The 54899-nt window shown below is 72.6% G+C and carries 59 protein-coding genes and 2 pseudogenes (2 of these 61 cut by a window edge); 29 read left to right on the forward strand and 32 right to left on the reverse strand.

The features are described from left to right. On the reverse strand, positions 1-577 hold the beginning of the coding sequence (locus ABGB21_RS16135) for a diguanylate cyclase (protein ID WP_347651743.1). 2138 nt of this gene lie to the left of the window's left edge; 577 of the gene's 2715 nt are visible here — the first part of the coding sequence; the start codon lies at positions 575-577; its stop codon lies beyond the left edge, outside the window. Positions 578-660: 83 nt separating this feature from the next. On the opposite strand from ABGB21_RS16135, the gene ABGB21_RS16140 reads away from it, so the two are divergent. The 3 genes from ABGB21_RS16140 to ABGB21_RS16150 all read left to right on the forward strand — a co-directional run bounded on the left by ABGB21_RS16140 (position 661) and on the right by ABGB21_RS16150 (position 2552). Continuing rightward, a complete protein-coding gene (locus ABGB21_RS16140) occupies positions 661-1272 on the forward strand; it encodes a 5-formyltetrahydrofolate cyclo-ligase (RefSeq protein WP_347651744.1) in 612 nt (203 codons plus the stop codon). A 104-nt stretch (positions 1273-1376) separates the two neighbouring features. Further along, on the forward strand, positions 1377-1763 hold the full coding sequence (locus ABGB21_RS16145) for an FmdB family zinc ribbon protein (RefSeq protein WP_347651745.1): 387 nt from the start codon (positions 1377-1379) through the stop codon (positions 1761-1763). 153 nt (positions 1764-1916) lie between these two features. Beyond that, positions 1917-2552, forward strand: coding sequence for a flagellar biosynthesis protein FlgA (locus ABGB21_RS16150; protein WP_347651746.1), 636 nt, complete (start codon positions 1917-1919; stop codon positions 2550-2552). Between the two features lie 52 nt (positions 2553-2604). On the opposite strand, the gene ABGB21_RS16155 is transcribed toward ABGB21_RS16150, so the two are convergent. Beyond that, positions 2605-2790: a hypothetical protein gene (locus ABGB21_RS16155; RefSeq protein WP_347651747.1), complete on the reverse strand. Its 186-nt coding sequence runs from the start codon at positions 2788-2790 to the stop codon at positions 2605-2607. A gap of 72 nt (positions 2791-2862) precedes the next feature. Here ABGB21_RS16155 and ABGB21_RS16160 point away from each other — a divergent pair, with 72 nt between their 5' ends. Then, complete coding sequence (locus ABGB21_RS16160; protein WP_347651748.1) at positions 2863-3192, forward strand: translation initiation factor 2; 330 nt, start codon at positions 2863-2865, stop codon at positions 3190-3192. Between the two features lie 115 nt (positions 3193-3307). Here the strand turns inward: ABGB21_RS16160 and ABGB21_RS16165 are convergent, their stop codons facing one another. Continuing rightward, entirely contained in the window at positions 3308-3781 is a 474-nt protein-coding gene (locus ABGB21_RS16165) for a DUF2231 domain-containing protein (protein WP_347651749.1), read from the reverse strand. A gap of 211 nt (positions 3782-3992) precedes the next feature. On the opposite strand from ABGB21_RS16165, the gene ABGB21_RS16170 reads away from it, so the two are divergent. Further along, the gene (locus ABGB21_RS16170; protein ID WP_347651750.1) at positions 3993-4418 is read left to right on the forward strand and encodes a Fur family transcriptional regulator; all 426 of its coding nucleotides are present in this window, start codon (positions 3993-3995) and stop codon (positions 4416-4418) included. A 159-nt stretch (positions 4419-4577) separates the two neighbouring features. Here the strand turns inward: ABGB21_RS16170 and ABGB21_RS16175 are convergent, their stop codons facing one another. From ABGB21_RS16175 to ABGB21_RS16220, 10 genes are all read right to left on the reverse strand, one after another. After that, positions 4578-5444: a PD-(D/E)XK nuclease family protein gene (locus ABGB21_RS16175; RefSeq protein WP_347651751.1), complete on the reverse strand. Its 867-nt coding sequence runs from the start codon at positions 5442-5444 to the stop codon at positions 4578-4580. A 214-nt stretch (positions 5445-5658) separates the two neighbouring features. After that, a complete protein-coding gene (locus ABGB21_RS16180; protein ID WP_347651752.1) occupies positions 5659-6273 on the reverse strand; it encodes a MarC family protein in 615 nt (204 codons plus the stop codon). A gap of 30 nt (positions 6274-6303) precedes the next feature. Next, positions 6304-7206, reverse strand: coding sequence for a PHP domain-containing protein (locus ABGB21_RS16185; RefSeq protein WP_347651969.1), 903 nt, complete (start codon positions 7204-7206; stop codon positions 6304-6306). 75 nt (positions 7207-7281) lie between these two features. After that, the gene (locus ABGB21_RS16190) at positions 7282-8475 is read right to left on the reverse strand and encodes a hypothetical protein (protein ID WP_347678379.1); all 1194 of its coding nucleotides are present in this window, start codon (positions 8473-8475) and stop codon (positions 7282-7284) included. Next, positions 8472-9332, reverse strand: a complete 861-nt coding sequence (locus tag ABGB21_RS16195) for a SigE family RNA polymerase sigma factor (RefSeq protein ID WP_347651754.1) — start codon at positions 9330-9332, stop codon at positions 8472-8474. Before ABGB21_RS16195 ends, ABGB21_RS16190 begins: the two co-directional genes overlap by 4 nt. Before the next feature lie 142 nt (positions 9333-9474). Further along, the gene (locus tag ABGB21_RS16200) at positions 9475-10350 is read right to left on the reverse strand and encodes a PH domain-containing protein (RefSeq protein WP_347651755.1); all 876 of its coding nucleotides are present in this window, start codon (positions 10348-10350) and stop codon (positions 9475-9477) included. A 6-nt stretch (positions 10351-10356) separates the two neighbouring features. Continuing rightward, positions 10357-10515, reverse strand: coding sequence for a hypothetical protein (locus ABGB21_RS16205; protein ID WP_347651756.1), 159 nt, complete (start codon positions 10513-10515; stop codon positions 10357-10359). Positions 10516-10634: 119 nt separating this feature from the next. Next, complete coding sequence (locus ABGB21_RS16210; protein ID WP_347651757.1) at positions 10635-11372, reverse strand: DUF6758 family protein; 738 nt, start codon at positions 11370-11372, stop codon at positions 10635-10637. 125 nt (positions 11373-11497) lie between these two features. After that, a complete protein-coding gene (locus ABGB21_RS16215) occupies positions 11498-12121 on the reverse strand; it encodes an RNA methyltransferase (RefSeq protein ID WP_347651758.1) in 624 nt (207 codons plus the stop codon). A gap of 114 nt (positions 12122-12235) precedes the next feature. Next, the gene (locus tag ABGB21_RS16220) at positions 12236-12802 is read right to left on the reverse strand and encodes a hypothetical protein (RefSeq protein WP_347651759.1); all 567 of its coding nucleotides are present in this window, start codon (positions 12800-12802) and stop codon (positions 12236-12238) included. 694 nt (positions 12803-13496) lie between these two features. Between ABGB21_RS16220 and trxA the strand changes: the two genes are divergently transcribed. From trxA to ABGB21_RS16235, 3 genes are all read left to right on the forward strand, one after another. Beyond that, positions 13497-13865, forward strand: coding sequence for a thioredoxin (gene trxA / locus ABGB21_RS16225; RefSeq protein ID WP_347651760.1), 369 nt, complete (start codon positions 13497-13499; stop codon positions 13863-13865). Between the two features lie 199 nt (positions 13866-14064). Continuing rightward, entirely contained in the window at positions 14065-14502 is a 438-nt protein-coding gene (locus ABGB21_RS16230; protein WP_347678381.1) for a hypothetical protein, read from the forward strand. Beyond that, positions 14499-15494, forward strand: a complete 996-nt coding sequence (locus ABGB21_RS16235; RefSeq protein WP_347651762.1) for an MFS transporter permease — start codon at positions 14499-14501, stop codon at positions 15492-15494. The genes ABGB21_RS16230 and ABGB21_RS16235 overlap by 4 nt, the downstream gene beginning before the upstream one ends. On the opposite strand, the gene ABGB21_RS16240 is transcribed toward ABGB21_RS16235, so the two are convergent. From ABGB21_RS16240 to ABGB21_RS16250, 3 genes are read right to left on the reverse strand one after another with little or no spacing between them, the layout of a single operon-like run. Continuing rightward, positions 15470-15877: a DUF393 domain-containing protein gene (locus ABGB21_RS16240; RefSeq protein WP_347651763.1), complete on the reverse strand. Its 408-nt coding sequence runs from the start codon at positions 15875-15877 to the stop codon at positions 15470-15472. The two genes, ABGB21_RS16235 and ABGB21_RS16240, sit on opposite strands and share 25 nt — an antisense overlap. A 32-nt stretch (positions 15878-15909) precedes the next feature. After that, positions 15910-16722, reverse strand: a complete 813-nt coding sequence (locus tag ABGB21_RS16245; protein WP_347651764.1) for a sugar phosphate isomerase/epimerase family protein — start codon at positions 16720-16722, stop codon at positions 15910-15912. Beyond that, on the reverse strand, positions 16719-17891 hold the full coding sequence (locus ABGB21_RS16250) for a Gfo/Idh/MocA family oxidoreductase (RefSeq protein WP_347651765.1): 1173 nt from the start codon (positions 17889-17891) through the stop codon (positions 16719-16721). Before ABGB21_RS16250 ends, ABGB21_RS16245 begins: the two co-directional genes overlap by 4 nt. Positions 17892-18321: 430 nt before the next feature. On the opposite strand from ABGB21_RS16250, the gene ABGB21_RS16255 reads away from it, so the two are divergent. After that, entirely contained in the window at positions 18322-19344 is a 1023-nt protein-coding gene (locus ABGB21_RS16255; RefSeq protein WP_347651766.1) for a LacI family DNA-binding transcriptional regulator, read from the forward strand. Between the two features lie 77 nt (positions 19345-19421). Then, on the forward strand, positions 19422-20966 hold the full coding sequence (locus ABGB21_RS16260; RefSeq protein WP_347651767.1) for an Rv2578c family radical SAM protein: 1545 nt from the start codon (positions 19422-19424) through the stop codon (positions 20964-20966). 53 nt (positions 20967-21019) lie between these two features. Here the strand turns inward: ABGB21_RS16260 and ABGB21_RS16265 are convergent, their stop codons facing one another. Continuing rightward, positions 21020-21415 (reverse strand): helix-turn-helix domain-containing protein, encoded by a 396-nt coding sequence (locus tag ABGB21_RS16265; RefSeq protein ID WP_347651768.1) that lies wholly within the window; start codon positions 21413-21415, stop codon positions 21020-21022. Between the two features lie 99 nt (positions 21416-21514). On the opposite strand from ABGB21_RS16265, the gene ABGB21_RS16270 reads away from it, so the two are divergent. The 3 genes from ABGB21_RS16270 to ABGB21_RS16280 all read left to right on the forward strand — a co-directional run bounded on the left by ABGB21_RS16270 (position 21515) and on the right by ABGB21_RS16280 (position 23309). Further along, complete coding sequence (locus tag ABGB21_RS16270) at positions 21515-22147, forward strand: NAD(P)H-binding protein (RefSeq protein ID WP_347651769.1); 633 nt, start codon at positions 21515-21517, stop codon at positions 22145-22147. An 18-nt stretch (positions 22148-22165) separates the two neighbouring features. Next, the gene (locus ABGB21_RS16275; RefSeq protein WP_347678383.1) at positions 22166-22573 is read left to right on the forward strand and encodes a CoA-binding protein; all 408 of its coding nucleotides are present in this window, start codon (positions 22166-22168) and stop codon (positions 22571-22573) included. Positions 22574-22778: 205 nt separating this feature from the next. Next, positions 22779-23309 carry a DUF4190 domain-containing protein gene (locus ABGB21_RS16280; RefSeq protein WP_347678385.1) on the forward strand — a complete coding sequence of 177 codons (531 nt, stop codon included), beginning with the start codon at positions 22779-22781 and terminating at the stop codon, positions 23307-23309. Positions 23310-23363: 54 nt separating this feature from the next. Here ABGB21_RS16280 and ABGB21_RS16285 read toward each other — a convergent pair whose 3' ends face one another. Continuing rightward, positions 23364-24284 (reverse strand): SDR family NAD(P)-dependent oxidoreductase, encoded by a 921-nt coding sequence (locus ABGB21_RS16285; protein WP_347651772.1) that lies wholly within the window; start codon positions 24282-24284, stop codon positions 23364-23366. Between the two features lie 122 nt (positions 24285-24406). On the opposite strand from ABGB21_RS16285, the gene ABGB21_RS16290 reads away from it, so the two are divergent. Then, positions 24407-24970 carry a DUF4190 domain-containing protein gene (locus ABGB21_RS16290; protein ID WP_347678387.1) on the forward strand — a complete coding sequence of 188 codons (564 nt, stop codon included), beginning with the start codon at positions 24407-24409 and terminating at the stop codon, positions 24968-24970. 23 nt (positions 24971-24993) lie between these two features. After that, positions 24994-25386, forward strand: a complete 393-nt coding sequence (locus ABGB21_RS16295) for a DUF4190 domain-containing protein (RefSeq protein WP_347651774.1) — start codon at positions 24994-24996, stop codon at positions 25384-25386. A 65-nt stretch (positions 25387-25451) separates the two neighbouring features. Here the strand turns inward: ABGB21_RS16295 and ABGB21_RS16300 are convergent, their stop codons facing one another. From ABGB21_RS16300 to ABGB21_RS16310, 3 genes and pseudogenes are all read right to left on the reverse strand, one after another. Next, positions 25452-26891, reverse strand: coding sequence for a hypothetical protein (locus ABGB21_RS16300; RefSeq protein WP_347678389.1), 1440 nt, complete (start codon positions 26889-26891; stop codon positions 25452-25454). Then, a complete protein-coding gene (locus tag ABGB21_RS16305; RefSeq protein ID WP_347651776.1) occupies positions 26881-27363 on the reverse strand; it encodes a sigma-70 family RNA polymerase sigma factor in 483 nt (160 codons plus the stop codon). The genes ABGB21_RS16300 and ABGB21_RS16305 overlap by 11 nt, the downstream gene beginning before the upstream one ends. A 207-nt stretch (positions 27364-27570) precedes the next feature. Then, positions 27571-28485: pseudogene (locus ABGB21_RS16310) on the reverse strand (DMT family transporter); the annotation flags it as partial. Positions 28486-28587: 102 nt separating this feature from the next. Here ABGB21_RS16310 and ABGB21_RS16315 point away from each other — a divergent pair. The 3 genes from ABGB21_RS16315 (at position 28588) to ABGB21_RS16325 (ending at position 31403) form a co-directional block, all read left to right on the forward strand. Beyond that, on the forward strand, positions 28588-29325 hold the full coding sequence (locus ABGB21_RS16315; RefSeq protein WP_347651777.1) for an HAD family hydrolase: 738 nt from the start codon (positions 28588-28590) through the stop codon (positions 29323-29325). 66 nt (positions 29326-29391) lie between these two features. Next, entirely contained in the window at positions 29392-29922 is a 531-nt protein-coding gene (locus ABGB21_RS16320; protein WP_347678391.1) for a hypothetical protein, read from the forward strand. 278 nt (positions 29923-30200) lie between these two features. Beyond that, on the forward strand, positions 30201-31403 hold the full coding sequence (locus tag ABGB21_RS16325; RefSeq protein ID WP_347651779.1) for an Mrp/NBP35 family ATP-binding protein: 1203 nt from the start codon (positions 30201-30203) through the stop codon (positions 31401-31403). Positions 31404-31509: 106 nt separating this feature from the next. On the opposite strand, the gene ABGB21_RS16330 is transcribed toward ABGB21_RS16325, so the two are convergent. Together ABGB21_RS16330 and ABGB21_RS16335 are read right to left on the reverse strand one after the other, a co-directional pair. After that, positions 31510-31947, reverse strand: a complete 438-nt coding sequence (locus ABGB21_RS16330; protein WP_347678393.1) for a preprotein translocase subunit TatB — start codon at positions 31945-31947, stop codon at positions 31510-31512. 164 nt (positions 31948-32111) lie between these two features. Next, positions 32112-33347, reverse strand: a complete 1236-nt coding sequence (locus ABGB21_RS16335; RefSeq protein ID WP_347651781.1) for a trypsin-like peptidase domain-containing protein — start codon at positions 33345-33347, stop codon at positions 32112-32114. Between the two features lie 455 nt (positions 33348-33802). On the opposite strand from ABGB21_RS16335, the gene ABGB21_RS16340 reads away from it, so the two are divergent. Then, entirely contained in the window at positions 33803-34426 is a 624-nt protein-coding gene (locus ABGB21_RS16340; RefSeq protein WP_347678395.1) for an O-methyltransferase, read from the forward strand. A gap of 37 nt (positions 34427-34463) precedes the next feature. Here ABGB21_RS16340 and ABGB21_RS16345 read toward each other — a convergent pair whose 3' ends face one another. Both ABGB21_RS16345 and ABGB21_RS16350 read right to left on the reverse strand, forming a co-directional pair. After that, positions 34464-36068: a leucyl aminopeptidase family protein gene (locus ABGB21_RS16345; protein WP_347651783.1), complete on the reverse strand. Its 1605-nt coding sequence runs from the start codon at positions 36066-36068 to the stop codon at positions 34464-34466. A 161-nt stretch (positions 36069-36229) separates the two neighbouring features. Continuing rightward, a complete protein-coding gene (locus ABGB21_RS16350) occupies positions 36230-36397 on the reverse strand; it encodes a DUF3117 domain-containing protein (RefSeq protein WP_007455245.1) in 168 nt (55 codons plus the stop codon). Positions 36398-36587: 190 nt separating this feature from the next. Between ABGB21_RS16350 and ABGB21_RS16355 the strand changes: the two genes are divergently transcribed. Next, positions 36588-37412: a PaaX family transcriptional regulator C-terminal domain-containing protein gene (locus ABGB21_RS16355; protein ID WP_347651784.1), complete on the forward strand. Its 825-nt coding sequence runs from the start codon at positions 36588-36590 to the stop codon at positions 37410-37412. After that, a complete protein-coding gene (locus ABGB21_RS16360; protein WP_347651785.1) occupies positions 37409-38197 on the forward strand; it encodes an enoyl-CoA hydratase-related protein in 789 nt (262 codons plus the stop codon). Before ABGB21_RS16355 ends, ABGB21_RS16360 begins: the two co-directional genes overlap by 4 nt. Positions 38198-38265: 68 nt before the next feature. Here ABGB21_RS16360 and ABGB21_RS16365 read toward each other — a convergent pair whose 3' ends face one another. The 4 genes and pseudogenes from ABGB21_RS16365 to ABGB21_RS16380 form a co-directional block, all read right to left on the reverse strand. Beyond that, positions 38266-38859 carry a hypothetical protein gene (locus tag ABGB21_RS16365; RefSeq protein ID WP_347678397.1) on the reverse strand — a complete coding sequence of 198 codons (594 nt, stop codon included), beginning with the start codon at positions 38857-38859 and terminating at the stop codon, positions 38266-38268. Positions 38860-38889: 30 nt separating this feature from the next. Next, positions 38890-39480 (reverse strand): DNA-3-methyladenine glycosylase I, encoded by a 591-nt coding sequence (locus ABGB21_RS16370; RefSeq protein ID WP_347678399.1) that lies wholly within the window; start codon positions 39478-39480, stop codon positions 38890-38892. Positions 39481-39634: 154 nt separating this feature from the next. After that, entirely contained in the window at positions 39635-40168 is a 534-nt protein-coding gene (locus ABGB21_RS16375) for an SRPBCC family protein (RefSeq protein ID WP_347651788.1), read from the reverse strand. A gap of 704 nt (positions 40169-40872) precedes the next feature. Further along, positions 40873-41220 (reverse strand): annotated as a pseudogene (locus ABGB21_RS16380) (DivIVA domain-containing protein); the annotation flags it as partial. 172 nt (positions 41221-41392) lie between these two features. On the opposite strand from ABGB21_RS16380, the gene folP reads away from it, so the two are divergent. Then, positions 41393-42262, forward strand: coding sequence for a dihydropteroate synthase (gene folP / locus ABGB21_RS16385; protein ID WP_347651789.1), 870 nt, complete (start codon positions 41393-41395; stop codon positions 42260-42262). 211 nt (positions 42263-42473) lie between these two features. Here the strand turns inward: folP and ABGB21_RS16390 are convergent, their stop codons facing one another. Beyond that, positions 42474-42854 carry an NADH-quinone oxidoreductase subunit A gene (locus ABGB21_RS16390; protein ID WP_347678401.1) on the reverse strand — a complete coding sequence of 127 codons (381 nt, stop codon included), beginning with the start codon at positions 42852-42854 and terminating at the stop codon, positions 42474-42476. Between the two features lie 349 nt (positions 42855-43203). Between ABGB21_RS16390 and ABGB21_RS16395 the strand changes: the two genes are divergently transcribed. The 4 genes from ABGB21_RS16395 to ABGB21_RS16410 all read left to right on the forward strand — a co-directional run bounded on the left by ABGB21_RS16395 (position 43204) and on the right by ABGB21_RS16410 (position 48762). Further along, the gene (locus ABGB21_RS16395; protein ID WP_347678403.1) at positions 43204-45051 is read left to right on the forward strand and encodes a 2-oxoacid:acceptor oxidoreductase subunit alpha; all 1848 of its coding nucleotides are present in this window, start codon (positions 43204-43206) and stop codon (positions 45049-45051) included. Further along, on the forward strand, positions 45044-46078 hold the full coding sequence (locus tag ABGB21_RS16400; RefSeq protein ID WP_347651792.1) for a 2-oxoacid:ferredoxin oxidoreductase subunit beta: 1035 nt from the start codon (positions 45044-45046) through the stop codon (positions 46076-46078). Before ABGB21_RS16395 ends, ABGB21_RS16400 begins: the two co-directional genes overlap by 8 nt. Before the next feature lie 178 nt (positions 46079-46256). Next, a complete protein-coding gene (locus tag ABGB21_RS16405) occupies positions 46257-46916 on the forward strand; it encodes a helix-turn-helix domain-containing protein (RefSeq protein ID WP_347651793.1) in 660 nt (219 codons plus the stop codon). A 130-nt stretch (positions 46917-47046) separates the two neighbouring features. Then, the gene (locus tag ABGB21_RS16410; RefSeq protein ID WP_347678405.1) at positions 47047-48762 is read left to right on the forward strand and encodes a hypothetical protein; all 1716 of its coding nucleotides are present in this window, start codon (positions 47047-47049) and stop codon (positions 48760-48762) included. Between the two features lie 104 nt (positions 48763-48866). Here the strand turns inward: ABGB21_RS16410 and ABGB21_RS16415 are convergent, their stop codons facing one another. Beyond that, positions 48867-49889, reverse strand: a complete 1023-nt coding sequence (locus tag ABGB21_RS16415) for a potassium channel family protein (RefSeq protein ID WP_347651795.1) — start codon at positions 49887-49889, stop codon at positions 48867-48869. Positions 49890-50148: 259 nt separating this feature from the next. Here ABGB21_RS16415 and ABGB21_RS16420 point away from each other — a divergent pair, with 259 nt between their 5' ends. From ABGB21_RS16420 to ABGB21_RS16430, 3 genes are all read left to right on the forward strand, one after another. Continuing rightward, positions 50149-50394, forward strand: coding sequence for a hypothetical protein (locus ABGB21_RS16420; RefSeq protein WP_347651796.1), 246 nt, complete (start codon positions 50149-50151; stop codon positions 50392-50394). 172 nt (positions 50395-50566) lie between these two features. Further along, positions 50567-52285, forward strand: coding sequence for a family 10 glycosylhydrolase (locus tag ABGB21_RS16425; RefSeq protein WP_347678407.1), 1719 nt, complete (start codon positions 50567-50569; stop codon positions 52283-52285). 182 nt (positions 52286-52467) lie between these two features. Next, positions 52468-52995 carry a MarR family transcriptional regulator gene (locus tag ABGB21_RS16430; protein ID WP_347651798.1) on the forward strand — a complete coding sequence of 176 codons (528 nt, stop codon included), beginning with the start codon at positions 52468-52470 and terminating at the stop codon, positions 52993-52995. A gap of 52 nt (positions 52996-53047) precedes the next feature. On the opposite strand, the gene ABGB21_RS16435 is transcribed toward ABGB21_RS16430, so the two are convergent. Further along, positions 53048-54899: the 3' portion of an LLM class flavin-dependent oxidoreductase gene (locus ABGB21_RS16435; RefSeq protein WP_347678409.1), read on the reverse strand. It continues 452 nt past the right edge of the window; only the last 1852 of its 2304 coding nucleotides appear in the window; its start codon lies off the right edge, out of view; its stop codon occupies positions 53048-53050.

The raw sequence follows: 54899 nt of genomic DNA on the forward strand, positions 1-54899 counted from the left end.
GCGACGGCGGCCCGGGCGCGGCTCGGCTCGCCGGTTGGGCAGTGGTCGGGCTGGCCCGCCGCGGCAGCAGGGTCACCGCGGCTCCGCTGGTCGCCGCGAGCCGCCGGACAAAGGCGGCGTCGAGCAACTGGCCGGCCCAGACCGCGCCGACCACGTCACCGGCCCGGTTGCGCATCTCGACCCGGGCCGCGAGCGCGTACGGGCTGTTGTCCACCGCGCCCGGGCCGGTGCAGGAGGTCCACGGCCGGGACGGTGCGCCTGGGGTGACGAAGACGGCGACTCCGCCCGGGTTCGTGATCATGACCGCGTCGGCCAGCCCTCGGTCGACCATCTGCAGGGCCGTACCGGACCGGCTCGTCGGATCGCCGAGCAGCGCGACCGCACCCGCTGTGGCGTGCAGTTGCTGGCAGAGCGCGTTGATCGAGGTGCGGACCGTCGTCGCGGCCAGGTTGAGTCGCTCCTCGACCTGGTGCCGGCTCACCGAGGCGACGGTGCCGGCCACGAACAGCGCACCGAGCAGCACCGGTCCGAGCACGATCGCGAGGAACGCGGTGGTCAACCGTCCGCGCAGCGTCACTCGTCCCCCCGGAAGCTCCGTATCCGATGCTGCGATGCTGACCCCACCGCAGTGATTAACCGGTGTCGCCGCAGGAGTGTTACGTGCCGGATTTTTCGGATGAGGTCGAGCGGGCGAAGGTCGAGGTGCGAGCCCGGCTGCTCGCCCGGCGCCGGGAACTGTCGCCGGCCGACCGGCGGGCCGCCGCCGAACGGCTCCAGGCCGCGCTGGTCGCCCTGGTCCGCCGGGTACGCCCCGGGCGGGTCACCGGGTACGTACCGGTCGGCAGCGAGCCCGGCGGGCCGGAACTGCCGGAGGTGCTGGCCGCCGCACTCGGGTCGACGGGGCAGCTCCTGCTGCCGGTGCTCCGTCCCGACCTGGACCTGGACTGGGCCCCGTACGACGGGCCGGGCTCCCTGGTCGCCGCCGGACGGGGGTTACGTGAGCCACGTACGGGGCGCCTCGGCACCACCGCCGTCGCCGGCGCGGACCTGGTGGTGGTGCCGGCGCTGGCCGTCGACCGGGCCGGGTTACGGCTGGGCCGGGGCGGCGGGTCGTACGACCGGGCACTGGCCCGGGTCGACGCGGCGGTCCTGACGGTGGCCCTGCTCCACGACGGCGAGTTACTCGAGACCGTGCCGGCTGACCGTCACGATCGTCCGGTACGGGCCGCGATCACCCCGACCGGTGGGGTTCGGCCCCTGTCGTCCGGTTGACCGTCGCCCCCGCCACTTCGGCTGGACGAAAGTGGGTAGGATGCCGCACCATTGGCACTCGGATACGTCGAGTGCCAACAGGCTTGCAAGATCCGGAGGGGACAGTGCCCACCTACCAGTACGCTTGCACCGAGTGCGGCCACCAGCTCGAAGCGGTGCAGTCCTTCACCGACGAGCCGCTGACCGAGTGCCCGGCGTGCCAGGGTCGGCTGCGCAAGATGTTCAACTCCGTCGGGATCGTCTTCAAGGGCTCCGGCTTCTACCGGACCGATTCCCGGACCAACGGCTCGAACGGCGCCACCACGGCCAAGTCGGAGAGCACCAAGAGCGCGTCGGGTTCGGCCGGCTCCGGCGACGGTGGTGCGAGCGCCGCCAGCGGTACGTCCGGCTCGACCAACGGCAGCAGCGGCGGCTCCGGCGGCACCGCAGCCAGCTCGACCGGTTCCGGGAGCAAGTCGACGACGACCTCCGCGAGCAGCAGCGCGGCCTGACCTGCCCGTACTACCGTCCGGGTTATCCACAGACCCTCGGGTTGTCCACAGGTCGCCGTTCTCCGGCCTCCGACTGAAGCCGTTCCCACCTAACGTGCAGACCATCGGACGACGCCAATCGATGTCGGCGTCGCCAACCGAGGGAGGCACGTCGTGGCGCTCGACCGTACGGACACCGAAGGCGACGCCAGCCTGCGCCCGAGCCGCTGGCCGCCCCGGCTGACCGGCGGTTCCACCCTCCGGTGGGCACTCGCCGCCGTCCTGCTGTTCGTCGCGTTCGGCGTGGTCCAGCTGGGCGCGCCGGACTGTGTCGCCCGGGAGCCGAGCGGAGTGCCTGGCTCACCCGGCCCGGCCGGCCCGTTGGCTGGCGGCCCGTCGACTGGCGCCACGTCGGCCGGCGGGCCGTCGGCTGGTCGCTCCGGCTCGGCACGTCCGCCCGGCGGCGGGGCCGACGGAACAGGAGACGGGCAACCTCGGCGCGACACGACGCCGGACGAACGAGAGCCGGCCCTGCCGGTGCCGGCCGGGGCGGTCGGCGTGCCCATCCGACTCGCCGAGCCGGCGGCACTGGCCGTGACCCGACCAGGAGTTCGGGTGGACCTGCTGGCGGCCGTGCCGGAGCCCGGACGGGCTGCGGCGAAACCACTGCTGGTCGCCGGCCGTGCCCTGGTGCTCGACGTCCTGGTTCCCGAGGAGGGTGCCCTCTACCTGGCTCTGCAGCCTGAACAGGCCCGGCGCGCGATCGCCCTACCGGACACCGCGCGATTCTCGATCATCGTACGACCGTGACCGTGGCCCCGGCACGTCCGCGATGCCGGACAGACCGCCGGCAAGCCCGGGTTCAGTCCCAGTGCGGCGGGCGTTCGGCAAGCAGCCGGTCGTCGTTCGAGACGGCCCGCTCACCCCAGCCCCGGTCGGTGTCGTCCACGGTCTGGTCGGGCAGCACCCGATAGTCGTCGGTGAGGTCGACCAACCGGTCGTCATCCCTGGCCACGCGCGGCGTGACCGGTTCGTCCGTCCTGTGCACGCACAGAAGCGTACCCGCCGGCCACACCCGGCCGGCCGCCCGACGTCGTGGAGGTTGGTACCGTCGGACAGCGTGACGACGCCCAGCGGTGACTCCGCCGATGACGCCTTCTGGCGTCGGCCCACCGGACCGCCCGCCGAGCCGGCATCACCGTCGGCCGAGCGGACCGGCGGCGCCGGACCCCGGTACGCCGGCCCGCCGCCGAGCGGCATGCCACCGCCCGAGTGGCGGCCGACGCTGCACGTACAGCCTTCGCCGCCGCGGGCGCTGCCGGCGCAGGACCTGCCCGCCCTCGACGCCGCCGAAAGCAACGCCCGGACCCTGACCTACGGCATCGGCCTGGTCGGGGGCGCGGTGGTACTCGTGCTGATGTGTCTGCTCTGCTCCCGCATCCTGTTCTGAGCAGCGGGACGCCCCGAACCGCCGACACGGACGGCCGGCCGCGGATACGGCCGGCCCCGAACACGGAGTCGCCCCCGACCCGCGTCGGGGGCGACGGTGACACCGGACGGACGGACTACAGGACGCCCTCCCAGACCGCCTGTGCCCCGCTGTCCCCGGTCAGGTAGACGAACCAGACGTTGACCACGGCGAGCACCACGATGACCGCGCCCAACACCAGCCCCAACCACCGTGGCACGGACCGGCCCGGCCGGGTCAGCACGAGCAGCACCAGGGTGACCACCCCGAGAGCGATGCTCGACCCGAATGTCTGGTTCCCGTACGCCTGATGGTCGTTGACCTGCTGGATGATCTCGTCGGGATAGTTCTTGGCGATCAACACGTCCCGCAGTTCCTCGCCGGACAGCTTGGCGAGCAGGGCCGCCACGGGGGCGGCCACCGCCAGCAGACCCGCCGCCCAGTCGAGCCGACCACGGAACCGGGGCAGTACGGCGTACGCCGTGGCCACCAACGCCAACAGTGGCACGAAGACCACCGCGGCGTGCACCAGCAGTACATGTGCGGGCAGGCCCATGACTTCCCTGAGCACCCTGCCTCCTCCTGACAGCTCGGATTCGCCGGACCACCCCGGTACGGCGGAGTCGATCACTTGCCCGATCTACTCCGGTACACGGGACAGGAGTCGGGACGGTTCACTCCGGTTCCCTCGATGATCCTGGCTGGTCCCGCCGGTGTGGTGACCACCACGATCATCCTTTACTCGCCTTGTTGCCACCCCATCCACGTGCTGTCATAGATGGATGACTGGCGAGGAACTGCTCCGGTCGAGGGGCCTTCGGGTCACCCGGCCGCGCCTCGCCGTGCTGGAGGTGCTGGCCGGCGGCGGCCACCTGGAGGTGGACGAGATCGCCCAGCGGGTGCGGGAGCGGCTCGCCTCCGTGTCCACCCAGGCCGTCTACGACGTACTCGGCGCGTTGTCCCGGGCCGGCCTCTCCCGTCGGATCGAGCCCGCCGGGTCCCCCGCCCGCTACGAGGCCCGGGTCGGTGACAACCACCACCACGTCGTCTGCCGGGGCTGCGGTGAGATCGCCGACGTGGACTGCGCGGTCGGCTCGGCCCCCTGCCTCGACCCCGTGTCGGCGTACGGCTTCGAGGTCGACGAGGCGGAGGTCACGTACTGGGGGCTGTGCCCGAGTTGTCAGCAGCGTCGGGCCACCGACACCTGACCAGTGCGCCGGCACGGCCAACCGCCCCGGCCCGCCACCTCCCCGTCCCCGGCGTCGCTGTCCCCTGTCACCGCCACCGGGGAACCCTGCCACCGACACCGGGGAACCCTGCCACCGACACCCGACGCCTGTCGGCGACGCCGGAACCGTTGGGCCCGGTCACCGGGATGGTGAGGCCCCGCCGGTCGGGCCTTCCTCGGCGGGCGCCAACGCCCGTTCCACCGCCGACCACGGATCCCGGGTCGGTGCCTCGGCTCCGGCCGGACAGGTACGCCGGTAGTCGCACCACCCGCAGAGCGTGCCGGGCGAGACCGGGAACGCCTCGTCCGGGTCGACGCCGTCGGCGACCGCCCGCTCGGCGGCCATGATGTCCCGGGCGGTCTCCTCGGCCCGGGACACCTGTCGGGCGAGCGACTCCACGGTGTGCTCGTGGGCGGCGACCGTGGCCGACGGCAGGTGGTGCAACTCCACCCGACGGCACGGCCGGCGGAACACCCGTTCGGCCGCGTACGCGTACAGGGCGAGCGCCTGGGAACCTCGGGCGTCGTCGGCGTCCAGCCCGCTACGACCCGTCTTGTAGTCCACGATCACCAGCTCCGGCCCGTCCGGACCCGGTCGTGCGTCGATCCGGTCGGCACGGCCGTTGAACGCCAGGACTCCGGTCTTCACCGCCACCACCCGCTCCACACCCACCGGGTCGGCGTCCGGGTCGAGCGTCTCCACGTAGGACTCCAGCCACTCCAGCGCCCGACGGAACACCGCCCGCTCCTGGGCCTCGTCGCGGTAGCCCTCCCGGACCCAGGTCCCCTTCAGCAGGGTCGGCAGCGCTTCCGGGCGACGGCGGTCGGCGGGCAGCGCGTACCAGTTGCGCAGTGTCGTGTGCACGCTCGCGCCGAGGGAGTTGTGTGCCCACGGCGGCCCCTTCGGCGGTGCCGGGCGGTCGACGTACGCGTAGCGGTAGCGCCGGGGACAGTCGGTGTAGGAACCGAGTTTGCTCGGAGTGCAGACGAAGAGCCGCTCGGGCATGCCGTCGAAGCCGAGCTGTTCCGGCCCCGGGTCACGTGGCCGGGGAGTGGCACGCGACCGAGGGGTGTGATTACCCGGAGAGGATGGCCTTCGCACGGCCCCGATCCTGCCATGTCCGTCCGACACGACAACGGCTCAACCCGCGCGGCCGACGCGGCTCGACGAACCCGACGGCTCAGCCGACGCCCCGGCGCGGGTCGACGAGGACGACGGCTCAGCCGGCGAGTCGGTGCGCGTCGACGAACGCGACCACCGCGTCGGCGATCAGCTGCACCGCGATCGCGGCCAGCAGGAGGCCGGCGATCCGGGTGAGCACCTCAATGCCGGCCGGGCGGAGCACCTTCACCACGATCCCGGAGAAGCGCAGGATCACCCAGACCGCCGCCATCACCAGGATGATGCCGACCCCGATCGACAGGTAGTCCGGTATCCCGTCGGCTTCCTGGACGAAGAGCATGGTGGCGACGATCGCGCCGGGGCCGGCGAGCAGCGGCGTACCCAACGGGACCAGGGCCACGTTGGAGGTGGTCTGCTGATTGGGGTCGCCGGACTTGCCGGTGAGCAGTTCCAACGCGACGAGAAGCAGGAGCAGGCCGCCGGCGCCCTGCAACGCCGGCAGGTCGACGTGCAGGTAGTCCAGCAGGGTCTGCCCGGCCACCGCGAACACCACGATCACGCCGAGGCCGAGTGCCACCGCCTGCCAGGCGGCGCGTACCCGTTCCCGGGCCGGCATCTGACCGGTCAGGGCGACGAAGATCGGGACCATGCCCGGCGGGTCGGTGATCACCAGCAGGGTCACCAGGACCTCGCCGAGCAGTTTCATGTTCACGCGCTCACGGTAGCGGCGCGGTGATGCTGGTCAGGGCAGGTCAGCCGGCCCGGTGAGCGGGGCCACGCCGGTCGCCGTCGCCACGATCCGCTCGTACGCCTCGATCCCGGTCGTGTACGCGCCGAGTCGAACCGTCTTGTGGCTGCCGTGGAAGTCGGAGGAGCCGGTGACGAGCAGCCCGAGTTCCCCGGCGAGGGCCCGTACGGCGTCCCGCTCGGCCGGCGAGTGGTCCTCGTGGTCGGCTTCCAGGCCGGCGAGTCCGGCCCCGGCCAGCTCGGCGATCAGCGAGTCCGGCACGATCCGGCCCCGCCGGCTGGCCCGGGAGTGGGCCAGCACCGGCACCCCGCCGGCCCGGCGGACCAACTGGACCGCGCGGAAGACGTCGATGTCGTCCTTGGGCAGCCGGTACCGCTCGCCGAGCCAGCGCGGCGTGAACGCCTCGGCGGTGCTGGTGACCAGCCCGGCCTGGATCAGCGCCGCCGCGATGTGCGGCCGCCCGACGGTGCCGCCCCCGGCGTGCGCCAGGATCTCCGGCCAGCTGACGTCGATGCCGTCGGCCCGGAGCAGCTCGACGATTCGCTCGCCGCGGACCTCCCGGGCCGCGCGGAGCCGGGTCAGCTCGGCGACCAGTTCCGGCGCCTGGGGATCGAAGAGGTAGCCGAGCAGGTGCAGCGGGATCGACGGCTCGGTGCCGTACCACCGGCAGGAGAGCTCGGCCCCGCGGATCAGGGTGAGCCCGGGTGGCAGGGCCCGGCCCGCCGGCCCCCAGCCCGCCGTCGTGTCGTGGTCGGTGATCGCCAGGACGTCGAGCCCGGCGGTCCGGGCGGCCTGGACCAGCTCCGCCGGGCTGAGGGTGCCGTCGCTGGCGGTCGAGTGCGTGTGCAGGTCGATCCGGGGTACGTCGTCCGGTGTGACCCGGGCCGGCGCGGCCACCCCGGCGGGCCGGGTCGGGTGGGCGGGCCGGGTCGGGTCGGCGGGCGTCTGCTCGGGCGGCGTCACGGCCCGAGGCTACTGCCCGACCGGCCCGTTCATCAGCCTCGGTACGAGCTGCCAGTTCTCCTCGACCCCCTCGGGAAGGGGAATGCTCTGCCCGGTGCCGTCGGTGGCGCAGCGGACGACGCTGCGGTCGTTGCCGGTCACCACGGTGCGGGAGTCCGCCCAGACCGGGTCGACCAGCGCCTCGGCCTGGCAGTCGACGGGCACCGTGCGGCCGTCGAGGGCCTGGCCGACGTTGATGACGACGACCGTGCTGCCCCGGCGCGTGGCAAGCCACCCGCCGTCGGGGGCCAATCCGTCACCGGCGACCTCCAGCCTGGCACGCGGAGCTGATCCGTTCGTCCCGAAATCGCAGCTGCCGTCCTGGACCGGGGTGAGCCGACCGGCGGCCTCGGTCAGGCTGGCCAGGCAGTGCGTTCCGGCGTCCGCACCGGCGACGAGTCCGAGCAGGTTCTTTCCGCGCATCCCGTAGACCGCCGTGACCTTGGCGTTCGGCACCGGTGACGTGGGCTTGGCCAGGTCGACGACGGCGTACCCGCGGCCGCCTTCGGAGATCACCGCCTGGTCGCCGCTGAGCGCGACCGGCCAGCTGCCGTCCGGTACGGGGGCGTCCGCCAGTACCGCCATGCCGTTCGAGGTGAGCCGGGCGAGGTAGAGCGTGGTGCCGAGTTGGAAGGCGAACCGTTCGCCGTCGGGGCTGAGCACCCACCGGCCGTGTTCGCCGCTGAGCGAGAGGGAGGAACCGTCGGTCCGGAGGAACCGGACCTTCTCCACCCCCGCGTACACCCAGCCGGCCGGCACCCGGTAGACCCGGGTCACCTCACCGACCCCGCCGAGGGTGAGTCGTCGCCCGTCGGTCGTCCAGAGCTGGTCGCCGCTGCGGATGTCGAGCCCGATCCCGGTGTCAGCACCCGGTGTGGCCGTGCCGGCCGGCGCGCTGAGATCGGGTTCGACGCTGTCGGCGGTGAAGCCGGCCACGCTGGTGGCGCCCCGGTTGCCGGAGAGCCAGCCGCCGCCCAGCGACACCACCCCACCGACAACCAGCACCAGTGCGGTCGAGACGGCGACCAGCCCGGCGGTGGTCCGCCGTCGCCGGGAGACCCGGCCCTGACGGATCACCCGCGTGGCGATGTCGTCGGCGACCGGCGGCGTCTCGACCCGGGCGGCGAGCATCTCACGAAGCGAGTCTTCCAACATGATCGTCACGCTTCCGCTCCGAGCGCGGGAACGGAGGACGTCGGCACCGCCAGCGCGGCGGCCGATCGGCGGGCGGGCTGACGGGTCTGGGCCGGCGACTCGCCGCCGGACCGCCGCGCGCCGGACGGGACCGGCAGCGCGGTTTCGCCGCCGGGCGTGCGCCCCCGGGACGGGACCGGCAGTGGGGTCTCGCCCGCGGCGAGCCCTCCGGCCGGGGCCGGCGTGGTCGACCCGCCGCCGGCCGGCGTCACCACCGGCGTGCCCGGTCGGCCGGTCGCCGGCGTGCCGGGCTGGCGCGCGGACGACGTCGTACGGCCGGCCCCGGCGACCCGGGTTTCCGACTCCGTGGCGCTCCGGGTGACCATCCAGTCGGCCTCCGCGCCGAGCCGGCGGCGCAGCGTGTTGAGTGCCCGGGAGGTCTGGCTCTTCACGGTGCCGGTCGAGATGTCGAGCATGGCGGCGGTCTGGGCCTCGGAGAGATCCTCGTAGAACCGCAGCACCAGGACGGCCCGTTGACGTACCGGCAGCGCCTGGAGGTGCCGCCACAGCCGGTCCCGTTCGAGCTGGGTCTCGATCTGGTCGGGCGCCGGCCGCTCGGGCAGGATCTCCGTCGGCCGCTCGCCGTGCCACCGCCGCCGCCACCAGCTGGTCGCGGTGTTGATCAGGACCCGGCGGGCGTACGGCTCGACCGCCTCGATCCCACCCAGTCGCCGCCAGGCGAGGTACGTCTTGGTCAGCGCGGTCTGCAGCAGGTCCTCGGCGGTGGCCCAGTCCCCGGCCAGCAGGTATGCGGTGCGCAGCAGGGCCGCCGATCGGGCCGCGACGAACTCCCGGAACTCCTCGTCCATCGAGTGTCTCGGCGCCACCTGTCGCCTCCCCCCGCCGTGTGACGGAAAGGCTGCCACAACCGACCGGCCAGGTCTATCGCGCGAATAGGTGCGATTCCATTCGAGGTTTGGACAGAATCCGTTCTTCCGGGACAGAAGGCCGCTGCGAGCGTGGGCAAGCTCACGCGCCGTCGTCGGCCTTGGCCTCCTCGGCCTCCTTGCCCAGCCGCGCCTCGACCGCCTGCGGCTCGTACATCTCCTCGACCACCCGCAGGTAGAGCTCGTTCGGGTTGGGCAGGTACTTGACCTCGCGAAGCGCCTGCTCCTGACCGGCGGACTCCAGCACGAAGGTGCCGTAGTTGAGCGCCCGGCCGAGCGGGGACTGCTCGTATTTCATATCTGTTACACGCAGCAGCGGCATCATCGCGACCTGGCGGGTGATGATGCCATTGACCACCATCACCCGCTTATTGGTCAGGATGAAGCGGTCGAAATACCAGTCGGCGACCTTCCAGGCCACCCAGCCCATGATCGCGAGCCAGACCAGCACGGAGAGCGTGGTCAGTGTGCCGCCGCCCTCACCCGCCAGCCAACCGGCGAGGTAGCCCAGTACGAAGGTGGCCAGCAGGCCGACCAACAGCGGGGTGGCCAGTGCGATCTTGTGCCGCTTCCACTCACCCCGGTACCGCTCGGTCGGGAAGAGGTAGCGGGCGACCAGGGCCGTCGGCTCGTCCTCGAGCGGGAGCACCCGGCGTGGGCCGAGCGGCATCCCGGAGGCGTCGACCCGGAGACCGGCGAGTTCCTCCTCGGAGATCTCCGGACCGTCGTCCGGGTCACGGACCCAGCCCCGGGTGCCGGCCCGACGCTCCTCGCCGTATCCCGGTCCGTCCGGATAACCCGGGTCGTCCGGATAGGACGGTCCGCTGGCGTAGGCCGGCCCGTCGAACTCCGGCCCGTCATCGGGGCGGACCCGGGGGATCGGCTCGGTGTCCCGCTCGCGGCGGCGACGCTCGGCGTCGTCCTCGGGCTCAGGGGGTTCACCCGACGGATTGCCCATGGGCGGCTAGGCGACGAGGTCGGTGAAGAAGTCGCCGAAGCCCTGGGCAACGTCCAGGATGGTGCTCCCCAGCGACTTGAAGACGTCGGCGGCGGAGTTCGGCTGGAAGGCGATGAAGAAGATCAGGAAGGCGATACCGCCCCAGGTGAAGACCTTTTTAACCATGGCGGGCCATCCCTCCGTGCGGTACCGGGCTGCGAACCGCGGCAAAACCCAGAGTATCAGTCGGCTGTCCTACGGTGAACAGTGCGCGTACGCTCGCCGCCTCGACGCGGTCGGCCATTTCAGACCCTCCCGTGCAGGTAGGGAGACGGAGCTCCGTACACAAGCTCAGGCGGCGTCCACTCGGCAAGGTCGTGGAGGACCACGTCTTCCGCGAGGAGGTGACCTGCGCTTGCCGGCCAGGCTATCGCATAGAGCCAGATCCCCCGAGCTTCACCGGCGTAGGCACTCCGGTCTGTCGGAGATTTGACTGGCCACAGTGGAGTCGGGTGCCCGCCTGCCGTGATCTTGGCCGGGGTGACCCGCTCCGCGTGCCCCGGACCCGCCTCGGTCAGCGTGTCGGTGAGCCCGGGACCGGGATCGATGCCCCTGGTGCCGACGAACCGGGCACCCAGCCCGACGCCGGGCTCCTCGGCGACCAGCACCAGGTCGGCCGGTCCCCCGCCGAGTGGCGCCGGCCCGCTGCAGGCCACCGCCGTCGCCCGTACCCCGCTGTGGTCGTCGCCGGCCCAGCCGACCCCGGTCATGGTCCAGGCCGACGGGAGCGGCCACGGACACCAGAGTGGTACGGGTGAGGTGGTCGGCTCCACCCGGTCGTGGTCGGCGCGACCCCGGACCCGGGCCTCGGCCTGGTCGGCGGCGACGTTCGTGGTGAGCCGCTCCACCGTGCTGGCCACGATCTCGGGACCGATGTGCTCCGCCACGTGCAGCGGGGAGACCGGGCCGCAGTGCGGACAGCGCCAGGTGGAGTGCATGAGTCCGGGCGGTCGGACCTGACCGCCGCAACGTGGACAGCTCACCGCAACACCCACGAGAACTACAGTCGCGGTACCAGTGGCCCCGAGTCAAGCGAACCGGCCCTTTTTGGCCCTTCTCCGTACGTCGGGGGCGTCCACCCCCCGGAGGGGACGACGAAGGCCGACGGTCAGCCCGGCCGGTCGGGCGGCTCGCCGCCGTGGGTCCGGATCCAGGCGTGCATGGCGATCCCACTGGCCACCCCGGCGTTGATCGACCGGGTCGAGCCGTACTGGGCAATCGAGAGAACCTGGGTGCAGGCGTCCCGGGCCGGTGCCGAGAGCCCCGGACCCTCCTGCCCGAAGAGCAGTACGCAGCGGCGCGGCAGTACGACGCTCTCCAGCGGTCGGGACCCGGGCAGGTTGTCGATCCCGATCACCGACAGTTCCTGTCCGGCGGTCCAGTCGAGGAACGCCTCGACGGTCTCGTGGTGGCGTACGTGCTGGTACCGGTCGGTCACCATCGCGCCGCGCCGGTTCCAGCGGCGACGGCCGACCACGTGCACCTCGGCCGCGAGAAAGGCGTTCGCGTTGCGGACCACGGTGCCGATGTTGAAGTCGTGCTGCCAGTTCTCGATCGCCACGTGGAAGTCGTGCCGCCGCAGGTCCAGGTCGGCGACGATCGCCTCCCGTCGCCAGTACCGGTAGCGGTCGACCACGTTGCGGCGGTCGCCGTGCGCCAGCAACTCCGGGTCGTAGCGGGGATCGGTGGGTGGTTCACCGGGCCAGGGCCCCACCCCGACCTCGAGCTCCACCTCGGCGCCTTCCACGGTCTGCAGAGGGTACGGCGCACCGTCCCGGCACTCAGCCGCAGGTCCGCGGCTCGCGGTCCCGCACCCGACCTCCCGTCCGGCGACCGGGCCCTCGGATCAACCGGCCGGGCGCAGGCCCAACGCCTCGCCGAGCCGGTCCAGCAGGTCACGCTGCTCCGGTGCGACCGGCTCGCCGAACGGCCGGGGACGTCCGTCGGGGCCGGCCGCCCGACACACCCGCGCCGCGACCGACTGCACCCACTGGCGGTACGCGGCCGAGTCCGCCGGGTCGGCGTGCCGGGCCAGCGTCGTGACCGCGGCACGGCAGGAACGGAGCAGTTCGGTCCGGCCGCGGTCGGCGTGGTGGTCGCGTACCGGAGCGGAGCGTCCGTCGTCGGACTCGGCGTAGATGGCGGCGACCACGGCGCGGACGAGCTCGCTGTCGAAGGCCCGGCCGGCGGCGATGCCGTCCAGGCCCGCCAGGCCCTCGGCGACGGCCCGGGCCGGGTTGCCCGGATCGGGCGACGAGGCCGCCACGATCACCCGGCCGGGTAACCGGGTGAGCAGCCGCCATTCGTCCGGCGAATACCCGGCGGTGGCGGCCAGCCGGGCGTCGCGGTTGGTGCCGTCGGCGGGTTCTGGAGCTGTGGCGCCGGCCGGGTCCGGGGATCCGGTATGACTCATCGCGGCCTCCCGAGCTCAGCATATGCGGCTCTCGCGGAGGACATCCCCTTCTGCCCGGAAAGTTCCCGCCGGTCCGACCCCGGGCGTCCGCCCGGCTCGACGACACCTCGGCGGGGTCTGCCGACTTCCGGCGGCCGGCCGGGGTGATCGCGCCAGGTGGAGCGGGCTTCACGATCGGTTCGCACCGGCCGGCGCGTCACACCAGCCTTAGCAAGCGTTAAGGAAAGTGGGGATTTTCGAAACCAACCCCGGACGCAATGAGCGGCGGGGCCCTCCCCGGCGCCCGCCGCCCACGCTCTGATGGGGAAGATTCTGCCCGATCACACTGGCTGCACAGAAGAGCCCAGACCGAGATCGGGCTCACAGTTATCTTTTTGTAACGTTACTGAACGTGATGATCCGTACGCGGCCGGCCATCCCATTTGTCACCTGTTTCCGCTTGCCAACCGGCAAGTTCGTCGATCACACCCGGCCTGGCCAGCGAAACAACTGGAAACGCTCCCATGACTCGGAGTGACTAGACTGTGTCGACAAGATTTCACTCCCCGCACCACCCCCGAGGGACCCCCGTCGATACCCGCCCAGACGTGACGCGCCCCACGATGACCGTTTCAACACCGGGTGCCGGGGAATTCACGGAGGATGGAACGAGTTCCCCCAGGAGCAAGTTCAATTGCGGTGATCGGAGTGATCAATGGCGACCGTTGAGCTGACCACAGCCAACTTCGACGAGGTGACCGAGCAGCCGGGCATCGTGTTGGTCGACTTCTGGGCCGACTGGTGCGGTCCGTGTAAGCGGTTCGCCCCGATCTACGAGCGCTCCTCGGAGAAACACGGGGACGTCGTCTTCGGCAAGGTCGACACCGAGGCGCAGCAGGAGCTGGCCGTCCGGTACGGGATCCAGTCCATCCCCACGATCATGGCGGTACGGGACGGGGTTGTCGTATTCGCCCAGCCCGGCGCCCTGCCGGAGTCGGCGTTGGAGTCCCTGATCGAGCAGGTCCAGGCGCTCGACATGAACGACGTCCGCAAGCAGTTGGCGGACCACGAACACACCCACTGACCTGGCGGCCCACCCGCCACGGCAACTGCGCACGCCGGCCGGATCCCGACCCAGGGATCCGGCCGGCGTCGTCTCCGCACCCGCACCGGCTTCCCCGAGCGACACCGCCAGCCTCCCGGAGCAACACCGTCACCGGCTAGGACACCGTGGCCGATCCGGGACGTCCGGGTGCGACCGGAACGCGTAGGGTCTCGTGGCGATGGACGCGTTGACGAGGCGGGGCCGCACCCTGCGGGTCGGTATCACCGCGGTGGTCGGTGCCGTCCTGCTGGCGGGCACCCTCTGGGGCCAGGACGACCACTTCCCGTTCGGCCCGTTCCGGATGTACGCCGGATCCAACCCGCCGAACGACCCCGCCCCGGACACCCGGGTCGAGGCGGTCGACCGGACCGGGGCGGTGATCCCGTTGAACCAGGACAACACCGGGATCCGCCGGGCCGAGATCGAGGGCCAGCAGAGCCGCTACGCCGCCGACCCCGCCCTGTTGCGGCAGGTCGCCGACGCGTACGCGGACCGGCACCCCGGATCACCCGAGCTGGTCGAGGTCCGCATCGTGGTCCGCTGGTACGGCGTCCGCGACGGCCGGCCGACCGGAACGTTCGTGGACGAGACGACGGTCAGCTGGCGGGCGTCATGACGTTCCGGACGTTGCCCGCCGCGATCTCCCGCTGGCTGACCGAGCCGGTCCCCCGGGGTCGGATCGCCGCGTTCCGCACCCTCGTCTACCTCTTCGTCGCCGCCGACCTGGTGATCTTCACCCCGTGGGTCCGGCACAAGACCAGCATTTCCGGCGAGCTGTACCAGCCGCTCCTGGTCGGTCGGCTGCTCCCCCTGCCCACCCCGAATCCGGTGCTGGTCGAGGTCATCTTCTGGGTGCTGCTGGTGCTCTCCCTCGCCGCCGCGACCGGGCGCGCGCCCCGGGCCCTGGGCTGGCCGGTCTTCCTGCTCTATTTCGAGTGGATGATCATCGCGATGAGCTACGGGAAGGTCGACCACGACCGGTTCGCCTTCCTGGTCGCCCTCGCCGTACTGCCCACCGCCGGTCGGGCCCGGCACGGGGACGGGGTACGCACCGAGGCCGGCGGCTGGGCGCTGCGGGTCACCCAGATCGCCGTGGTCTGCACGTACTTCCTGGCCGCCTGGGCGAAGTTCCGGTTCGGCGGGATCGAGTGGCTGACCAGCTCCGTGCTGGCCAGGGCGATCATCCGGCGGGGCACCGAACTGGCCGACCTGATCGCCCAGGTGCCCTACCTGCTGATCGCCGCACAGTTCGGCATCATCGCGTTCGAGCTGCTCAGTCCACTGATCTTCGTCGTCTCCGCCCGTTGGCGCCGGGCGGTGGTGGCGTTCTTCTACTCGTTCCACCTGGTCACCTTCGCCACGATCACAATCTCGTTCGCGCCGCACCTGGTGGCGATGACCAGCTTCCTCGAACTGGAGCGACTCCGCCCGGTCGACCGACTCGTCCGGTGGCGGGCCCGCCGGTCGGGCGGCGCCGTCGGATCGGACCGACCCGCGACGCCGCGGCCGGGGCCGGAGCTGGCCGGCGTGGCAGGCGGATCAGCGCCCACCCCGCCGCCGGAGGCTCCGGACGCTCCGCCGGTTCAGCCCTCGCCGGCGGTGCCGTAGAGCCGTTCCCGGGCCGCCTGGGGCAGCGCACAGGCGGCCGTACCGCCGGGGAGCCGGTGCCGGTTGCGGGCCACCCAGCGGTACGTCGGCCAGGCCACCGCCCGAACCGGGGCCAGCCGCAGCGCGGCGCCCAGCGCCCGCCAGGCCGGCCGGCTCGTCCCGAGCAGCTTCGCGATCGCGTCCGGCCCGGCCGCGCGTACGCCGTCGGTGCCGACCCACCAGACCGCCTCGTCGCACTGCGCCACGGTCAGCCCGAGATCGTCGAGGTCGGCGAACTGCCAGGGCAGCACCCGGACCCCGGTCGGGATCCGCCGGTCGATGAAGTCCGCGCACTTGCTGCAGAAGGCGCAGTCGCCGTCGTACACGAAGGTGGCTCGGTCCATGGGACCATCCTCCCCCGCGCCGGGTCCGCCGACTAATCCACGTGGGCCAGGTAACCGGCGAGGGTGCGGTCCAGGATCTCCGCGCCCGGCCGGGCCCAGAGTCCGGCGTGGAAGACCTCCACCTCGATCGGCCCGGTGTAGCCGGCCGCCTCGACCGCGTCCCGGAACCGGCGCAGTTCCACGCAGCCCTCCCCCGGCAGCCCGCGCCCCAGCAGTACGCCCTCCGGCAGCGGGGTGATCCAGTCGGCGACCTGGAAGCAGGCGATCCGGTCCTCCCGGCCGGCCCGGGCGATCTGCGCCCAGACCTGGTCGTCCCACCACAGGTGGTAGGTGTCCACCACCACCCCGACCGCGTCGGCCGGGTACGGCGCGGCCAGGTCCAGGGCCTGGCCCAGGCTCGCCACCACACACCGGTCCGAGCAGAACATCGGGTGCAGCGGTTCGATCGCCAGTTTCACCCCGGCGGCCCGGGCGTGCGGCACCAACGCCCCGACCGCCTCACCGACGTGCGCCCGGGCCGCGTCCAGGTCCCGGCTTCCGTCCGGCAGGCCGCCGGAGACCAGGACCAGCACCGGTGCCCCGAGGGTCGCGGCCTCGTCGATGGCGCGACGGTTCTCGTCGTACCAGTCGGGGGTGTTGAAGAAACCGCCCCGGCACAGTGAGGTGACCGCGAGCCCGGCGTCGCGGACCAGCGCCGCGGTCTTGTCCAGACCGTACGCGTTGGTCTCCTCCCGCCAGAGGCCGAGCTGGCCGACCCCGGCCGCGACGCAGCCGGCGACCAGGTCGGGGATCGGCCAGTACTTCGCGGTCGCCTGGTTGAAGGAGAAGCGCCCCGGCGCGGTCACGCCGACGCCCCCAGCTCCGGGATCTCGATCCGCCGGCCCTCGCGGGCCGAGGCCAGACCGAGTTCGGCGAGCTGCACGCCGCGGGCCCCGGCCCAGAGGTCCCAGGTGTACGGCTCGTCGAGGACCACGTGCCGCAGGAACAGCTCCCACTGGGCCTTGAAGCCGTTGTCGAACTCGGCGTTGTCCGGCACCACCTGCCACTGTGACCGGAAGTCCTCGGTGGCCGGCAGGTCCGGGTTCCAGACCGGCTTGGGGGTGGTGGCCCGGTGCTGGATCCGGCAGTTGCGCAGTCCGGCGACGGCGCTGCCCTCGGTACCGTCCACCTGGAACTCGACCAGCTCGTCCCGGTAGACCCGCACCGACCAGGACGAGTTGATCTGGGCGACGATCCGGCCGTCCTGGCCGGGCCGCTCGATCTCGAAGATGCCGTACGCGGCGTCGTCGGCGGTGGCGTCGTAACGTTCGCCGGTCTCGTCCCAGCGCTGCGGGATGTGGGTGGTGACGTGTGCGCTGACCGAGGTGACCCGGCCGAAGATCTGCTCCAGCACGTAGTGCCAGTGCGGGAACATGTCGACGGTGATGCCACCGCCGTCGGCGGCCCGGTAGTTCCAGGACGGCCGCTGGGCCTCCTGCCAGTCACCCTCGAAGACCCAGTAGCCGAACTCGCCGCGCACCGAGAGGATCCGGCCGAAGAAGCCGCCCTTGACCAGCCGGTCGAGCTTGCGCAGGCCGGGCAGGAAGAGCTTGTCCTGGACCACGCCGTGCTTGATGCCGGCGGCGTCGGCGAGCCGGGCCAGCTCGACCGCGCCGGCCAGGTCCTCGGCGGTCGGCTTCTCGGTGTAGATGTGCTTGCCGGCCTCGATCGCCAGCTTGAGGGCCTTCTCCCGCTGGGCGGTCACCTGGGCGTCGAAGTAGATCTGCACGTCCGGGCGGGCCAACGCCGCGGTCAGGTCGGTGGTCCACTCGGTCAACCCGTGCCGGTCGGCGATCTCCCGCAGCTTCGTCTCGCTCCGGCCGACCAACACCGGTTCGGGCCAGAGCCGGGTGCCGTCGGGCAACGGCAGGCCGCCCTGTTCGCGGAGGGCGAGCAGGGACCGGACCAGGTGCTGCCGGTAGCCCATCCGGCCGGTCACGCCATTGAGCACGATGCCGATCGTGGTACGGGCCATGGGGCGCCTCCTCAGGCTGGCTGATCCGCGTCGCTCGTCGGGCCGGGTGGGACGGGTGGGTCCCGGGAGTCGACGGGCGCGGTGGTCGTAGCGCGGAGTTCCGGCGCCCGAGCAAGGGCCGGCAAGCGCTTTCCTGCGTACGCTACCGAGCGTCCTCCGGTTCCGGCAAGGGGCGGCGATCATCGGTCGTACCGTCTCCACCCGCCGGCACCGCGTCGCGCCGCGCGCAGCCCCCGGCTCGTCTCCCGGAGTCACCACGACGGCCCAGCGGCCGACACCGCGACGGCCCACCTGCGGTCACCGCGTCGGCGCTGAAGGACATGCACGGAGCCGCGCTATCCTCACCTGCGACCCGGTCACTCCCACCCGCAAGTCGGTCACTCTCACCCGGGACCCGGTCACCGGAGACGTCGGAAAGGGACTGGAGGCCATGGCCACTCTGGCGGATGTCGCACGGCGAGCCGGCGTGTCCCCCGCCACCGCCTCCCGGATCATCAACGGCAGCCCCAAGCCGGTCACCGAGGCGTTGCGCGAGCGGGTACTGGCCGCCGTCGAGGAACTGCAGTACGTGCCGAACGCACACGCCCAGCAACTCGCCCGCAACCACCGCAGCGCGGTCGGCGTCATCGTGCACGACGTCTCCGACCCGTACTTCTCGGAGATCACCCGAGGGCTGCAGCGGGTCGCCACCGAACACGGGCGCCTGGTCATCATCTGCAACACCTACCGCGACCCGGACCGGGAACTCGAGTACGTCGAACTGCTTCGGGCCAACCAGGCCGCCGCGATCATCCTCGCCGGATCGGGCTACCACGACGAGGAGTTCACCCGCACCCTGGACGCGAAACTACGGGTCTACCAGGCCACCGGCGGGCACGTCGCGGTGATCGGCCGGCACGAGCACAGCGGCCACGCCGTCATCCCGGCCAACGAGGCGGGCGGACACCTGGTCGGCACCGAACTGTTCGGCCTCGGGCACACCCGGATCGGCGTCGTCGCCGGTCCACGTCACCTGACCACCACCACGGACCGGCTCGCCGGGCTGCGCCGGGCCGCCCGGGAACACGGCCGCAAGCTCGCCGCCCGGCAGATCGTCTACGGCGACTTCGACCGGGCCGGCGGGGCCGCCGCCACCGCCGCACTGCTCGACGCCGAGCCGGAGATCACCGCGATCGCGGCACTCAACGACTCGATGGCGATCGGCGTCCTGGCCGTACTGCGGCAACGGGGGATCGAGGTGCCGGGACGGATCAGCGTCATCGGCTTCGACGACATGCCGATCGCCCAGGACGTCACCCCCGCGCTCACCACCGTCCGGCTGCCGCTGGCCGACATGGGCGCCCGGGCGATGACCCTGGCCCTGCAACCGCCGGAGCCGTTGAACACCCCGCAGATCGAACACGTCAGCGCCACGCTGGTGCGGCGGGAGAGCAGCGCCGCGCCACCCGGCTGAGCCGTACCGCCACCCGGGTGGGTGATCCGGTGGTTCCCGGTTGCGCAGCTCGTCGTACATGTGTTCGAATACTGGCCATGCGCTGGGAAAACCTGTCATCGGCTCCCCACGATGACGCGGTGGCCCCGCCGGGGGCGGCGCCGGTGGCGGGGGCGGTGCCGTCAGCCCTGCCACTGGCGCTGCCCGGCGCCGTCGCCCGCACCTTTGACACCCCCGGCTTCGCGGGCATGACCTTCTACGAGATACGCGCAAAGTCGATCATCAACCGGGTGCCCGGCACCTCCCGGGTGCCGTTCGAGTGGACCGTCAACCCGTACCGGGGCTGCAGCCACGCCTGTGTCTACTGCCTGGCCGGCGACACCCAGATCCTGCTCGCCGACGGCACCACCCGCCCCCTGGCCGAACTGCGGGTCGGCGACGAGATCTACGGCACCGTCGCCCAGGGCAACCACCGGCGGTACGTCCGCACCCAGGTGCTGGCGCACTGGTCGACGGTGAAACCGGCGTACCTGGTCGGCCTGGCCGACGGCACCGAACTGACCGCGAGCGGCGACCACCGGTTCCTCACCCCACGCGGCTGGAAACACGTCACCGCGGCGGCGCCCGGCGAGCCACCCCGGCCCTACCTGGCGATCACCGACAGCCTGGTCGGCACCGGCCGGTCCGGGCCGGCCGGAGTCGGCGACCTCGACGGCACCGTGCTCAGCAACCGCGGCGCGCTGCGGATCCGCCGCATCGAGCCGCTCGGGCGCGAACTGACCCTCTACGACATCACCACCGGCACCGGCGACTTCATCGCCAACGGCGTGGTCAGCCACAACTGCTTCGCCCGCAACACCCACACCTACCTCGACCTCGACCCCGGCCGTGACTTTGACAGCCGGGTGGTGGTCAAGGTCAACGCCGGTGAGCTGGTCCGCCGCGAACTGGCCGCCCCGAAGTGGCAGGGCGGGCACATCGCGATGGGCACCAACGTGGACTGCTACCAGCGGGCCGAGGGCCGCTACCGGCTGATGCCGGAGATCCTCACCGCGCTGCGGGACTTCGCCAACCCGTTCTCGATCCTCACCAAGGGCACCCTGATCCTGCGGGACCTGCCACTGCTGCGGCAGGCGGCGGAGGTGACCCGGGTCGGGCTCTCCATCTCCGTCGGCTTTGTCGACGAACCGATCTGGCGGGCCGTGGAGCCGGGCACCCCCGGCCCGCGACGCCGGCTGGACGTCGTACGGCAGCTGGCCGACGCCGGCTTCGCGGTCGGCGTACTGATGGCCCCGATCCTGCCCGGGCTGACCGACACCGACGACTCGATCGAGTCGACCGTGGCCGCGATCGCCGAGGCCGGGGCGGCGACCGTGACGCCCCTGCCCCTGCACCTGCGCCCCGGAGCCCGACAGTGGTACGCCGCCTGGCTGGCCCGGGAGTACCCGCACCTGGTGCCGCGCTACCGGGAGCTGTTCGGCAACGGCTCCTACCTGCCGCAGGCGTACCAACGGGAGATCGTCGCCCGGGTCCGGATCGCGGCCCGCCGCCACGGCCTGCACCGCCCCGAGCCGGGTGAGGCCCGCCAGGTGCCGCCGAGGCCCGCCCCGGCACCCGTCGCCGAGCAGCTCAGCCTGCTCTGACCGGGGGCCGGTCGATGCTGACCCGGCGGCTCGGTCGGCTCCGGCCCGGCGGCTCAGCCGGTGCTGACCGCACCGCCGGTCGGGGCGGAGTACGCCTCCCGGGCGTCGAGCAGTTCCTCCCAGTGCTCCTCCATCCAACCGCAGAGCGCCGCCATCGGTCCACGGAGCAGGCTCAGGCCCAACGGGGTGAGCGCGTACTCGGTGTGCCGAACCGGCCCCGGCCGGACGGTGCGGTGGACCAGGCCGTCGCGTTCGAGCCCCCGCAGTGACCCGGTGAGCACTTTCGCGGTGATCCCCCGCAACGGAACCCGCAGTTCGGAGAAGCGACGCGGACCACCTTCGAGACACCGGAGGACCATCCCGGCCCACTTGTCCCCGGTCCGGAGCGGCACCAGGGCGGACGGACAGACCGGGTCGAACATGTCCGGGCTGAGCGGCTGCGACGACATGGTGCCACGGTAGTCGGTATCCGGACGGTAACCACCGGCGTGGATACCGTCGGCAGCCGGTCGGGCAACCGGGTCCGACCGGTGACGGGAGGAACCGAAATGGGCAGGATCGTGGTTTTCGGAGCGGGTGGTCGTGGTGGCCGGGCCGCCGTCGGCGAGGCACTCCGGCGGGGACACCAGGTCACCGCCGTCGTACGGGATCCGGCCCGGCACCCGGACCTGACGACCGGGAACGTACGGATCGTCACGGGGGACGTCACGAGCGCCGACGACGTCGCACGGATCGCCGCCGGACACGATGCCGTGATCAGCAGCGTCTACGATCCCGCCGTCGCGCCCGACGTCTTCTTCACCACCGCCGCCCGCGCCCTGTTGACCGGGCTGGCCCGGGCCGGGGTGCCCCGGCTGCTGGTGGTGGGGCTGGCCTCGGTGCTGCCGACCGTCGACGGGACGCCGTTGATGGACACCCCCGGGTACCCGCAGGAGTACCGCTTCTTCTCGCTCGGGCACGCCGCCGGGATGGACGTGCTGCGCGCCGCCGACGATCCCGACTGGCTGGTGCTGAGTCCGGCCGGCGACTTCGACCACGGTGGTAGCCGGACCGGGCGGTACCGTACGGCACCGGCGGAGGCGAGCAGCCGGGTCTCGTACGCCGACTTCGCGATCGCCCTGCTGGACGAGATCGAGACCCCGACCCGGCACCGTACGCACGTGGGTGTCGAGACGGCCTGACGGAGCTACAGTCGCGGGGTGCGTGACGCTCAACAGATCCTGGCCGACGCCCGGGTGATCGCCGTTGTCGGCGCCTCCCGCGACCCCTCGAAGCCGGCGCACAGCGTGCCGCTGCAGATGCAGCGGCACGGCTGGCAGATCATCCCGGTGAATCCGCGGGCGGACGAGCTCTTCGGGGAGAGGGTCTACCGCTCGCTGGCCGAGATCCCGCACCCGGTCGACCTGGTCGACGTGTTCCGCCCCGCCGAGGACGCGGTCCAGGTGGTCCGGGACGCGGTCGCGATCGGCGCTCCGGCGGTCTGGTTGCAGCTCGGCATCGTCTCGGCCGAGGCCCGCCGGATCGCCGAGGAGGCCGGCGTCGACTACGTCGAGGACCGCTGCCTGGCGGTGGAACGCGCCGTGGGCGGCCTCTCCCGACGCGGCTGACCGCCCTCTCCACGCCTGGCCGGACCGTCCTGCCGCCGCCCGCCTTTTCTCCGACCAGTCCTGGCGGCGTACGCGCCGCGCCCGACTCGGCACTGCCCGAGGTCCGGAGCGGTCCCGTGGTCACCGACACGAGACCGACAATCACTGCAATGCCGGAGAAAAGGGTCATTTGCCGGTAGCGTTTCTGGGCGAGGAGGGCAGACCCATGAGTCACCCAGGCGCCGGCGAACCTCAGGACCCCGAGGAGTCTCCGCGACCGCCGGGGCAGCCCTCCGGCCCGCCGGGTGGGCAGCCCGGCCCGCAGGACCACGCCCCCGGAACCCACCACCAGCCGGGCCCACCCGGCGGGTACGGCCAACAGGGCGGCTACGGCCAGTACGGCCAGCCCGGCGGCTACGGCCAGGGTGGCTACGGCCAACCCGGCCAGTACGGTCAATCCGGGGGCTACGGTGAGCCCGGCGGCTACGGCCAACCGGGGCAGTACGGCGAGCCACGGGGCGTCAACGTACTCGCGATTCTGTCGCTGGTCTTCGCGTTCGTCTTCGCCCCCGCCGGCATCGTGCTCGGGCACCTGGCCCGACGCCAGATCGCCCGCACCGGCGAGCAGGGCGCCCAACTGGCGCTCTGGGGTCTGATCCTCAGCTACGTCTTCACCGGGGTGTACGTGATCCTCTGCTGCGGATGGCTCGCCCTCGGGATCTGGGCCGGATCAGACGGCAACGGCGGCACCTACTAGGGGTGGAGCGGCGCCGGGCGGTTGCCCGCGCCGCTCCACCCTCCAGGCGACGGTTCAGCGGAACTCGGCCTCGCGCACGCTGTTGCCCCCGTCCACCACCAGCATCTGCCCGGTGATGTACGACGCGGCCGGCGAACAGAGGAACGCGATGGCCGCGGCCACCTCGTCCGGCGTACCCGGACGGCCGACCGGGGTACCGAGCCCCTGCTTCAGCTCGGCCATCGTGGACGCCGCGGTGTAGATCTTGCCGGGAGCCACCGCGTTGACCGTCACCCCGTCGGCGATCATCTCCAACGCGAGTGCCCGGGTCAGCCCGACGACCCCGGCCTTCGCCGCCGCGTACGCCGCCTCGGTCGGTAGGGCGTTGACCGGACCGGCGGTGGCGGCCAGGTTGACGATCCGGCCCCAGCCCCGCTCGGCCATCCCGCTGATGAACGCCCGGCTGCACAGGAACGCGGTGGTCAGGTTCCGCTCGATCTCCCGGTGCCACTCGTCGTAGCTGAGCTGGACCACCGGCCGGAGCACCTCCGGACTGGCCCGGCTGGCCAGTCCGGCGTTGTTGACCAGCACCTCCACCTCGCCGAGCTGCTCCACGACGGCATCCGCCAACGCGCCCACCTCGGCCTCGTCGGTCAGGTCGGCGACAAACCCGATGGCGCCCAGTTCGGCGGCGCGATCGTGGATACGCCGGGTCGTCGAGACGATTGCCACCCGGGCGCCCAGACCGCGGAGTCGCCGGGCGGTCGCGTACCCGATCCCGTCCGGGCTGCCGGCCCCGGTCACCAGCGCGACCCGGCCGTCCAGACGCATCGTCACCGGCTCGTCCTCACTCGCCGGCAGTCCTGGCCCGGAGTCGATGTCCTCCGAGACGGTGCTCTGCGAACCGGTACGGGTGCGACGGGCCAACGCGGGACGCGTGGCGCCTCGGCGTGGGCGGTTGCCCGCCCGGTCACCAGCGCGCGCTTCGAATACCATGCCCGCGATCCTGCCCCGTCCGGACGATTCGGGCAATGCCGCACCGCAGACCGGGACCACCGGGTTGGCGTGCGACGACTACCCTGGCGACGCACCTCACGTGGACGGAGTGAGCACCCCAGATGAGCGACCCTCAGCCGAGCAACTACTCCAGTGATGCCTCCTGGCAGGCGCCATCCCCGGCCGGCTATCCGGACCCGACACCGACCCCCACCTACCAGCCGGAGTACCCGGCCGAGTCGGCCCCGCCAGCGGGCTCTCCGGTGAGCGGCGACCCGGTGAGCGGTGACCCGGCGACCGCCATCATGGCGCCGCCCGGCGCCGCCCACCACCCGGCTGCCGGCTACCCCGTTCCCGGTTATCCCGCCCCGGGCTATCCGATCGCCGGCTACCCCGTCGCGGCGCCCGCCACCAACGGGTTGGCGATCGCCGCGCTGGTGGTCGGCATCGTCGGCATGCTCGGGCTCTGCGCCTACGGCCTGGGCGGCTATCTCGGCATCGTCGGCGCCATTCTCGGCCACGTCTCCCGCAAGCAGATCCGGGAACGGGGCGAGGCCGGCGACGGTCTCGCGCTGGCCGGCATCATCGTCGGTTGGATCGCCGGCGGTATCGCGATCCTCGCCACCATCGGCCTCATCGTCCTCGGCGTGGTACTGGCCAACCAGGATTCCACCTACACCTACTGACCCCCTCGTCAACAGGAGCACGCGTGACTTCGCCCAACCCCGTCGACCCGACCAGCGGCGCCACCCCCGGGGCGTACGGAGACCCGACCTCCGCACCGTACGGTGCGGTGAACCCGGCCCACGGCTACCCGCCGCCGTACCCGGTCGCCAGGTCGACCAACGGTATGGCGATCGCCGCCCTGGTCACCAGCATCGTGGCCCTGTTCAGCTGTTCGCTGCTCGGCGGTGTCGGCGTCTACCTGGCCAAGCGGGCCCGTGAGGAGATCCGGACGAAGGGCGAGGACGGCGAGGGCCTGGCCACCGCCGGTCTGGTCATCGGCTGGATCGGCGTCGGACTGGGGATCCTGGGCATCCTGTTCCTCATCCTCTACTTCGGTGTCCTCGGATTCGCGATCTGGGGCGCCAACGCGAGCTGATCCGGAACGGTCCACCCCGGAGGCTGGTCAGGGCACCGTCGGTGGCCCTGGCCAGCCTGTCCGGATCACCCCCCGGTGTCGGGTCGGACCGTCCCGGGCACGGTGGTCCGCCGCCGACGTACCCAGCGGAACAGCGACCAGGCGACGAGCCCGGCGCCGGCGGCGACCAGGACCCGCCACCACCGCGGCCACGGCCCCCGGTCAGGGTCGCCGGGATCACCGGTCCGCAGGTCCGTCACCAGCCCGCCGGCGAGCCGCAGGTCGTCGACCCGCGCCACCTGCCCGATCCCCTGCCCGGCACGGCTGAGCACCCGGGTCGTGCCGTCCAACGACCGCCGGACGATCTCGTAGTCCTTCCGCCCCTCCACCCCGAGCAGTACCGCGTCCGGCCCCGTCCAGCCGAGCAGTGTGGTCCGGTGCGCTCCGCCGGTCTGAAACCCCGGTAGCGGCACGGGTATCCCGGTCGTCGCGCCGGTCGCGTCCACCAGGGCCAGTGCGTCCTGGGCCACGTCGAGCCTCCGCACCATCAGCCAGCGACCGTCCGGCGACCAGGCGGCGTTGCTGTCGAGGTGGTAGCCCTCCGGCACGGTCAGGGTCCGCAGCCGGACACCTGCCAGGTCGAGGATGTCGATCCGACCGGCCTGGACCGGTACCGCGAGCAGGGCACCGTCGGGCGAGACCACGACCGTGTCGAACATGTCCGCCTTGGCGACCCTGGGCAGCGGAGTCATCTGTCCGGTGCCGACGTCGAGGACCACCAGTCGACCGTCGGTCGCCGACTCCTCCGCCCACGGACGGTCGCGAAGCTCGACCACCAGGCGGGTGCCGTCCGGGGTCCAGCTGAGCGGGAACGCGGCGGCGGGCGGGACGAGCGGGAACTCCCGGACCTGGCCGGTCCGAAGGTCGACCAGGTCGAGGTGGTCGGTGAGCCGCGCCGGGTCAGCGACCGCGACCTGACCACCGTCGGGACCGAGCAGGGACTCCGCGGCGTGCCACTCGCCGTCGGGACCGGTGACGCCGCGCTCCTCCGCCAGGTCGAGCCGGCGGTACGTCCGGCCGTCGACCCCGAGCACCAACGTCTGGCTGGTGCCGAGCCGGGTGCCGAGCGAGCCCTGCCGGTAGAGGGCCACCGCCGGTCCGGGTGGGGACGTCGACACCGGCGCGGTGAGCAGCGACATCCCGGCGAACCGGGACGGCAGGGCCGGCGCGTCCCCGGTGGCCACACCAGGGTTCGCCCCGCCCGGACCGGGCAGGCGCAGACCGGTGCCGGGGGCCACGGTGGCCAGCCCGAGGACGGTGCTCACGGCGAGAGCGGCAAGCACCGGCCCGGCCCACCGACCGGACAGCGACCGGCCCGGCCACCAGCCGCCCCGGAGGCGCCGGCTGGCCGGGGCTCCCCGGTTCGCGCGGGCCCGCAGTTCGTCGACGGTCGGCGGTACGACGGTGAGCCCGTCGGCCACACCGCGCAGTCCCTCGCCGATCCGACGTTCGAGGTCAGTCGTCATTGAGCTGCTCCTGGAGGACGGCGAGGGATCGGTGCAGCAGCGACTTCACGGTGCCCGGTCGGCAGTCCAGCGCCGCGGCGATCTCGTCGATCGGCAGGTCGAGGTAGTACCGCAGAAAGACCACGGAACGCTGCCGGGGTCTGAGCCGGGCGAGCGCCGCCCGTACGGCCGTGGTGGTGCCGTCCGGCGGTGGCAGCGCCGACGCCGCCCAGCGTCTGCTGTCGTCGTGCCGGCGCTCCAGGATCCGACGCCGCAGCCACGAGTGGCACCGCGACACGACGGCCCGGCGCAGGTACGCCACGGGTTGCCGGACGTCGTCCCGACGGCGCAGCCATTCGATGAAGACATCCTGCACCAGGTCTTCGGCGGCGGTCCGGCTGCCGATCGTCACGTAGGCGAGCCGGACCAGCGGGACGTAGTGCGCGGCGTACACCGCGTCGAAGGTCGGCTCCACCGGCGCCGAGGTCTGCACCAACACATGGTGAGGGCGCACCGCTCAGACGTTTCGTTGCACCTTCTCCGACGTCGCCGCCGCGACGGCCGGGACAGCGTTGGTCGGGACAGGGTCGGCCGGGTCGGCGGCGGACCGGCCGGCGTCGGCGTCGGCCGGGACAACGGCCGCCGGGACCGGATCCGCCGGCGGGCCGGCGTCGGAGTCGGATCGGCGGGCCACCGCACGTCGGGCGGCGCGAGCCTCGGCGTGCAGGACGACGGCGACCCCGGCCAGCAGCAGCACCAGGCCGGGAAGCGCCTCGGTCCGGGGCACCTGGTCCAACCAGAGCCAGGCGATCAACGCGGCTCCGGGCGTCTCCAGGAGGATGAGCACGCTGATCGTGGTCGCCGAGATCCGGCGTAGCGCGTAGTTGAACATCGAGTGGCCGAGCAACTGGGCGCCGGCCACCAGGCCCAGCACGGCGAGCCAGGTCGGGGTGTCGAAGCCGGTCAGTCGTACGCCGCCGGCCAGGCAGACCACCAGCAGCGCCAGCGAGCAGGTGCCGTAGCAGATGGTGGTGTACGTGACCGTGCTGGTGGTTCTCCGGGCCCGTTCACCGAACGCGGTGTAGACCGCCGCCGCCACGCCCCCACAGATGGCGAGCACGTCGCCGAGGACCGCCTCGGCCGAGCCGACGCTCAGGTCCGCGCCGACCGCCCAGACCGCGCCGAGCACCGCCACCCCGATGCCGACCCAGCCGCCCAGCGGCAGCCGTCGGCCCTGGCCCAGGGCGATCAGTCCCTGCCAGACCGGATGGGTGGCCACCAGGGCGGTGGCGGCGGCCACCGAGGTCAGCTGGGTGCTCGGCATCCAGGTGCCGAAGTGTACGGCGAGGGCGAGGCCGGCGAGTACGGAGAACCCGGCCTCGCGCCGTCCCGCGCCCCGGGCCAGGGTCCGGAGCTCGTGCCGGCGGCGGACCAGCGCGAACGGCCCGAGTACGCCGACGGACAGGAGGTTGCGCCAGAAGGCGATCGCCAGCGCGGGCGCGGCGGCGAACGCGATCAGGGGCGCGGACGAGGACACCGCGACCACCGCGACCGTGACCGCCCCGACGCTGAGCGGGTCGACCGGATTTCGGGATGGTGGAGCGCCAGGGGGCACGAGAAGATCCTCACATGTCACGGGGGGCCATCATCTGATCAACAAACCGTTAGCATCGACCGGTCTCGACTCGTCGACCCCGGTCCGGAGGCCTGCTCCCCCATGCCCGAACACCGGTCCAGCCGACCCGCGTACCGCGCCGTGCTCTTCGACTTCTTCGGCACCCTCACCTGCGCGATCCGACGTGGCGACCAGCACGCCGAGGTCGCCGCGCTGCTCGGCTGCCCGCCGGACGTCCTGGCCGACGTCCTCGACGCGTCCTTCTACCCGCGTGCCAGCGGTGCGCTCGGCGACGCCGCGGCAACCCTACGCTGGGTCTGCCGGGAGGCCGGCGGACGACCGGACCGGGCGGACCTCGGCGCCGCGGTCGCGGCCCGGATCTCGGCGGTACGGGCGGACACCCGGCTCCGCCCCGAGGCGGTGCCGGTCCTCGAGGCGGTACGTCGTCGAGGGCTGCTGACCGCCCTGGTCACCGACTGTACCCACGAGCTGCCCGCCTTCCTGCCGGAGCTGCCGGTCGCGCCGCTGCTCGACGTACGGGCCTACTCGGTGGTGGTCGGCACCTGCAAGCCCGATCCGGCGATCTACCTGGCCGCCTGCCGGCGCCTCAGGGTCGCCCCGACGGACTGCCTCTACGTCGGCGACGGCGGCAGCCGGGAACTGACCGGCGCCACCGGCGCCGGGATGACGGCGATCCGGCTGGCCGCGGCCGATCTTGACGACCATCTCGTCTTCGACGACGACCGCGGCTGGCGCGGTCCCGCGATCGGGTCGTTGGCCGAACTGCCGGAGCTGCTGGACGAACTCGCGCCCGGCCCGGCACTGCTCGCACCCACCTGAGCGGCCGCCGGTCCGCGGCCGGCCGGGACTGCCGGCCGGTACCGTCCCGCGCCCGGGTACGGCAGGATGCGGGATGTGACTGACAGTGGTGCCGACCCCGCCGCCGGCTCGCCGCTGGTGGCGGAGGCGATCAGGAAGGCCGCCGTGGCCTGGGTGGCGGTGGACGGCGGTCCGCAGCTGGCGCTCTGGTGCCTGCCGCTCGACGACGCCCTGTACGTCGTCACCGGTCCCGGCGAACAGAACGCCCCGGGCCTCGCCGACTCCGGTACCGCCGAGGTGACGGTTCGCGGTGATCACGGCGGACGGATCGTCACCTGGCCCGCCGAGGTGACCCGGCTGGCGCCGGAGGGCGAGCGGTGGGCGACGGTGGCGCCCCAGTTGGCCGCCAAGCGGCTCAACGCCTCCGGCAGCCCGGCCGAGTTGGCGCAGCGCTGGGCGGCGTCCGGGTGCGCGATCAACCGGCTGGCCCCGGCCGGGCCGCCGTCGGCGGCCGGCCGGACCCTGCCGGACGGTTCCCTCGCCGCGCCGCCCCGGGAGACCCCCGCCGTCCGGCGGGCCGCCCGACCGTTCCGGCTGCACCGGGTACGCCGCCGCTGAGACCCGGCAGGCGCGACCGGCGCCGGCGGGAACGGACGGATGCCGCGCGCCCCAAGGGGCTGGGCGCGCGGCGGGTGGGGACGATCGTCGCACCGTCCGGCCACGGCGTCCACCGTCCGGCCGCCGGACCGCCTGCCGACGACCGGGCCGTCCACCACGAACGTCGCCGACATGCCGTACGTTCCGCCGCCGGACCGGGCGGAACGAGGCGTATCTCTTCGGTCACCGTCGTCGTCAGCCCCGGTCGGCCGGGCGGCGCGACGACGTAGCATGGCGGCATGTCTGCTCCCGCCGTACCCGGTCCCCAGGCTGCCGCCTCCGTACCCGGCCAGGACGGCCGGCCCACGAGCGCCGTCGAGGAGGCGGTGCAGGCCGCGCTGGCCACCGTCGACGACCCGGAGATCCGTCGCCCGATCACCGATCTCGGCATGGTGCGCTCCGCCACGGTCGGCACCGACGGTGTCGTACGGGTCGAGTTGCTGCTGACCGTGGCCGGCTGTCCGTTGCGGGACAAGCTGCGTACCGACATCACCTCGGCGGTCGGCGCCGTGCCCGGCGTGACCGGGGTCGAGATCGACTTCGGGGTGATGAGCCCGGAGCAGCGGCAGGCCCTGCAGGCCCGGCTCCGGGGTGGTACGGCCACCCAGGAGCCGGTGATCCCGTTCGCCCAGCCGGGGACCCGGACCCGGGTCTACGCCATCGCCAGCGGCAAGGGCGGCGTCGGCAAGTCCAGCGTCACCGTCAACCTGGCCGCGGCGCTCGCCGCGAAGGGTCTGTCGGTGGGCGTCGTGGACGCCGACATCTATGGCCACTCCGTACCCCGGATGCTCGGTGCCGACGGTCGGCCGACCCGGGTCGAAGACATGATCATGCCGCCCCAGTCGCACGGGGTGAAGGTGATCTCGATCGGCATGTTCACCGACGGGAACGCGGCGGTGGTCTGGCGGGGCCCGATGCTGCACCGGGCGCTGCAGCAGTTCCTCGCCGACGTCTACTGGGGCGACCTGGACGTACTCCTGCTCGACCTGCCGCCGGGCACCGGCGACGTGGCCATCTCCGTGGCCCAGTTGCTGCCGAACGCGGAGATCCTGGTGGTGACCACCCCGCAGACCGCGGCGGCCGAGGTGGCCGAGCGGGCCGGCGCCATCGCCCTGCAGACCCACCAGCGCCTGGTCGGCGTGGTGGAGAACATGTCCTGGCTGGAGTTGCCGGACGGCAGCCGGATGGAGGTCTTCGGCGCCGGCGGTGGTACGACCGTCGCCGAGTCGCTCACCCGGGTCATCGGCGCCCAGGTGCCGCTGCTCGGGCAGGTGCCGCTGGACACCCGGGTCCGGGAGGCGGGTGACGCCGGTACGCCGGTCGTCCTGGCCGAGCCGGAGTCGCCGGCGGCCCGGGCGCTGTCCGCGATCGCCGACCGCCTCGCGGTCCGGCGTGAGTCGCTGGTCGGCAAGCCGCTCAGCCTCCGGCCCGCCGGCCGCTGAACCCGTAGGGGCGGCCGGGGTCCAGGTGACCTCGGCCCACCCACCGTCGACCCGGTCCCCGACCGTCGTCGGTCGCCCGTGACCGCCCTCGTCCGTCCCCGGCCGGTCAGGTGGCGTCGATGTCGAAGCTGCGCCGCTGCTGCGGCGTCGAGGCCACCTCGGCGCCGCCGGAGGTCGAGGTCGTGCCGCCGCCACCGGTCGCCCGGATGTCCGCGGCCGAGGCGACGTCGTCGAGTTCCCGGTGTACGTCGGTGAGGTCGGAGCGGAGCTTCTCGTAGGCGCCCTGCAGCGGCTTGCGGATCGCCTGCTCGTCTTCCTCGCTGAGCAGGTGCTTGCGGATGAAGGCCTTCGGGTGCAGGTCCTCGAGCTGGATGTCGGTACCCAGTTCCCGGCTCAGGTCGCCGGTGGCGTTCTGGGCCATGTTCCGCAGGTTGCGCAGCATCCGGAGTCCGTCGCTGATCACGTTCGGCAGCCGATCGCCGAAGATCAACAGGGCGACCAGCAGCAGCGCACCGATCTCCCACCAGTTCAGGTTTTCGAACACGGCTGCCTCCTCACACGGCTCGGGGCGGGAGTACGCACCGACGCCTCCTCACCCGGACCAGGGCAAGAGTACGCACGGCGACGCCACCAGCGGGAGGGGGAGCCGGTGAACAGCAGGCAGCACCACGTGCGATGCCCCCCGCGACCGGTCCCACCGCGCTGCCGCTACTTGGCGTCCGCGGCGAGGGTCACGGAGGCCGACTGACGCTCCGAGCCGCGCCGGTACTCGACACTGACCACCGAACCGGGGGCGTACTTGCGGACCAGCGCGATCAGGTCGCTCGGCTCCTCCAACGGCTTGCCGTCGATCTTGAGCACCACGTCACCGGTCCGGAGTCCGGCCTCGGCCGCCGGACCGCCGGGGTCGACGGAGCTGAGCCGTACGCCGCCGGTACCGCCGGTCCGGGTGCCGCCGACCTGTGCGCCGATCACCGTACGCCGGGCCCGGCCGGTGTCGATGATCTCCTGGGCCAGCCGCTTGGCCTGGTTGATCGGGATGGCGAAGGCCAGCCCGACGTTGCCGGCGGTCTCCTCGTCGGCGGCCGGGGTCTGGATCACCGAGTTGACCCCGATCACCCGCCCGGCCCCGTCGACCAGCGGTCCGCCGGAGTTACCCCGGTTCACCGCCGCGTCGGTCTGGATCGCCGCGTAGTAGCGCACCTGGCCTCCGGGTTCGCCGTTGCGGAACGTCCGGTCCAGGGCACTGACGATGCCGGCGGTGACCGTGTTGGCCAGGGACAGTGGCGTACCGAAGGCGAGCACCGGGTCGCCGACCGCGACCGCGTCGGAGTCGCCGAACTCGACCGGGGTCAGCCCGGTCCGGGACACCTTGATCACCGCGATGTCCGACTCGGGGTCCTTGCCGACCACCTCCGCCGGGGCGGTGGAGCCGTCGTTGAAGACGACGGTCGCGGAATCGACCCCGACGCCGACCACGTGGTCGTTGGTGACCACGTAGCCGTCCTGGGTCACCACGAAGCCGGAGCCGAGGCCGACCCCGCCGCTGCCGCTCACCCGTACCGTGACCACGCTCGGCAGCACCCGCTCGGCCACGCCGGCCACCGAGTCGGCCGGCCGTTGCGCGGTGGCCGGCGGCTCGGCGCCGGTGGACCCCAGGGCGGTCACCCCGCCCGCACCGCCGCGCACCGCGAACGCGTAGCCGAGCGAGCCGCCGAGTGCACCGGCCAGCAACGCGGTGACCAGGGACACCAGGAAGACCGAACCAAGCCCGCGACGCGGCGCGGCGTCCGGGTCGGTGACCGGTTCGGGGGGCGCGCCGCCCGTCGACGCCGCCGACGCCTGGACCACCACGGCCGTCGGCGTTCCCGGATTACGCCACGGGTCGTGCAACGCGTCCGACCACCACGGCGAGGACGCCGGGTCCGGCTCCCCGGTGGGCACCGCCCACGCGCCGACTGTCGGGCTCGACGACGGTGGGGGGTACCCCGGCGTCGCGGTCCTCTCGGGCTGGCGCCAGTTCCAGCCGTCCGTCACGTTCGATGCCTCCCAGTCCGTCCCGGCCCGGACACCACGGAGCGCGGGCGACCGCAACCGGCCGCAGCGTCCGGGTTCCGCATCCAGGATCGCACGGATGGCTGAATACCGGTCATCGGTTCTTCCGCCCGTGCCAGCCGGACGGGACACCCCGCCCCCACAGCACACCCCCGGCACCCCGACGGCACGCCCCTGCCGATCACGGACCACCACCTCTTAGGCTCATACCCACGACCACCCCGCCCCCGGTCGTCGCCGTGCCCCTGATCCCCGCCCCGCCCCGCCCCGCCGCGACACCGACACCCCAGCCCACTTCCGCCCGGAGGTGCCCCATCGCCACGGTCGCCCGGTCAGTCGGCACGATGACCACTCAAGCACTCCAGTTCGCCGAGGCGTACGTCGCCGAGGATCTTGTCCTGCGCACCGCGCGCAGCCTGGCCACCGAGGTCGGGCTCGACGCGGTCACCCCCGGGGTCGGCGGCACGCTGCGGCTGCTGGCCGCCGCCGGCAACGCCCGGGCGGTGGTGGAGATCGGTACCGGCACCGGGGTCAGCGGACTCTGGCTGCTGCGCGGCATGCGCGCCGACGGCATCCTGACCACGATCGACGTGGAGACCGAGCACCAGCGGATCGCCCGCCGGATCTTCCAGGAGGCGGGCTTCCCGTCGGGGCGTACCCGGATCATCACCGGGCGGGCCCTGGACGTGCTGCCCCGGCTCGCCGACGGCGCGTACGACCTGATCTTCGTGGACTCGGAGGTGGCCGAGTACAGCGCCTGTGTCGACGCCGCGCTGCGCCTGCTGCGGCCCGGCGGTCTGCTCGTGCTGCACGGCGCACTCGCCGCCGGCCGGATCGGCGACCCGGCAGCCCGGGACGTGGAGACGGTCACCGTACGGGAGGTGGTCAAGGCGGTCCGCGAGTCGGAGGAGTGGACGCCGGCGCTGCTGCCCACCGGGGAGGGCCTGCTGGTCGCGGTGAAACGCTGAGCCACGGGTCGGGGCGGCGAACCGCCCCGGCCGGGGGTCAGCCGGCCTGGTCGGCCAGCCAGCGCAGCAGCGTACGGACGCCCCAGCCGGTGGCGCCCTTGACGAGCTCGGCGTCGTGCCCGTCCGCCCAGGACGGCGCCGACATGTCCACGTGCACCCAACGGTCGCGCAGGTCCCCGGTGAACTCGCGGAGGTACAGCGCGGCCAGCACCGAACCGGCGCCCTGGTTGGGTGAGCTGTGCAGGTCGGCGAGTTCGCTGCTCAGGTGGTCGGTGTAGTCCGCCACCAGCGGCATCCGCCAGGCCCGTTCACCGGCCGCCTCGGCGGCTGCCAGCACCGCCTCCGCCAGTTCGGTGTTCTCGCTGTACAGCGCGGCCGTACGCTTGCCGAGCGCGACCGCGTTCGCCCCGGTGAGGGTCGCCAGGTCGACCAGGAGGTCCGGGGCGAGCCGCGCCACCGCGTACGTCATGGCGTCGGCGAGGACCAGGCGACCCTCGGCGTCGGTGTTGGTGCTCTCGCTGGTGACCCCGCCGTAGTGTCGGATCACGTCACCGGGGCGGTACGCCGAACCGCTGACCATGTTCTCGGCGAGCGGCGCGAGCGCGGTCACCCGGATCGGCAGGTCCAGTGCCGCGGCGCCGAGCGTCGCCGCCACCACGGCGGCCGCGCCGCCCATGTCCTTGCGCATCAGCTTCATGCCGTCGCGCGGCTTGATCACGATGCCGCCGGTGTCGAAGGTGATGCCCTTGCCGACCAGGACGACGTGCCGGGTTGGGTTCGCCGGGCGCCAGCTCAGCTCGACCAGCCGGGGTCCCCGGGGGGATCCGCCACCGACCGCGAGCAGACCGCCGAAGCCCTCGGCCGCGAGCCGGTCGGGTTCGCGTACCTCGACGGTGAGCCCGGGACGGCCGGCGGCGGCGCTGGCCACCTGCTCGGCGAACCAGGCCGGGCTCTTGACCGAGGACGGGGTGTTGGTCAGGTCCCGGGCGAACCGGGTCGTCTCCGCGACGACCCGGGCGCGCTCCAGCGCCGCCTGGTACCGCTGCGGGTCGGTCACCGCGAGGAGCACCTCGGCCAGCTCGGCGCCGTCGGTGCCGGCGCCCGTCCGGCCGGCCTCGGCGTCGGCTGTACCGTTTTCGTCCGCCGGCAGCCGGAACCGGTACGACGCGAGCCACAGCCCCTCAGCGAGTCCGCGTACCGCCCCCGGATCAACATCGACCGGAATCACTAACGTGATCGAACTCTCACGTGTGGCGGCTCGGGCGAGGCCCGCTCCGGCGGCCCGCCAGCCGGCCTCGTCACCGTCGCCGACACCGACCAGGAACAGCCGGGTCGGGGTACGCGACGGGCGGATCGACCGGTGCACGCTGCCGGCACGGCCGGGCTGGTCGAGGTACGGGAGCAGTGCGGTCGCCTCGGCGGCCAGCTCGGCGGGGAGTGTCGACCCGGTCGATCCGAGCAGGTCGGCGGTCGCCGGCTCGGCCGGGCCTTCGCCGGATGTCGAGCCGGCGGTACCGTCCCCGGTCGCCCCGCCCGCCGGCTCCTCAGCGGCACCGGCCGGGTTCGGGCCCGCCACGGGCCGGACGGGCAGCGCCAGGGCGTCGCCCCCGGTCGGTTCGGTTACCAGACGGATCGACAACACGCCGACGTACCCCCAAGACATTGGTGGATGGATGCGCGGCCGGGCCCGACGGCGAGCCGTCCGCCCGACATCACGACCCTGGGCCACCGGCAGCGCCGGTGGCCCAGGATTTGATGAACTTCCCCGGGTGTCACGCGCCGCCCGGAGGGGTTGTCGTTCGCTCAGCCGGCGGCGGCCTTCAGCGCGTCACCGAGCGCGTTGGCCTCGTCGGGAGTCATCTCGACGACGAGCCGGCCACCACCCTCCAGCGGAACCCGCATGACGATGCCCCGGCCCTCCTTGGTGACTTCCAGCGGACCGTCGCCCGTCCGCGGCTTCATCGCCGCCATCTCGTCTCCCCTCAGACCTTCACCAGGGTCGGTGGGTTGCCCCACATCCTTCTCGCCAGCATCACCGCGCTCAAGGCCCGCGGTGCCGACCAACGATTTTCCCTGATGAACACCGCCGGACCCAAACCGAACCAGCACTGATGTAACAGCATCTAGCTTATCTTGAGAAGGGGTGTCACAATGTGCGGTCATGCAGGCACGGTCGGCACTCTTCGACCTGTATGGGGACTACCTCCGGTCCCGGGGCGGTCGCGCGCCCGTCTCCGCCCTGGTCAAACTACTCTCCCCGCTCGGTATCGCCGCGCCCGCGGTCCGTACCGCGGTCTCCCGGATGGTCCGGCAGGGCTGGCTGCACCCGCTCCGACTCGCCTCCGGACCGGGTTATCTGCTGACCCCGAGAGCCGCCCGCCGGCTGGACGAGGCCGCCGCACGGATCTACCGGACCACCAAGATCGGCTGGGACGGCCGGTTCGACCTGATCGTCCTGGACGCACCGGTCAACCGCCGCGACCGACAACGACTCGCCGCCCACCTCGCCTACCTCGGCTACGGCCGGCTCGACGAGCAGACCTGGGTCGCCACCCGGGCCGGCGAGGACGTTGACGGCCTGCTCACCGAGGCCGGAGTCCGGTACGAGCGGTTCACCGCCGCACACGCGGCCGGCACCCCCGGCGCGATGGCGGTGGTCCGCCGGGCCTGGAACCTCGACGAGATCGCGAACGCCTACCAGCAGTTCGTCGCCCGGCAGCGCCCGCTGCTCGCCGCGGTGACGGTACGCAGCGGCGACCAGGAGGCGTACGCCGCCCGGTTCCGGCTCGTGCACGCATGGCGTACCTTCCTCTTCCGGGACCCGCAACTGCCCCCCGCCCTGCTCCCCGAGCGGTGGCCGGGGACCAGCGCGGCGGCGTTTTTCGACCGGCACGCCGCCCGGCTCCGCCCCGCCGCCGACCGGTACGTCGAGCAGTGCCTCGACGGCGCCAACCGGGTCGTCCGACAGAAGGGTGCACGTAGGTGACCGACTCGCTGCTCGTCGACCGCTCCGACGCCGTGGTGACCCTGACGCTCAACCGCCCGGAGGCGATGAACGCGCTGGACGTCCCGCTGAAGGAGGCGCTGCGTGACACCCTCGCAGAGCTGGAGCACGACCGGTCCTGCCGGGCGGTGGTGCTCGCCGGCGCCGGTACGGCCTTCTGCGCCGGCCAGGACCTGCGGGAACACGCCTCGACGCTGGAGGCGGGCAGCGCCGACCCGCTGGACACCGTACGGATCCACTACAACTCGATCGCGGCCCGGCTGGCCAGCCTCCCCAAGCCGGTGATCGCGGCGGTACGCGGGATGGCCGCCGGAGCCGGCGCCTCGCTGGCCTTCCTCGCCGACTTCCGGATCGGCGGACCGCAGACCAGCTTCCTGCTCGCCTTCGCCAAGGTCGGGCTGGCCGCCGACACCGGAGCCTCCTGGTCGCTGCCCCGGCTCGTCGGCCACGCCAAGGCGGTCGAGCTGCTGATGCTCGCCGAGCCGGTACCGGCCGACGAGGCACACCGGCTCGGTCTGCTGACCCGGCTGGTCGACGACGAGCAGGTGCTCGACACCGCTCAGGAGCTGGCCGCCCGACTCGCCGCCGGCCCGACGGTGGCGTACGGGGCGATCAAGCGTCAGCTCTCCATCGGCGACGCCGGCACCCTCTCCGAAGCGCTGGCCGCGGAGGCCACCGCGCAGACGATCTGTGGCGGGACGGCCGATCACCGGGCCGCCACCGCCGCGTTCGTGGCGAAGCGCCGGCCGACCTTCGAGGGGCGGTAGCCGGAGCCGACTGTCGGCTATCCGACAATCGGCCGGGCGGGGTCAGTCGTGACCGGACCCGGCCCGGCTCAGTCGTCCTCCTCCGGGTCCTGGTTCGCCTCGACCCCGAGCACGTACGCCCGCATCGCGAGTTCGTCGTCGGCCGGCGACACGAAGGTGGGCAGTTCCCGGGGGCCCAGCTCCTGCAGGTACGACCAGAAGACCCGAACCGCCTCCGCCGACGAGGCCGCCTCGATCGGCATGTGCAGGCTGACCAGCCAGTCCCGTCGTACCGGGGTTGGCCCGACCCGCCCGGCCAGTTCGCGGTAGAGCGCCGGGTCGACGGGGGTGACCGGGCCGTCGAGAGTGAGCCGGTCGGCCGGCACCGGCGCGTCGAAGACCTGCCGGGTGTACGTCACCGCGAGCACGCCCGTCTCCACCGGGCCCGCCTGCGGATCGTCCGGGTCACGGTCAACGGCGCCGGTGGTACCGGCCACCCGGCCGAGCGCGACCACCAGTGGCGGCTGCTCGTCGCGAACCACCAGCACGGGGTCACCGGGACCGGGGCGGAGACCACCGTTGCGGCCGGTCAGCTCCAGGGTGTCGTGGTGGAAGAGCCGCTCGGTCTCGTACCGCTCGCCGGGGATGACCACCGCCCAGGCCCCGACACTCCGCCCGCTCACACCAGCTCCCTGCTCCGCACGCTCATCCTGTCATCCCATCACGGCGACGGCCGGCGGCTTCACGTGGCAGCCGTCGAGATGGTCGTCGACCATCCCGGTCGCCTGCATCAACGCGTACGCGGTGGTCGGGCCGACGAACCGGAAACCCCGCTTCTTGAGCGCCCGCGCCAGCGCGGTCGACTCGGGGGTGACGGCAGGCACCTCGGCGGCCGACCGGGGCCGGGACCGCCGGGTGGTGGGCGCGAAGGACCAGAGCAGGGTCGCCAGCCCGTCCGGCAGGTCCAGGGCGGCCCGGGCGTTGAGGATCGCCGCCTCGATCTTGGCCCGGTTCCGGACGATGCCGGCGTCGGAGAGCAGCCGGGTCACGTCCGACTCGCCGTATCCGGCGACGGTCGCCAGGTCGAAGTTGGCGAAGGCGGCCCGGAACGCCGGCCGCTTGCGGAGGATGGTCAGCCAGGAGAGCCCCGACTGGAACGCCTCCAGGGTCAGCCGTTCGTAGAGTGCGTCGTCGCCGTGCAGCGGCCGACCCCACTCCTCGTCGTGGTAGGTCGCGTAGTCCGGGGTGCTCGCGCCCCACCGGCAGCGGCCCAGGCCGTCCGCGCCGATCACCAGATCCGTCACGTGCTCAACGGTAACCAGCCGGCCACCCGGCCGCCGGTCACGGCTGCCGGTGGCGCTGTCGCCGGCCCTCCTCCGCCGCCGGTCATGGCAGTCGGCGGTCCGCACCACCCGCCGCCGGTCATGGCAGTCGGCGGTCCGCACCACCCGCCGCCGGTCATGGCAGTCGGCCACGCTCCACCAGGCGGGCGAACCGCTTCAGCGCCTGGGTGAGGCCGACCTTCGACCCCGGCCAGAGCACCGGCCAGGCGATCCGGCCGGCGGGACCGCCCGGCAGGTGGAACCACTCGTGCCAGACCACCTGGGTACGGTCCCGGTCCATCTGGGTGCAGCGCAGCACCCCCGGCCCCCGCAGCAGCCGACCGCAGTGCACCACCCGCACCTCGTACGGCGGGTCGTGTCGGACAACCCGCATCTCGTCGCGCAGCACCGCCGGACCGACGGTGGTGACCGCCTCGACCAGGCTGCCCTCGCCACCGTCACCCTCGACCAGGCGGACCCGGGTGAACGGAATCCACTCACCCTGCCGTTCCCACGCGGTCAACGCGGCGAAGACCCGGGCGGCCGGGGCGGCGACGATGACGGTGGCGGTGACCTCGCCGGCGCCGGGCTGGGCCGCCGCGCCGCAGTCGTCACCGCCTCCGGCGTCAGGATCTCCGGTCTCCGGCCCGGTACGGTCTCCGGCGCTCACGTCCGCTCCGGACGACCCACCGCTCCGCCCGCCTCCGTCGGTCGGCCGTCCTCCGCCGCTGCCGTCGTCTTCGCCGCTGCCGTCGTTGCCGTCGTCTCCGCCGCGTCGGCTGCTCCCGCCGGCGGCTTTTCCTCCACCGGTTCAGCCGTTCCGTCCGGCGCCGTCGCCGTGGATGCCGACGTCTCCGCCGCTCCAGTCGGCTCCGCCGCCGTCGTCGTCGCCGTGCCAGACGTCCCGGTCGATCCGGGCCTCTCCGGCGCTCCCGGGACGATCCGTCGGGTCGGCCCGGCCAGGTCACCGTCCTCGGCTTCGATCACCGAGCCACCGGCCCGCACCGGCCGGGTCGGCTGCGACGGGTCATCGGCCGCGGTTCCGGCCTCGGGCGCCCCCACGGGGCGGGTCGGCCCGGCCAGTTCGTCGTCCGCCCGGCTGTCCCCGGGGCGGTTGTCGCCGGCATCGCCGGCCTCCCCGGCTGTCGGCCCGCCCGGCTGTTCGCCCCGGCCGGTCGACTCGGGCCTGCCGTACAGCGCGGCCGCGTCGACCGGACCGTTCGACGCGGGAGCGGTCGAACCTGGCGCGGTCGACACCGGAGCGGCCGCCGGGGGCACACCGGGTCCGCCGCCCGGACCGGCCGGCAACACGACCGGGCCGGAATCCGTCAGGACGTCGGTGGCGACGCCCCCACCGGCCGGCACGAGTGCCGCCTCCCGGGCCCGCCGCAGCGTGTCGGCCTCGCTGATCCGCCCCGCCCGCAGTGCGTCGACCTCGGCCTGCAGAACGCCGATCAACTCGTCCTTGTAGCCGATGTCGTACGCCGCCCGGCGCAGCGCCTGGTCAACCTGGCCCATCCGGTATCCGCGCAGCGCCGTGTCGAAGCGCACCCCGCCGACGTCGGACTCCTGCAGTGGCCGGTTCCCGGGCAGCGGCACCGCCCGGCCGTCCGGTTCCGCGTCGGCGAGTCCCGGGTCGGAACCGGTCACCAGCACCGTCACACCGAAGACCACCGCCGCGACGGTCAACGCCACGACCAAGAGGAGCAGTACCTGACCCATCCGCCGATCGTGGCATGACTGCGCGGCGTGGGCGACCCCGCCACCCCGCCGATTCTTCGACAGCCGTCACCGTTCGGGTCGGCGCCCACCCGGCCGCGCCGCCCAACCGCCGTACGACCAGCACCGCGGACTACCGTCACCAGGGCAGCGGAGCGACCTGTGGGAGTGGTGGATGGCGGACACGCTCAGGCTCGGCCGACGCGGTTTCGGACCCGGGGACCTCGTCGTGATGGCGATCGTGAACCGTACCCCCGACTCGTTCTTCGATCGCGGCGCGACGTACGCGGCGGACAACGCGCTGCGCGCCGTCGAGCGGGCGGTCACCGAGGGCGCGGAGATCATCGACATCGGCGGGGTCAAGGCCGGTCCCGGCGACGAGGTCGACGTGGCCGAGGAGATCCGCCGTACGGTGGAGATCATCGCCGCCGTCCGGGCCGCCTTCCCCGACGTGGTCATCTCGATCGACACCTGGCGGGCCCCGGTCGCGGTCGAGGCGGTGGCCGCCGGCGCGGACCTGCTCAACGACACCTGGTCGGGCGCGGACCCGGCACTCGCCGAGGTCGCCGCCGCCACCGGCGTCGGGCTGGTCTGCTCGCACGCCGGCGGGTTGGCCCCCCGGACCCGCCCACACCGGGCGGCCTTCGACGACGTGGTCGACGACGTGGTCGGGACGGTGACCGGGCTCGCCGACCGCGCGGTCCGGCTCGGGGTACGCCCCGACGGCATCCTGATCGACCCCGCGCACGACTTCGGCAAGAACACCCGGCACTCGCTGGAGGTCACCCGGCGGCTGGGCGAACTGGCCGGAACCGGCTGGCCGGTGCTGGTGGCGCTCTCCAACAAGGATTTCATCGGGGAGACGCTCGACCTGCCGGTCGGGGAACGGCTGGAGGGGACCCTGGCCGCCACCGCCGTCTCCGCCTGGCTCGGGGCGCGGGTCTTCCGGGCCCACCAGGTCCGGCCGACCCGGCGGGTGCTGGACATGGTCGCCTCGATCCGGGGCGACCGGCCGCCGACGGTGACCCGCCGCGGTCTCGCCTGACCGTCCCGACGCGGCGTGCGGCACGGCTGGGGCCGGGTGACCCGCCGCGGTCTCGCCTGACCGTCCCGACGCGGCGTGCGGCACGGCTGGGGCCGGGTGACCCGCGACGGGATCAAGCCTGACCGCCCAGAGCGGGACACCCGGCCCCAGCCCTCGGCCCGACCACGACGGACCCCCGACCACGACGGACCCGCGCCCAAGACGGACCGGCTCAGTGGGTCCAGCGGAGGATGTTCCTGCGCCAGGCGTAGAGGATGCCGAGGGCGAGTACGCCGACGAAGACCGCCATCTCGACCACGGTCGTGACACCGAACCCGGGCCGGTCGAACACCACCGCCCACGGGAAGAGGAACACCGCCTCGACCGCGAAGAGCACGTAGAGGTAGGCGTAGACGTAGTAGCGGATCTGCATCTGCGCCCAGTCGCTGCCGACCGGGTCGAGGCCGCACTCGTAACTGGCCCGTTTCCCGGGCGGGTCGGCGGGTCGGGCCGGGCGGAGCAGCCGGTTGGCGGAGAACGCCCCGACGAAGACCAGCACGCTGGCGAGCAGCAGCAGCCCGAGCGTCGCGTACGACCCCAGGTATCCGGCCATGTCGGTAGCCTACCGGCCGGTCTGGACCCGGCACCGCCTCGCCGCCGCCTTCTGTCCGGTTTCCGCCTGACAGATTCGCGCGTCACGAGTTCGGTGATCTGGATTACCACGCGACATTCCGGGAGGGACGAATGCGTGCCAATGCCCCCACGACCTCATCCCAACCGCCGGACCTTGGGTCAGGATGAGGTAACGATCGACGTAGGCTCAGGTGGTAGGACTGGAGCGGGCCCGGCCCCCACCACCGTCAACCCGCGACCGGCGCTCAAGGAGGACATGTGACCGAGCAAGGCGAGGTCACCCCGGAGCTCAGCCCGCCCGACCGGGCCGAGCGAAGCGAGGTGCGACAGTGAGCAAGCAGGTCCGGCAACTGGACCGGGTCGTCATCCGGTTCGCCGGTGACTCCGGCGACGGTATGCAGCTCACCGGGGACCGATTCACGTCGGAGACCGCCCAGTTGGGCAACGACATCTCCACGCTGCCCAACTTCCCCGCCGAGATCCGCGCCCCTGCCGGCACCCTGCCCGGGGTGTCGAGCTTCCAGGTGCATTTCGCGGACTACGACATCCTCACCCCGGGCGACGCGCCGAACGTGCTGGTCGCGATGAACCCGGCCGCGCTCAAGGCCAACCTGGCCGACCTGCCGCGCGGCGCCGACATCATCGTCAACACCGACGAGTTCACCCGGCGCAACCTGGCCAAGGTCGGCTACCAGGTCAGCCCGCTGGACGACGGTTCGCTGGACGGCTACGCGCTGCACCCGGTCGGGTTGACCTCGATGACCGTACGGGCCCTCGCCGAGTACGACGTCTCGAAGAAGGACGCCGAGCGGGCCAAGAACATGTTCGCGCTCGGTCTGCTCTCCTGGATGTACTCCCGGCCGTACGAGTCGACGATCCGCTTCCTGGAGCGCAAGTTCGCGACCCGGCCGGAGCTGGTCGCGGCGAACACCGCCGCCTTCAAGGCCGGCTGGAACTTCGGCGAGACGACCGAGGACTTCGCGGTCCGGTACGAGGTCAAGCCGGCCAAGATGCCGCCGGGAACGTACCGCAACATCACCGGCAACGCGGCACTGTCACTCGGTCTCGTCGCCGCCGGGGTCCGGTCCGGGCTGCCGGTCTTCCTCGGCGCGTACCCGATCACCCCGGCCTCGGACATCCTGCACGAGCTGAGCAAGCACAAGCGGTTCGGCGTCACCACGGTGCAGGCCGAGGACGAGATCGCGGCGATCGGCGCGGCACTCGGCGCGTCGTACGGCGGGGCGCTCGGGGTGACCACCACCTCGGGTCCCGGTGTGGCGCTGAAGGGCGAGACGATCTCGCTGGCGGTGGCGCTGGAGCTGCCGCTGGTCATCGTCGACGTGCAGCGGGCCGGACCGTCCACCGGCATGCCGACCAAGACCGAGCAGGCCGACCTGAACATGGCCCTGTTCGGCCGGCACGGCGAGGCGCCGGTCGCGGTGATCGCGCCCCGGTCGCCGTCCGACTGCTTCTACGCCGCCCTGGAGGCGGCCCGGATCGCGCTGACCCATCGCACGCCGGTGATCCTGCTGTCGGACAACTACGTGGCCAACGGCTCCGAGCCGTGGCTGCTGCCGGACGTCGACTCCCTGCCCGACCTGCGGGTGGAGTTCGCCAGCGCGCCGAACGGCGAGGACGGCACGACGTTCCTGCCGTACCTGCGGGACCCGGAGACGTTGGCCCGGCCGTGGGCGATCCCGGGCACCCCGGGGCTGGAGCACCGGATCGGCGGTCTGGAGAAGGCCGACAAGACCGGCGACATCTCGTACGACCCGGCGAACCACGACTTCATGGTCCGGACCCGGGCGGCCCGGATCGAGGCGGTCCAGGTGCCGGACGTCGAGGTGGAGGACCCGGACGGCGACGCCCGGGTGCTGGTCCTCGGCTGGGGTTCGACGTACGGGCCGATCGGCGCGGCCTGCCGTGGGTTGCGGCAGCGCGGGCTGCCGGTGGCCCAGGCGCACCTGCGGCACCTGGCGCCGCTGCCGGCCAACCTCGGCGAGGTGCTGGCCCGCTACGAGCGGGTGGTGATCCCCGAGATGAACCTCGGCCAGCTCGCCCACGTGGTCCGGGCCCGTTACCTGGTCGACGCGATCAGCTACAACCAGGTCCGGGGGCTGCCGTTCACCGCCACCGAGCTGGAGACCATGCTGGAAGAGGTCGTGAAGAATGCCTGAGCCCGTCGCCGTCAAGCTCACCGCGAAGGACTTCAAGTCCGACCAGGAGGTGCGCTGGTGCCCCGGCTGTGGCGACTACGCGATCCTGGCCGCGGTGCAGTCGTTCATGCCCGAGCTGCAGATCCCCCGGGAGCGGATCGTCTTCGTCTCCGGCATCGGCTGCTCGTCGCGGTTCCCGTACTACATGAACACGTACGGGCTGCACTCGATCCACGGGCGGGCGCCGGCGATCGCGACCGGGCTGTCGGTCTCCCGGCCGGACCTGTCGGTCTGGGTGGTGACCGGTGACGGTGACGCGCTGTCGATCGGCGGCAACCACCTGATCCACGCCCTGCGCCGCAACGTCAACCTGAAGATCCTGCTCTTCAACAACCGGATCTACGGGCTGACCAAGGGGCAGTACTCGCCCACCTCCGAGGTCGGCAAGATCACCAAGTCGACGCCGGTCGGTTCGGCGGACTCGCCGTTCAACCCGCTGTCGCTGGCGCTGGGCGCGGAGGCGAGCTTCGTGGCCCGCACCATCGACTCGGACCGCAAGCACCTGCAGTCGGTGCTGCGGGCCGCCGCCGAGCACCAGGGTTCGGCGTTCGTGGAGATCTACCAGAACTGCAACATCTTCAACGACGGTGCCTTCGACGAGCTGAAGGAGCCGGCGACCCGGGACGACTACCTGATCCGGCTGGAGCACGGCCAGCCGATCACGTTCGGCGCGGAGGGGCAGTTCTGCGTGGTGCACCCGCCAGGCGGCTTCGGCCTGGAGGTACGCCGTACCGCGGACGTACCGGCCGGGGAGATCGTGGTGCACGACGCGACGGTGGCCGAGCCGGCGTACGCGTTCGCGCTGTCCCGGCTACCGGGCTTCGCGCTGCGCAACACCCCGATCGGGATCTTCCGGAACGTCGACCGCCCCACCTACGACAGCGTGGTGCAGGGGCAGTTGGAGTCGGCCCGGGCGGAGGCCACCGGCACGCCGGAGGAACAGCTCGCCGGGCTGCTCAGCAGTGGTGACACCTGGACGATCCTGTAGTCCGGTGCCCATCTGTTCGCACGCCGTCGGCCGGCCCGTCACCTCTGGTGGCGCGCCGGCCGTCGCCGGGTCCGGGCACGCCGGCGACCGGCGCGCCGTGGACGTGCGGGGAGCGGACCGTGTCTGGAGCGACGGACCCGGCCGGCGGACCGGTCTGACCGGCGCCCGGGAGCGCTAGGTGTCGCCGCGTTCCGAGCGGACCAACCGCGAGCTGCGCCGGACGTCGCAGGAACGGATCCTGGCCGCCGCGTTGGAGGTCTTCGCCGAACAGGGCTACGAGAACGCGACGATCTCGCAGATCACCGAGCGGGCGGCGGTGTCCCGCGGCCTGATCTCCTACTACTTCGCCACCAAGCGGGAGCTGTTGCGGGCGATCCTCGGCCGGTGGCTGGACGGCATGCTGACCATGCTGGACGACCAGTCCGTGGACGTCCCGCCGGACGACCTGTTGGCGACCGTCATCGACCGTGCGCTGCTCGGGGCGAGCCACCAGCTCGGCACCCAGCGACTGGTGCTCTGTCTGATGCTGCAGCCCGGTACCCGGCCGGTGTACGCCCAGGTGGAGCGGGACCGGGCGGAGGCGGTGCGGGCGTTCGAGGACCGGCTCCGGGAGATCTTCGCGGCCCGGGGGGCAGTCGATCCGGCGGTGGAGGAGGCGCTGCTGCGCAGTCTCCTCGAAGGGGTGCTGTTCAAACTCGCGGTGTACGAGCAGAGCTATCCGCTGGCGGCGGTCCGCTCCCGGCTCTACGCCCTGTACGACCTCGGTACGCCTGCCCCGCTGCCGCTGCCGGCGGACGTCTTCGAACGCGACGGCCGGCTGCGCGCACCGCTGGACTGAGCCGCGCGGCCGGCCGCGACGGCACCGGCGACACCCATTGACACCACCTGATCTTGCTTCCTACGCTGGTGGCTCGTGTACTGGATGGCCGTCCAGTCAATGGTTTTTCCAAGGGGAGGACAGAACCGTCATGCCAAGAAGATGGGGCGTACCCCGTCCGTCAGCGGACACCGCCCGACTACCTGCGCCAACCGCCCGGTCCCGCCGAGCCCGCGCCGCCGTTTTGGCGGTCGCGGCCGGCCTGGTCGGCACGCTTGTCGTCGCCGCGCCCGGGCTCGCCATACCGCCGACACCGGACGTGCCGATCGGCGAGGAACCACCGCCGCCACCGCCCACCCGACCAGCTCTGATACCGGCCCCCGGCACGCTGGAAAAGCTGGCCGAACTCGCCGAGCCGATGGCCTGTCGGAGTGACAACGGGCCGGTCGCGCCCTGGCAGGGCACCGCCGGGGTGACACCGCAGCCACAGCAACGGGTGGTCCGGATCGTCATCGTCGGCGACTCGTACATGTCCGGCGAGGGCGCTGGTGACTACCTGAACAAGCGGGGCATAATTCCGCCGCCGTACGTCCGCGGGCCCGTCAACGCCGCACCGTTGCCGGCGCCCGGCTACACCCAGGAGGACTACGACGCGGACTGGCGGCACCGCTCCCGGCACGCCGCCGCCCTGCTCGCGATCGACGAACTGCGCAAGGCGAACCCGGACGTGGTCTTCGACGTCGTCTTCAACGCCTCCTCCGGTGCGGAGACCAAGCACTTCTGGACCGCGCAGTCGGACGAGGGCCGCAACAACCCACCGCAGAACGCCGGCATCAACAACCAGACGAACCTGGTGGTCGTCGGGATGGGCGGCAACGACGCCGGCTTCGGTCCGCTGGTCGACTACGCCCTGCGTAACAACAACCAGGCCGGCCTGCAGAGCCTGGCGACCCAACGGACGGCGTTGCTGAACCCGCGGGCCGACGACGTCGAGTGGGCCGACGCCAACTCGGCCCAGCCGGCCAGCCTGGTCTCCCGCTACATCAAGATGGTCCGGGCCATCCACGCCCAGGGTCCGAACACCCGGGTCATGATGGTCACCTACCCGCAGGGGCTGACCCGCAGGGACGTCGCCGACGGGGTCATGGGCATGTTGCTCGCGGGCTACGAGTACGAGGTGCTGGTCAAGCTCGCCCCGCAGATCTCGGACGCGATCCGCCGGGCCCAGCAGATCCTGACCAGCAAGGGCGTCCAGGTCGACCTGCTCGACATCCGCAACGCGTTCGCCGGACACACGCTCGGCACCGACGACCCCTGGGTCAACGGGCTGGTCTGGCAGACGGGGAACGGATCGCTGTTCAACCGGTTCCAGCAGACGGCGCATCCGAACCGCCGGGGCACCCAGGCGCTCTCCGCGCACTACGCCAAGATGATCGCGACCGAACTCGGCGTACGGCCGCCGCCGGCCGGGGCCCGCCCCAACGGCGGCGTGACCCAACCCTGCCTGCCGGGCCTGCCGCCGCCGTCGACCGGTGGCAGTGGCGGCGGCGGCACCGGCAGTGGTGGCGGCGGTGGAAGCCCCGGAACCCCGCCCGGCGGCGGTACCCCGCCCGGCGGGAACTACCCGGACCTACCGCCGCCCGGCGGCGATCCGGACGACGGCGACTCCGGGGACAACGGCTGGGGTGACCTCGACCCGATCGCCCCGACCGACCCGCAGGACCCGTACATCCCGGACGGGCTGGAGGGGCCCTTCCCAACCCTCCCCACCAACCCCGACTACGGGGACGGGAACGGCGGTGAGCCCCCGATGGACGCACCGCTGCCGGACGCGAACGTCAACTACGGGCCCGGCTGGCGGAACTGAGTGTGTCGAGGCGGTGTCCGGCTCCGGCCGGGCGCCGCCTCCCGCTCTCCGGACACCGTCCGGCCGCCGCGCCGGTGGACCCGTCCGGTACGTACCGCGCCGGCTCAGCGGTTCTGGTCGCCGTTGCCGTTGCGGACCCGGTCGTCGCGGACGTACACCAGCATGTCGCCCGTCTCGATCGCGGTCGCCGCCTGGTCGGCGAGCGACACCACCTTGCCGCGCCGGACCAGCGCGATGACCAGCGCGTCGAGTTGCCGTGGTGAGGCACCGACCTCGTCCCGGGTGGCCGAGCGCATGGCCAGCGCCATGCCCTGGCCGGGGGTCAGCAGGTCCTCCACCACGTCGATCAGTGGTGGGGCCGAGGTGGAGACGCCGAGCAGTCGTCCGGCGGTCGCCGAGGAGACGATGACGTGGTGGGCGCCGCTCTGCCGCAGCAGTGGCGCGTTCTCCGCCTCCCGGGCGGCCGCGATGATCCGGACCTGACCGGCGGTGAGCTGCCGTACGGTGAGGGTCACCAGGACGGAGACCTCGTCGCTGTCGGTCGCGATGATGACCGACTTGGCGCCCCTGACGTGTGCCTCGTTGAGCACCGCGGACCGGGTGGCGTTCCCCTCGACCACGACCAACCCGGCCGAGGTGGCCTGCCGGACCGCCGCCGGGTTGCGCTCGACGACGATGATCCGCTGCTTGTCGAAACCCGTCTCGAGCAGGGCGGAGATGGCGCTGCGGCCCTTGGTGCCGTAGCCGCAGATAATGACGTGGTCCTTCACGGTCCTCCTCCACCGCGTCAAGCGGAGGTTGGTGCGGTACTGCTCGGTCAGGACTTCCAGCGTGGTGCCGACCAGGATGATCAGGAAGAGCACCCGGGCCGGGGTGACCACGAGTACGTTGATCAGCCGGGCGTTCTGGGTCACCGGGGTGATGTCGCCGTAGCCGGTGGTGGAGAGCGACACCACGGTGTAGTAGAAGCAGTCGAGGAGGTTGAGCTCGTCCTCGTTGACGTCGCGGTAGCCGTCCCGGTCGAGGTAGACCACGGCGACGATGAGCAGCACGAGGCCGATCGCCGCGAACAGCCGCCGGCTCAACGCCCGCAGTGGTCCCTGGGAGATGGCGGGAAAATGGATCACTCGCTACCCCGCCTCATCGCGCCCCCCGCCCGCACGCCCACAACATAGCCCGGATCATCCCACCGATCGGGCGGTCGGACCGGACCGGGGCGACGCTTCGTGGTGCGGCTTTCGCCGGTTGCGGTGCATCGGCGGCAAATTTTGCTTAGATGGATTGCGCTGGGTGCCGCCGGATATGCAGGCTGTCACCGCAGATGCGGCCACCCCGCGATCGACCCTCCCGACACCCGCCCGTCTCCCCCGCTCGCCTGGAGGTGCCGTGACGACGCTGCCCGCCGTTCCCGACCTGGCCCCGGGAACCGTACTCGAGTTGCGTGAAGAGGACTGGCGGTACGGCGCCCGCCCGTTGCGGCTGCGGGTCGGGGAGGTCCGACACGACCTCTCGCACTACTACCAGGACGAGTGGATCTGGCTCGTCGGCGAGGATCTCGACGAGAGCGGTACGCCACGGGGGCGGATCGAGGCACTGGTGAAGGTCACCGCGCTGGCGGCCCACGTCGGTTAGGACGTCCGGCCTCCCGTCGGTCGGGGACGTCGACAGGCGTCGACCGCTTGACGGCGCGCCAAGGGTGTGAAAATTTCCTCCCAGCGGCTCTGTGGTGTTGGCAGTAACCGCCGACATCCGGGTCGCCGTGCCCCCACACCCCCGAGACGGATCCCACCGAAGGGACCACCGCATGAAGCCACATCGGCTCCGTGCCGGGCTGGCGATAGCGCTGCTCGGTACCCTCGCCACCGGCTCCCCCGCGAACGCGTCCCCGGCCGCCGGCCGGACCCCCACCCCCGCCACCGCCGGTCACACCGCATCCGCCGGTCACACCGCATCCGCCCCCGGCACCACGACGACCGTCGGTGCCGGCGGCTGCCCGACGAACCCGGCCACCCCCAAGCGCCAGTTCCGGGCTATGTGGATCGCCAGCGTGGTCAACATCGACTGGCCGACGAAGGCGTCGTACAGCGCGCCGGACCGGATCGCGGCACAGAAGGCGGAGTACGCCGGCTGGCTCGACCTGGCCCAGCGACTCCACCACAACGCGGTGGTGGTGCAGGTCCGCCCGACCGCCGACGCCTTCTGGCCGTCGCCGTACGAGCCGTGGTCGGAGTACCTGACCGGGGTACGCGGCCAGGATCCCGGCTGGGATCCGCTCGGCTACCTGGTGGACGAGGCGCACAAACGGAACCTGGAGTTCCACGCCTGGTTCAACCCGTACCGGATCTCCATGCCGGACGGGGCCGGCGCCGACGTCGACAAGCTGGCCCCCGGGCACCCGGTCCGCGAACACCCGGACTGGGCGGTCGCCTACCCGGTCAACGCCGCCGGCTCCCGGCTCTATTACAACCCGGGCATTCCCGAGGTACGCCGGTTCGTGCAGAACGCGATGATGGACGCGGTCACCCGGTACGACATCGACGGGGTGCACTTCGACGACTACTTCTACCCGTACCCGGCGGCCGGGCAGGACTTCGCCGACCAGGCCACCTTCGAGACGTACGGGGCCGGCTTCGCCAGCAGGGCCGACTGGCGGCGGCACAACATCGACCTGCTCGTCCGGGAGATGGGTCAGCGGATCAAGGCCGCCAAGCCGTGGGTGAAGTTCGGGGTGAGCCCGTTCGGCATCTGGCGCAACCGGGCCGCCGACCCGCTCGGCTCGGAGACCAACGGCACCCAGTCGTACGACGCCAACTTCGCCGACACCCGCAGGTGGGTGAAGGAGGAGTGGATCGACTACATCGTGCCGCAGGTCTACTGGAACATCGGGCTGGCCGTGGCCGACTACGCCAAGCTCGTCCCGTGGTGGGCCGACGTGGTGGCCGGCACCGACGTACAGCTCTACATCGGACAGGCCGACTACAAGATCGGCGACCCGGCCCAACCGGCGGCGTGGCAGGACCCGGCGGAGATGTCCCGGCACCTGACCCTGAACCGGGAGCACCCGGAGGTGGCCGGAAACGTGCACTTCAGCGCGGTTCAGGTCCGGGCCGACCGGCTCGGCGCCACCACCCGCTACGCCGCCGACCACTACTCCCGGCCGGCGCTGGTGCCGACCATGCCGCACCTGCGGGCCAAGCCGCTGATGTTCCCGGTGCCGACCGGGGCGACGCGGCAGCCAGACGGGGTCGAACTGCGCTGGCGGCAGCCCGTCGACGGGATCGGGCCGTTCGGTACGGCCGCCTCGTACGCGGTCTACCGGTTCGACGGGCTCAGTCTGCCCGGCGAGTGCGGTTTCGCCGACGCCGGTCACCTGATCGGCACGGTCCGGGCCACCGACGGCGCGGTGCGCTCGTACCTGGACCAGACGGCGGAGCCGGGCCGGCGCTACAGCTACTACGTGACCGCGGTGGACCGGTTGGGCAACGAGAGCCCGCCCAGCCCGCCGCAGTTCGTGCTCCGCTGACCCGGTCCTCCCGACCGGCAGCAGACCCGGGGATCTCCCCGACGGCCGGTCCACGCGTCCGCCCTCCCGGCGGTACGCGGGACCGTCGTCGGGGAGATCCCGGCGTCGACACCGGCCGCAGCCCGAAAGCGTTGTCCGTCAACCCATCTTCTGACCAACATATTGCCTGCTAGGGTTGACACATGTCCGCCGTCGACCCCTGCGACCTGCCGGCCGACCGCAGTCGCGGGTCCCACTTCGGCTGGTCGCTCGGCATGGTGCTGCGCCGCTGGACGGAGTACGTCGAGGAGACGCTGAAGGACCTGCCGCACGGCAGCCGGGGCTACCACATCCTCGCCGTGGTCGTACACGAGGAGGTGCCGACCCAGGGTGCCCTGGCGTCCCGCCTGGCGATCGACCGCAGTGTGCTCACGTACGTGATCGACGACCTGGAGAACGCCGGGCTGATCGAGCGGCGGTTGGATCCGCGCGACCGGCGCGCCCGGCGGATCGTCGCCACCGAACGGGGGCGGCAGGTGCTCGCCGACGCCGAGCGGCGGGTCGCGCACGCCGAGGACCTCGTCCTGGGCGGGCTGCCCGCAGAGCAGCGGGCCGCCTTCCGCGAGTCCGCCGAGCGGGCCGCGGAGGCGATCCATGCCGCCGCCCCCGGCACCGACCCCTGTGTCGCGGTGCAGGACGTCCTCTCCGCGACGGACCAGCCGAGGCGCTAGCCCCGACCCGGTCGGCCGCCCGCGCAGCTCCGCGCCCGGGGCCGGGGCCTGCTCAGCCGTTGGTCTCCTTCCCGGTCCGTCGAGCGTCGAGGGCCGGCGGGACGGGGAAGTTGCGGTTGAAAACGTTGTCCGGGTCGTACGTGGCCTTGACCGCCCGCAGCCGACTCAGGGTGGGCTCCGGGAAGGCGTCCAGCAGCCGCTCCGGTGCGGTGTCGGCCTCGAAGCTGAGGTACATGCCGTCGAGGTAGGGGTACAGCTCCGCCCAGTGCTTGTCGAGTTGCCGGCGGCGGTCCGGGACGGTGGCGGCGAGCACCGAGAAGTTCTGCTTTCGGTGCGGGTACGCGGTGGCGTCGCGGGCGATGTCGTTCACCGCGCCGCCGACGGAGCGAAACTGCATGATCATCACATCGCCGGACCGGATCATGGTGGCCATCACGTCGGCCGCCTCCGGGGTGATGTGGTGCAACAGGCCGCTGTGGCTGTCCACCAGCCCCTGGCCCCGGTGCTGGTTGCCGGGCGGCGCCACGATCGCCGGGTACGGCACCAGTTGGGCCTGCTGGTCGAGGACCGGCCCGATCTCCAGGAACGGGCTCAACGCCGACTGCGCCGCCTCGACGTCGTCACCGGCGTAGACCAGGGTGACCTGGGCCATCGGCGGGTTGCCCCGTCGGTTCGGGAACAGGGAGAGGAAGCTGGTGATCTCCCTCGGTGCCTGCTCGACCAGCCGGCCCCAGCGGTGGAGCAGGCCGGCGGTGTCGGTCGCGTCGACGACAAGCTGGGCGTGGACGACGTCACCGACCTCGTACGCCTCCAGTTCCAGGGCGGTGACCACCCCGACGTTGCCGCCGGCGCCCCGGACCGCCCAGAACAGGTCGGGGTGGTGGCGCTCGTCGACCCGGAGCAGCCGGCCGTCCGCGGTGACGATCTCGGCGGCGACGACGTGGTCGATGGTCAGGCCGTACCGACGGACCAGGTAGCCGATGCCGGCGGTGGTGGCGAGACCACCGACACCCACGTCGCCGTAGTCGCCGGAGCTCATCGCCAGGCCGTACGGGGCGAGCGCCCGGGCGACGTGGCCCCAGCGGGCACCCGGCTCCAGGCGGATCCGACGGGTGGCCTGGTCGAGCACCTCGACCCTGTCCATCCGGGACAGGTCGATGACGATTCCGCCGTCGTTCGTGGACCGGCCGCTGATGCCGTGCCCGCCGCTGCGTACCGAGAGCGGGACGTCCTGGGTCCGGGCGTAGGTCACCGCGTCGACCACCTCGGCGGCGTCGCGTGGCCGGATCACCAGGGCCGGTGATCCCGACCAGCTGTAGGAGTGCCGCACCTGTTCGTACTCCCGGTCGCCGGGCTCGACGGAGCCGGCCGCCAGCGACGCGGGCAGGGCGTCGTAGTCGACGCCGGATCGACGCTCGGCCAGGGCGACGGCCGACCGGACCGGGCCGGTCGTGGTCTCGCTCTGCCGACGCTCCCGGGCGACGGCCTCCCGCAGCGCGGGGGCGATCTCCTGTCCGAAGGTCTGGATGAGGCGTGGGTCGTCGCGACCGATCAGGAAGGCGCTGAAGCCCTCCTCGAGGACCAGCGGGAGGAGCTGGTCGACCCACTGCCCGGGCGGACCCTGCAGGAAGCCGCGGTCATCGGCCGACACGTCGACCTGGAACAGGTTGAGCAGTCGGCGGATCTGTCGCGGGTCGCGGCCGGCCTCGACCGCCGCCTCGTCGATGAGCCGGTTGGCGGTGACCCGGTCCGGCGACCGCAGATACTCCAGGGTCGGCAGCCAGCCGTCCGCCTCCTGACCGGTCAGGGCCAACATCCGGGGCTGGTACGCGCCGAGCCAGATGTTGATGTCGTGTGCCGGCGCCGGGCCACGTCGCATGCCCGGGACCGGGTAGTACGGCCCC

It is taken from the genome of Plantactinospora sp. B24E8, assembly GCF_039871735.1.
Classification (GTDB): Bacteria; Actinomycetota; Actinomycetes; order Mycobacteriales; family Micromonosporaceae; genus Plantactinospora.

What these genes read in the sequence shown, in the direction of transcription:
- ABGB21_RS16170 (WP_347651750.1), top strand. Translation starts at nt 3,993, where the DNA reads ATGACTGGCGAGGAACTGCTCCGGTCGAGGGGCCTTCGGGTCACCCGG.
- ABGB21_RS16175 (WP_347651751.1), bottom strand. Translation starts at nt 5,444, where the DNA reads ATGCCCGAGCGGCTCTTCGTCTGCACTCCGAGCAAACTCGGTTCCTAC.
- ABGB21_RS16200 (WP_347651755.1), bottom strand. Translation starts at nt 10,350, where the DNA reads ATGGGCAATCCGTCGGGTGAACCCCCTGAGCCCGAGGACGACGCCGAG.
- ABGB21_RS16205 (WP_347651756.1), bottom strand. Translation starts at nt 10,515, where the DNA reads ATGGTTAAAAAGGTCTTCACCTGGGGCGGTATCGCCTTCCTGATCTTC.
- ABGB21_RS16220 (WP_347651759.1), bottom strand. Translation starts at nt 12,802, where the DNA reads ATGAGTCATACCGGATCCCCGGACCCGGCCGGCGCCACAGCTCCAGAA.
- trxA (WP_347651760.1), top strand. Translation starts at nt 13,497, where the DNA reads ATGGCGACCGTTGAGCTGACCACAGCCAACTTCGACGAGGTGACCGAG.
- ABGB21_RS16230 (WP_347678381.1), top strand. Translation starts at nt 14,065, where the DNA reads ATGGACGCGTTGACGAGGCGGGGCCGCACCCTGCGGGTCGGTATCACC.
- ABGB21_RS16235 (WP_347651762.1), top strand. Translation starts at nt 14,499, where the DNA reads ATGACGTTCCGGACGTTGCCCGCCGCGATCTCCCGCTGGCTGACCGAG.
- ABGB21_RS16240 (WP_347651763.1), bottom strand. Translation starts at nt 15,877, where the DNA reads ATGGACCGAGCCACCTTCGTGTACGACGGCGACTGCGCCTTCTGCAGC.
- ABGB21_RS16250 (WP_347651765.1), bottom strand. Translation starts at nt 17,891, where the DNA reads ATGGCCCGTACCACGATCGGCATCGTGCTCAATGGCGTGACCGGCCGG.
- ABGB21_RS16255 (WP_347651766.1), top strand. Translation starts at nt 18,322, where the DNA reads ATGGCCACTCTGGCGGATGTCGCACGGCGAGCCGGCGTGTCCCCCGCC.
- ABGB21_RS16260 (WP_347651767.1), top strand. Translation starts at nt 19,422, where the DNA reads ATGCGCTGGGAAAACCTGTCATCGGCTCCCCACGATGACGCGGTGGCC.
- ABGB21_RS16265 (WP_347651768.1), bottom strand. Translation starts at nt 21,415, where the DNA reads ATGTCGTCGCAGCCGCTCAGCCCGGACATGTTCGACCCGGTCTGTCCG.
- ABGB21_RS16270 (WP_347651769.1), top strand. Translation starts at nt 21,515, where the DNA reads ATGGGCAGGATCGTGGTTTTCGGAGCGGGTGGTCGTGGTGGCCGGGCC.
- ABGB21_RS16280 (WP_347678385.1), top strand. Translation starts at nt 22,779, where the DNA reads ATGAGTCACCCAGGCGCCGGCGAACCTCAGGACCCCGAGGAGTCTCCG.
- ABGB21_RS16285 (WP_347651772.1), bottom strand. Translation starts at nt 24,284, where the DNA reads ATGGTATTCGAAGCGCGCGCTGGTGACCGGGCGGGCAACCGCCCACGC.
- ABGB21_RS16290 (WP_347678387.1), top strand. Translation starts at nt 24,407, where the DNA reads ATGAGCGACCCTCAGCCGAGCAACTACTCCAGTGATGCCTCCTGGCAG.
- ABGB21_RS16300 (WP_347678389.1), bottom strand. Translation starts at nt 26,891, where the DNA reads ATGACGACTGACCTCGAACGTCGGATCGGCGAGGGACTGCGCGGTGTG.
- ABGB21_RS16315 (WP_347651777.1), top strand. Translation starts at nt 28,588, where the DNA reads ATGCCCGAACACCGGTCCAGCCGACCCGCGTACCGCGCCGTGCTCTTC.
- ABGB21_RS16320 (WP_347678391.1), top strand. Translation starts at nt 29,392, where the DNA reads ATGCGGGATGTGACTGACAGTGGTGCCGACCCCGCCGCCGGCTCGCCG.
- ABGB21_RS16325 (WP_347651779.1), top strand. Translation starts at nt 30,201, where the DNA reads ATGTCTGCTCCCGCCGTACCCGGTCCCCAGGCTGCCGCCTCCGTACCC.
- ABGB21_RS16340 (WP_347678395.1), top strand. Translation starts at nt 33,803, where the DNA reads ATGACCACTCAAGCACTCCAGTTCGCCGAGGCGTACGTCGCCGAGGAT.
- ABGB21_RS16350 (WP_007455245.1), bottom strand. Translation starts at nt 36,397, where the DNA reads ATGGCGGCGATGAAGCCGCGGACGGGCGACGGTCCGCTGGAAGTCACC.
- ABGB21_RS16355 (WP_347651784.1), top strand. Translation starts at nt 36,588, where the DNA reads ATGCAGGCACGGTCGGCACTCTTCGACCTGTATGGGGACTACCTCCGG.
- folP (WP_347651789.1), top strand. Translation starts at nt 41,393, where the DNA reads ATGGCGGACACGCTCAGGCTCGGCCGACGCGGTTTCGGACCCGGGGAC.
- ABGB21_RS16390 (WP_347678401.1), bottom strand. Translation starts at nt 42,854, where the DNA reads ATGGCCGGATACCTGGGGTCGTACGCGACGCTCGGGCTGCTGCTGCTC.
- ABGB21_RS16400 (WP_347651792.1), top strand. Translation starts at nt 45,044, where the DNA reads ATGCCTGAGCCCGTCGCCGTCAAGCTCACCGCGAAGGACTTCAAGTCC.
- ABGB21_RS16410 (WP_347678405.1), top strand. Translation starts at nt 47,047, where the DNA reads ATGCCAAGAAGATGGGGCGTACCCCGTCCGTCAGCGGACACCGCCCGA.
- ABGB21_RS16425 (WP_347678407.1), top strand. Translation starts at nt 50,567, where the DNA reads ATGAAGCCACATCGGCTCCGTGCCGGGCTGGCGATAGCGCTGCTCGGT.
- ABGB21_RS16430 (WP_347651798.1), top strand. Translation starts at nt 52,468, where the DNA reads ATGTCCGCCGTCGACCCCTGCGACCTGCCGGCCGACCGCAGTCGCGGG.